The organism is Pelagibius sp., from assembly GCF_965227505.1.
Lineage (GTDB): Bacteria > Pseudomonadota > Alphaproteobacteria > Kiloniellales > Kiloniellaceae > Pelagibius.
The window spans coordinates 4,440,122-4,495,329 of the sequence record NZ_OZ245757.1 but is presented as its reverse complement, the minus strand read 5'-3'; the positions used below and the strand labels follow the sequence as shown (position 1 = coordinate 4,495,329).

General features: G+C 65.7%; 54 protein-coding genes and 1 riboswitch (2 of these 55 running past the window's edge). Of the genes, 29 read left to right on the top strand and 25 right to left on the bottom strand.

All coding sequences use genetic code 11. The features are described 5' to 3' along the window. Positions 1-613 carry the 3' portion of a TRAP transporter substrate-binding protein gene (locus ACO06P_RS21190; RefSeq protein WP_420347217.1) on the top strand. 488 nt of this gene lie to the left of the window's left edge, so the window shows 613 of its 1,101 coding nt (coding positions 489-1,101); its start codon lies beyond the left edge, outside the window; it ends in the stop codon at positions 611-613. Between the two features lie 18 nt (positions 614-631). Here ACO06P_RS21190 and putA read toward each other — a convergent pair whose 3' ends face one another. After that, positions 632-3,823, bottom strand: a complete 3,192-nt coding sequence (putA, locus tag ACO06P_RS21185) for a bifunctional proline dehydrogenase/L-glutamate gamma-semialdehyde dehydrogenase PutA (RefSeq protein WP_420347216.1) — start codon at positions 3,821-3,823, stop codon at positions 632-634. A gap of 116 nt (positions 3,824-3,939) precedes the next feature. After that, on the bottom strand, positions 3,940-4,920 hold the full coding sequence (locus tag ACO06P_RS21180; RefSeq protein WP_420347215.1) for a DUF3883 domain-containing protein: 981 nt from the start codon (positions 4,918-4,920) through the stop codon (positions 3,940-3,942). 321 nt (positions 4,921-5,241) lie between these two features. On the opposite strand from ACO06P_RS21180, the gene ACO06P_RS21175 reads away from it, so the two are divergent. Continuing rightward, positions 5,242-6,243, top strand: coding sequence for a hypothetical protein (locus ACO06P_RS21175; RefSeq protein ID WP_420347214.1), 1,002 nt, complete (start codon positions 5,242-5,244; stop codon positions 6,241-6,243). Between the two features lie 7 nt (positions 6,244-6,250). Further along, the gene (locus tag ACO06P_RS21170) at positions 6,251-6,880 is read left to right on the top strand and encodes a hypothetical protein (protein WP_420347213.1); all 630 of its coding nucleotides are present in this window, start codon (positions 6,251-6,253) and stop codon (positions 6,878-6,880) included. A 27-nt stretch (positions 6,881-6,907) separates the two neighbouring features. On the opposite strand, the gene ACO06P_RS21165 is transcribed toward ACO06P_RS21170, so the two are convergent. Continuing rightward, complete coding sequence (locus tag ACO06P_RS21165; RefSeq protein ID WP_421938150.1) at positions 6,908-7,102, bottom strand: helix-turn-helix domain-containing protein; 195 nt, start codon at positions 7,100-7,102, stop codon at positions 6,908-6,910. 290 nt (positions 7,103-7,392) lie between these two features. On the opposite strand from ACO06P_RS21165, the gene ACO06P_RS21160 reads away from it, so the two are divergent. Further along, complete coding sequence (locus ACO06P_RS21160) at positions 7,393-7,737, top strand: helix-turn-helix domain-containing protein (RefSeq protein ID WP_420347211.1); 345 nt, start codon at positions 7,393-7,395, stop codon at positions 7,735-7,737. Positions 7,738-8,266: 529 nt separating this feature from the next. On the opposite strand, the gene ACO06P_RS21155 is transcribed toward ACO06P_RS21160, so the two are convergent. Together ACO06P_RS21155 and ACO06P_RS21150 are read right to left on the bottom strand one after the other, a co-directional pair. Continuing rightward, positions 8,267-8,923, bottom strand: coding sequence for a peptidoglycan-binding protein (locus ACO06P_RS21155; RefSeq protein ID WP_420347210.1), 657 nt, complete (start codon positions 8,921-8,923; stop codon positions 8,267-8,269). 216 nt (positions 8,924-9,139) lie between these two features. Continuing rightward, positions 9,140-10,000, bottom strand: coding sequence for a DUF6675 family protein (locus ACO06P_RS21150; protein ID WP_420347209.1), 861 nt, complete (start codon positions 9,998-10,000; stop codon positions 9,140-9,142). Between the two features lie 290 nt (positions 10,001-10,290). Here ACO06P_RS21150 and ACO06P_RS21145 point away from each other — a divergent pair, with 290 nt between their 5' ends. Further along, on the top strand, positions 10,291-10,779 hold the full coding sequence (locus tag ACO06P_RS21145; RefSeq protein WP_420347208.1) for a PAS domain-containing protein: 489 nt from the start codon (positions 10,291-10,293) through the stop codon (positions 10,777-10,779). Between the two features lie 311 nt (positions 10,780-11,090). Here ACO06P_RS21145 and ACO06P_RS21140 read toward each other — a convergent pair whose 3' ends face one another. The 4 genes from ACO06P_RS21140 to ACO06P_RS21125 all read right to left on the bottom strand — a co-directional run bounded on the left by ACO06P_RS21140 (position 11,091) and on the right by ACO06P_RS21125 (position 17,781). Further along, the gene (locus ACO06P_RS21140) at positions 11,091-14,420 is read right to left on the bottom strand and encodes an error-prone DNA polymerase (protein WP_420347207.1); all 3,330 of its coding nucleotides are present in this window, start codon (positions 14,418-14,420) and stop codon (positions 11,091-11,093) included. Positions 14,421-14,629: 209 nt separating this feature from the next. Next, positions 14,630-15,001 (bottom strand): endonuclease domain-containing protein, encoded by a 372-nt coding sequence (locus ACO06P_RS21135; protein WP_420347206.1) that lies wholly within the window; start codon positions 14,999-15,001, stop codon positions 14,630-14,632. A gap of 286 nt (positions 15,002-15,287) precedes the next feature. Further along, on the bottom strand, positions 15,288-16,922 hold the full coding sequence (locus ACO06P_RS21130; RefSeq protein ID WP_421938149.1) for a Y-family DNA polymerase: 1,635 nt from the start codon (positions 16,920-16,922) through the stop codon (positions 15,288-15,290). Positions 16,923-16,959: 37 nt separating this feature from the next. Next, positions 16,960-17,781, bottom strand: coding sequence for an ImuA family protein (locus tag ACO06P_RS21125; protein ID WP_420347205.1), 822 nt, complete (start codon positions 17,779-17,781; stop codon positions 16,960-16,962). 383 nt (positions 17,782-18,164) lie between these two features. On the opposite strand from ACO06P_RS21125, the gene ACO06P_RS21120 reads away from it, so the two are divergent. From ACO06P_RS21120 to ACO06P_RS21100, 5 genes are all read left to right on the top strand, one after another. Beyond that, entirely contained in the window at positions 18,165-18,545 is a 381-nt protein-coding gene (locus ACO06P_RS21120) for a VOC family protein (RefSeq protein WP_420347204.1), read from the top strand. 58 nt (positions 18,546-18,603) lie between these two features. Continuing rightward, the gene (locus tag ACO06P_RS21115) at positions 18,604-19,020 is read left to right on the top strand and encodes a VOC family protein (RefSeq protein WP_420347203.1); all 417 of its coding nucleotides are present in this window, start codon (positions 18,604-18,606) and stop codon (positions 19,018-19,020) included. Positions 19,021-19,032: 12 nt separating this feature from the next. Beyond that, a complete protein-coding gene (locus ACO06P_RS21110) occupies positions 19,033-19,488 on the top strand; it encodes a GFA family protein (protein WP_420347202.1) in 456 nt (151 codons plus the stop codon). A gap of 191 nt (positions 19,489-19,679) precedes the next feature. Further along, complete coding sequence (locus tag ACO06P_RS21105) at positions 19,680-20,360, top strand: bleomycin resistance protein (protein WP_420347201.1); 681 nt, start codon at positions 19,680-19,682, stop codon at positions 20,358-20,360. A gap of 240 nt (positions 20,361-20,600) precedes the next feature. Then, entirely contained in the window at positions 20,601-23,087 is a 2,487-nt protein-coding gene (locus tag ACO06P_RS21100; RefSeq protein WP_420347200.1) for a hypothetical protein, read from the top strand. Positions 23,088-23,326: 239 nt separating this feature from the next. Here ACO06P_RS21100 and ACO06P_RS21095 read toward each other — a convergent pair whose 3' ends face one another. Then, positions 23,327-23,560, bottom strand: a complete 234-nt coding sequence (locus ACO06P_RS21095) for a helix-turn-helix domain-containing protein (protein ID WP_420347199.1) — start codon at positions 23,558-23,560, stop codon at positions 23,327-23,329. A 163-nt stretch (positions 23,561-23,723) separates the two neighbouring features. Between ACO06P_RS21095 and ACO06P_RS21090 the strand changes: the two genes are divergently transcribed. Continuing rightward, positions 23,724-24,086: a helix-turn-helix domain-containing protein gene (locus ACO06P_RS21090; protein ID WP_420347198.1), complete on the top strand. Its 363-nt coding sequence runs from the start codon at positions 23,724-23,726 to the stop codon at positions 24,084-24,086. A gap of 107 nt (positions 24,087-24,193) precedes the next feature. On the opposite strand, the gene ACO06P_RS21085 is transcribed toward ACO06P_RS21090, so the two are convergent. Further along, positions 24,194-24,628 carry a bacteriohemerythrin gene (locus tag ACO06P_RS21085; protein WP_420347197.1) on the bottom strand — a complete coding sequence of 145 codons (435 nt, stop codon included), beginning with the start codon at positions 24,626-24,628 and terminating at the stop codon, positions 24,194-24,196. Positions 24,629-24,984: 356 nt separating this feature from the next. After that, entirely contained in the window at positions 24,985-25,419 is a 435-nt protein-coding gene (locus tag ACO06P_RS21080; protein WP_420347196.1) for a DUF1801 domain-containing protein, read from the bottom strand. A 287-nt stretch (positions 25,420-25,706) separates the two neighbouring features. On the opposite strand from ACO06P_RS21080, the gene ACO06P_RS21075 reads away from it, so the two are divergent. Further along, on the top strand, positions 25,707-26,282 hold the full coding sequence (locus ACO06P_RS21075) for a hypothetical protein (protein ID WP_420347195.1): 576 nt from the start codon (positions 25,707-25,709) through the stop codon (positions 26,280-26,282). 10 nt (positions 26,283-26,292) lie between these two features. Here the strand turns inward: ACO06P_RS21075 and ACO06P_RS21070 are convergent, their stop codons facing one another. The 3 genes from ACO06P_RS21070 to ACO06P_RS21060 form a co-directional block, all read right to left on the bottom strand. Next, positions 26,293-26,778 carry a RidA family protein gene (locus ACO06P_RS21070; protein ID WP_420347194.1) on the bottom strand — a complete coding sequence of 162 codons (486 nt, stop codon included), beginning with the start codon at positions 26,776-26,778 and terminating at the stop codon, positions 26,293-26,295. A 256-nt stretch (positions 26,779-27,034) separates the two neighbouring features. Further along, positions 27,035-27,976 carry an RNA polymerase sigma factor SigJ gene (sigJ, locus tag ACO06P_RS21065; protein ID WP_420347193.1) on the bottom strand — a complete coding sequence of 314 codons (942 nt, stop codon included), beginning with the start codon at positions 27,974-27,976 and terminating at the stop codon, positions 27,035-27,037. A gap of 9 nt (positions 27,977-27,985) precedes the next feature. Then, on the bottom strand, positions 27,986-28,447 hold the full coding sequence (locus ACO06P_RS21060) for a carboxymuconolactone decarboxylase family protein (protein ID WP_420347192.1): 462 nt from the start codon (positions 28,445-28,447) through the stop codon (positions 27,986-27,988). Between the two features lie 202 nt (positions 28,448-28,649). On the opposite strand from ACO06P_RS21060, the gene ACO06P_RS21055 reads away from it, so the two are divergent. Further along, positions 28,650-29,213, top strand: a complete 564-nt coding sequence (locus tag ACO06P_RS21055; protein WP_420347191.1) for a hypothetical protein — start codon at positions 28,650-28,652, stop codon at positions 29,211-29,213. Positions 29,214-29,282: 69 nt separating this feature from the next. Here ACO06P_RS21055 and ACO06P_RS21050 read toward each other — a convergent pair whose 3' ends face one another. The 6 genes from ACO06P_RS21050 to ACO06P_RS21025 all read right to left on the bottom strand — a co-directional run bounded on the left by ACO06P_RS21050 (position 29,283) and on the right by ACO06P_RS21025 (position 33,998). Further along, on the bottom strand, positions 29,283-29,780 hold the full coding sequence (locus tag ACO06P_RS21050) for a GFA family protein (protein WP_420347190.1): 498 nt from the start codon (positions 29,778-29,780) through the stop codon (positions 29,283-29,285). 147 nt (positions 29,781-29,927) lie between these two features. Continuing rightward, entirely contained in the window at positions 29,928-30,983 is a 1,056-nt protein-coding gene (locus tag ACO06P_RS21045) for a TRAP transporter substrate-binding protein (protein ID WP_420347189.1), read from the bottom strand. 75 nt (positions 30,984-31,058) lie between these two features. Next, positions 31,059-32,384: a TRAP transporter large permease gene (locus tag ACO06P_RS21040; RefSeq protein ID WP_420347188.1), complete on the bottom strand. Its 1,326-nt coding sequence runs from the start codon at positions 32,382-32,384 to the stop codon at positions 31,059-31,061. Further along, on the bottom strand, positions 32,381-33,019 hold the full coding sequence (locus ACO06P_RS21035; RefSeq protein ID WP_420347187.1) for a TRAP transporter small permease subunit: 639 nt from the start codon (positions 33,017-33,019) through the stop codon (positions 32,381-32,383). The genes ACO06P_RS21040 and ACO06P_RS21035 overlap by 4 nt, the downstream gene beginning before the upstream one ends. Before the next feature lie 48 nt (positions 33,020-33,067). Then, the gene (locus ACO06P_RS21030; RefSeq protein WP_420347186.1) at positions 33,068-33,889 is read right to left on the bottom strand and encodes an N-formylglutamate amidohydrolase; all 822 of its coding nucleotides are present in this window, start codon (positions 33,887-33,889) and stop codon (positions 33,068-33,070) included. Then, entirely contained in the window at positions 33,861-33,998 is a 138-nt protein-coding gene (locus ACO06P_RS21025; RefSeq protein WP_420347185.1) for a hypothetical protein, read from the bottom strand. Before ACO06P_RS21025 ends, ACO06P_RS21030 begins: the two co-directional genes overlap by 29 nt. Before the next feature lie 106 nt (positions 33,999-34,104). On the opposite strand from ACO06P_RS21025, the gene ACO06P_RS21020 reads away from it, so the two are divergent. From ACO06P_RS21020 to gcvA, 7 genes are all read left to right on the top strand, one after another. After that, entirely contained in the window at positions 34,105-35,064 is a 960-nt protein-coding gene (locus ACO06P_RS21020; RefSeq protein WP_420347184.1) for a MurR/RpiR family transcriptional regulator, read from the top strand. Positions 35,065-35,635: 571 nt separating this feature from the next. Then, a complete protein-coding gene (locus ACO06P_RS21015; RefSeq protein WP_420347183.1) occupies positions 35,636-36,784 on the top strand; it encodes an efflux RND transporter periplasmic adaptor subunit in 1,149 nt (382 codons plus the stop codon). Positions 36,785-36,833: 49 nt separating this feature from the next. Beyond that, the gene (locus tag ACO06P_RS21010; RefSeq protein WP_420347182.1) at positions 36,834-40,028 is read left to right on the top strand and encodes an efflux RND transporter permease subunit; all 3,195 of its coding nucleotides are present in this window, start codon (positions 36,834-36,836) and stop codon (positions 40,026-40,028) included. Between the two features lie 108 nt (positions 40,029-40,136). Next, positions 40,137-40,685, top strand: a complete 549-nt coding sequence (locus ACO06P_RS21005; RefSeq protein WP_420347181.1) for an ATP-dependent zinc protease — start codon at positions 40,137-40,139, stop codon at positions 40,683-40,685. Between the two features lie 75 nt (positions 40,686-40,760). Continuing rightward, positions 40,761-41,666 (top strand): 30S ribosomal protein S6--L-glutamate ligase, encoded by a 906-nt coding sequence (gene rimK / locus ACO06P_RS21000; protein WP_420347180.1) that lies wholly within the window; start codon positions 40,761-40,763, stop codon positions 41,664-41,666. A 4-nt stretch (positions 41,667-41,670) separates the two neighbouring features. Then, positions 41,671-42,729 carry a succinylglutamate desuccinylase/aspartoacylase family protein gene (locus tag ACO06P_RS20995; RefSeq protein WP_420347179.1) on the top strand — a complete coding sequence of 353 codons (1,059 nt, stop codon included), beginning with the start codon at positions 41,671-41,673 and terminating at the stop codon, positions 42,727-42,729. Between the two features lie 68 nt (positions 42,730-42,797). Next, positions 42,798-43,715: a transcriptional regulator GcvA gene (gcvA, locus tag ACO06P_RS20990; protein ID WP_420347178.1), complete on the top strand. Its 918-nt coding sequence runs from the start codon at positions 42,798-42,800 to the stop codon at positions 43,713-43,715. Here gcvA and ACO06P_RS20985 read toward each other — a convergent pair. Then, positions 43,700-44,491, bottom strand: a complete 792-nt coding sequence (locus ACO06P_RS20985) for a crotonase/enoyl-CoA hydratase family protein (RefSeq protein WP_420347177.1) — start codon at positions 44,489-44,491, stop codon at positions 43,700-43,702. The genes gcvA and ACO06P_RS20985 overlap by 16 nt on opposite strands. Before the next feature lie 210 nt (positions 44,492-44,701). On the opposite strand from ACO06P_RS20985, the gene ACO06P_RS20980 reads away from it, so the two are divergent. From ACO06P_RS20980 to ACO06P_RS20960, 5 genes are all read left to right on the top strand, one after another. Then, positions 44,702-45,364, top strand: coding sequence for a Crp/Fnr family transcriptional regulator (locus ACO06P_RS20980; RefSeq protein ID WP_420347176.1), 663 nt, complete (start codon positions 44,702-44,704; stop codon positions 45,362-45,364). A 163-nt stretch (positions 45,365-45,527) separates the two neighbouring features. Continuing rightward, positions 45,528-45,728, top strand: a complete 201-nt coding sequence (locus ACO06P_RS20975) for a YgaP family membrane protein (RefSeq protein ID WP_420347175.1) — start codon at positions 45,528-45,530, stop codon at positions 45,726-45,728. A gap of 109 nt (positions 45,729-45,837) precedes the next feature. Then, entirely contained in the window at positions 45,838-46,698 is an 861-nt protein-coding gene (locus ACO06P_RS20970; protein WP_420347174.1) for an MBL fold metallo-hydrolase, read from the top strand. A gap of 48 nt (positions 46,699-46,746) precedes the next feature. After that, complete coding sequence (locus ACO06P_RS20965) at positions 46,747-48,429, top strand: TIGR01244 family sulfur transferase (protein WP_420347173.1); 1,683 nt, start codon at positions 46,747-46,749, stop codon at positions 48,427-48,429. Between the two features lie 37 nt (positions 48,430-48,466). After that, positions 48,467-50,227, top strand: coding sequence for a SulP family inorganic anion transporter (locus ACO06P_RS20960; protein ID WP_420347172.1), 1,761 nt, complete (start codon positions 48,467-48,469; stop codon positions 50,225-50,227). 24 nt (positions 50,228-50,251) lie between these two features. Here the strand turns inward: ACO06P_RS20960 and ACO06P_RS20955 are convergent, their stop codons facing one another. Further along, the gene (locus tag ACO06P_RS20955) at positions 50,252-50,728 is read right to left on the bottom strand and encodes a 6,7-dimethyl-8-ribityllumazine synthase (protein ID WP_420347171.1); all 477 of its coding nucleotides are present in this window, start codon (positions 50,726-50,728) and stop codon (positions 50,252-50,254) included. A gap of 99 nt (positions 50,729-50,827) precedes the next feature. Continuing rightward, a riboswitch (FMN riboswitch) is annotated at positions 50,828-51,016 on the bottom strand. A gap of 129 nt (positions 51,017-51,145) precedes the next feature. Between ACO06P_RS20955 and ACO06P_RS20950 the strand changes: the two genes are divergently transcribed. Both ACO06P_RS20950 and ACO06P_RS20945 read left to right on the top strand, forming a co-directional pair. Beyond that, positions 51,146-51,967: a phytanoyl-CoA dioxygenase family protein gene (locus ACO06P_RS20950; protein WP_420347170.1), complete on the top strand. Its 822-nt coding sequence runs from the start codon at positions 51,146-51,148 to the stop codon at positions 51,965-51,967. A 66-nt stretch (positions 51,968-52,033) separates the two neighbouring features. Further along, positions 52,034-52,477 (top strand): PaaI family thioesterase, encoded by a 444-nt coding sequence (locus ACO06P_RS20945; RefSeq protein WP_420347169.1) that lies wholly within the window; start codon positions 52,034-52,036, stop codon positions 52,475-52,477. Positions 52,478-52,507: 30 nt separating this feature from the next. On the opposite strand, the gene ACO06P_RS20940 is transcribed toward ACO06P_RS20945, so the two are convergent. Beyond that, positions 52,508-52,702, bottom strand: coding sequence for a hypothetical protein (locus ACO06P_RS20940; protein WP_420347168.1), 195 nt, complete (start codon positions 52,700-52,702; stop codon positions 52,508-52,510). Between the two features lie 152 nt (positions 52,703-52,854). On the opposite strand from ACO06P_RS20940, the gene ACO06P_RS20935 reads away from it, so the two are divergent. After that, positions 52,855-53,934: a patatin-like phospholipase family protein gene (locus ACO06P_RS20935; RefSeq protein WP_420347167.1), complete on the top strand. Its 1,080-nt coding sequence runs from the start codon at positions 52,855-52,857 to the stop codon at positions 53,932-53,934. A gap of 78 nt (positions 53,935-54,012) precedes the next feature. Then, entirely contained in the window at positions 54,013-54,483 is a 471-nt protein-coding gene (locus tag ACO06P_RS20930) for a hypothetical protein (protein WP_420347166.1), read from the top strand. 34 nt (positions 54,484-54,517) lie between these two features. Here the strand turns inward: ACO06P_RS20930 and ACO06P_RS20925 are convergent, their stop codons facing one another. Continuing rightward, positions 54,518-55,208, bottom strand: the end of a protein-coding gene (locus ACO06P_RS20925; protein ID WP_420347165.1) for an MFS transporter. Its footprint extends 872 nt past the window's final position; the window shows 691 of its 1,563 coding nt (coding positions 873-1,563); its start codon lies off the right edge, out of view — the gene reads right to left on this strand; it ends in the stop codon at positions 54,518-54,520.

Below are 55,208 nucleotides of genomic sequence, written 5' to 3'. Positions count from 1 at the left end.
CGAACCGATCGGCGGCCTGGACGACTTGCAGGGCCTGCGCTACCGCACCACCGGCATCACCGAGACGATCATGCAGCGCCTCGGCGCGGCCCCGGTGGTGCTGCCCGGTTCGGACATCGGCCCGGCGGTGGAGCGCGGCGAAATCGACGCGTTCGAACTGGTCGGGCCGGCGGTCGACAAGGCGTTCAACCTGCATCGCTTCCTGCCGGTTTACGTGTTCCCGTCCTTCCACCAGACCAGCGGCTCGATCGAACTGATCGTCAACAAGGCGCTCTGGGACGACCTGCCGCCTTCGCTGCAGCAGGTCGTCGCCGTTGCCGCCCAGGCGGAACAGGCGGCAAACCTCGCCGATGTCCATGCCAGCAACGCCCGCGCCCTGAGCGAACTGGTGGAGCAGGACGGCGTGACCCTGCAGACGCTGCCCGACGACGTGCTGACCGCCCTTGGCGAGATCACCGGCGCGGTCCTGCGCGAGACCCGCGAGGAAGCCGTGCCGGAACAGCGGCGCATCTTCGACCACTTCCTGGCCGCCCGGCGCAGCATCATGGCCTGGAGCGGCCTCACCGAAGCCCCCTTCATGGCGGCCCGGCAGCTGCCCTTCCGCTATGTCTGACGCGGTTCGCCGGCGGCCTTAGCGCGACAGCCCCTCCTGCAGGGACATGAGGGAGGCGTTGCCGCCGGCCGCCGTGGTGTCCACGGAAAGGGTCTTCTCGGTGGCGAAGCGGTGCAGGTAGCGCGGGCCGCCGGCCTTGGGGCCGGTGCCCGAGAGGCCCTGGCCGCCGAAGGGCTGCACGCCGACCACGGCGCCGATGATGTTGCGGTTCACGTAGGCGTTACCCACCGGCAGGCGCCGGGTGATCTGCTCCACCGTCGCGTCGATGCGGCTGTGCACGCCCAGGGTCAGGCCGTAGCCGGTCCCGGCGATGGCGTCGAGCACCCGGTCGAGGCGGTCGGCGCGGTAGCGCACGACGTGGAGGATGGGCCCGAAGACTTCCCGCTCCAGCACGGCGATGTCGTCGATCTCGTAGGCGGCGGGGGTTACGAAGCAGCCCTTCCCCGCTTCCGCCGGCATCGCGACCTCGTAAATCGTCCGGGCCTCCCTGGCCATGCGGGCCTTGTGGGCCTCCAGCACCGCCTTGGCCTCCTCGTCGATCACCGGGCCGACGTCGGTGGAGAGCAGGCCGGGGTCGCCCACCACCAGTTCCTCCATGGCGCCGGTCAGCATGGTCAGCATCCTGTCGGCCACGTCCTCCTGCAGGAAGAGGACGCGCAGGGCCGAGCAGCGCTGGCCCGCCGACTGGAAGGCCGAGGTCAGAACGTCCTCGGTCACCTGTTCCGGCAGGGCGGTGGAGTCCACCAGCATGGCGTTCTGCCCGCCGGTCTCGGCGATCAGCGGCACGATGGCCCCTTCGCGGGCCGCCAGCGCCTGGTTGATGATGCGCGCCGTCTCGGTGGAGCCGGTGAAGGCGACCCCGGCGATGCGCGGATCGCTCACCAGGGGGGCTGCCACCGTCGGGCCGTCGCCGGGCAGCAGGTGCAGCACGTCGCCGGGCACCCCGGCGCGGTGCAGGATGCGCACGGCTTCAGCCGCGACAAGGCCGGTCTGTTCCGCCGGCTTGGCGATCACCGCGTTGCCGGCGGCCAGCGCCGCCGAGACCTGGCCGGTGAAGATCGCCAGCGGGAAGTTCCAGGGGGAGATGCAGAGGAAGACGCCGCGCCCCTGCAGGGAGATCTCGTTGCGCTCCCCCGTCGGCCCGGGCAGCGCCAGGGGCCGGGAGAACTCCGCCGCGGCGCGGGCGCCGTAGTAGCGCAGGAAGTCGACAGCCTCGCGCACCTCCGCCACGCCGTCGGGCAGGGTCTTGCCCGCCTCGCGCCGGCAGAAGGCCATCAGCCGCGGCATCGCCGCTTCCATCATGTCGGCGGCCCGCGCCAGGCAGGCGGCGCGCTCCGCCGCCGGGGTGGCGTTCCAGGCAAAGGCGGCGCGCTGGGCGCGGGCGAGCGCCTGTTCGGCCTGCTCCGCCGTGGTCCAGGCGATCTCACCCACCGTCTCGCCGCGGTCCGCCGGGTTTGTAACGGGGCGGCGCTCCCCTGCCCTCTGCCCTGTCCTCTGCTCGACGCCGCCGACCAGCGGCCCGGCGCGCCACGATTCCTCCGCCGCGGTGTCCATGTCCCGCTGCAGGGCCGCCACGGCCAGGGGATCGTCGAGGTCGATGCCCGCCGCCGCCGCGCGTTCCTCCCCGAAGAGGTCGGCCGGCAGCGGAATGCTCGGGTGCGGAATCTGGGCGGCGGCGCGCAGCTTCGCCGCCGGGTCGGCGACGATGGCGTCCACCGGCAGCTTCTCGTCCTGGATGCGGTTGACGAAGGAGGAGTTGGCGCCGTTTTCCAGCAGCCGGCGCACGAGATAGGCCAGCAGGTCCTCGTGGCTGCCCACCGGCGCGTAGATGCGGCAGGGCCGGTTCAGCTTGTCAGGCCCGACCACCTGGTCGTAGAGCGCCTCGCCCATGCCGTGGAGGCGTTGGAACTCGTAGTCCTGCCTGTTGCCCGCCGCCTCCAGCACCCAGGCCAGGGAGTGGGCGTTGTGGGTGGCGAACTGCGGATAGAAGGCCTCCGGCTCCGCCAGCAGGCGCTTGGCGCAGGCGAGGTAGGAGAGATCGGTGGAGGCCTTGCGGGTGAAGACCGGATAGCCTTCGTGGCCCAGCTCCTGGGCGTGCTTCACCTCGCTGTCCCAGTAGGCGCCCTTGACCAGGCGCACCATGAGCCGCCGGTTGTGGCGCCGCGCCATGTCGGCCAGCCAGTCGAGCAGCGGCAGGCCGCGCTTCTGATAGGCCTGCACCGCCAGGCCGAAGCCGTCCCAGCCGGCGAGATCCGGATCGCCGGAGACCGCCTCGATGATGTCGAGGGAGAGGTCGAGGCGCTCCGACTCCTCCGCGTCCACCGTCAGGCCGACGTCGGCGGCCTTGGCGTCGAGGGCCAGCGCCTTCAGCTGCGGCACCAGTTCGCGCAGCGCCCGTTCGCGCTGGGCAAAGGCGTAGCGCGGATGCAGGGCGGAGAGCTTGATGGAGATGCCCGGCGCGTCGATGGGCCCTCTCCCCTCGGCGGCCTTGCCGATGGCGCCGATGGCCTCGGCATAGGCGCGGAAGTAGCGCCCGGCATCGGCCATGGTGTAGGCCGCCTCGCCGAGCATGTCGTAGGAGTAGCGGTAGCCCTTCTTCTCCTGGGCGCGGGCGCGCTCCAGCGCCTCTTCGATGCTGCGGCCCATGACGAACTGGCGCCCGAGGATGCGCATGGCCTGGGTGACGGCGCTGCGGATCACCGGCTCGCCGGACTTCTGCACCAGGCGGCGCAGGGTGCCGCCGAGGTCGCGGGCGTCGTGCTCGTCCAGCTTCACGACCCGGCCCGTCAGCATCAGCGCCCAGGTGGAGGCGTTGACGAAGAGGGATTCGCTCTGGCCCAGGTGGCCCTGCCAGTCGGCCTCGGCGATCTTGTCCTTGATCAGCTTGTCGACGGTGGCGGCATCCGGCACGCGCAGCAGCGCCTCGGCCAGGCACATGAGCACCACCCCCTCCTTGCTGGAGAGTTCGAACTCGTGGAGGAAGGCATCCAGCCCGCCCTGGCCGATCCGCGCCCCGCGCACCGCCGCCACCAGCCCCCGCGCCTGCTCGGCGATGCGGTCCTGCGCGTCGTGAGGCATGGCTGCGGCGTCCAGCAGCGCCTTCACCACGGCGGCCTCGTCGGTCCTCAGGTGTTCGCGGAGCCGCCGGCGCAGGGTCTCGGTTTGCGGGGCGGGATGACCGTTATCGACAACGACGGCAGGACGTTCCATGGCGCGGGCTTTCGGGCGTTTGTTGTTGGCCTTGGAGATGCCGGGAACTCAAGCCCGGCACTCGACTGTCCCGCCGTTTGGGTGCGGGGTCAAGGGAAGTGGGCACCAAGCACCTATCAGCGGGCGTTTGCCTTTGCAGGTCGGACCACCCTCCACCGAATAGGTGTCAACTCCAAAGCTCCTTTGTCGGCAAGTGCTGCTGGGTTGCGAACCTCTTCGATTTGTGGATTTGTACTCAAGCAGTCAGCCACAAGAAAAAGGCGATAGCGCTTTCCCAGCCTTTGGGCAGCGCCCCACTCGCCGCCGGTCAACTCAATGCTCGTGAACGCGGCTGCGTTGGTGCCTTTAACTTCGACCGCTATCGTTTGGCCATTGGCGTCGGTGTATTCGATATCCCAGCCAGGTGTCTCACCCTCATTCGCGACCCAACGGACCTCTGTAGCATTGAGATCCTCCATACGATCGGAGAGGTGACGGAACACAACCTCTTCCGCCCTGTCTCCAATGAGCTTCGCATTTCTGGAGTATCGTCTTGACGGTCCTCCAGAATTCGCCTTGGCATCCTTAGAACGTTTTTGGGGCAAAAGGAGTGATGGACGCACCACCTCTCTCGAAGTTCTTACATCACGAATGGGAGGCAAAATCGCTTTGGTCACACGCCTGGATTTGGCAAGCCTCGAAAGACCGGCCAAGCGGAGGATATGACGGTAGGCAGGTTCGGACAGTTCTCGAACTGCTACGCCCCAAAAGTTTCGCGGAATCCACTCGATGTGCTCACCACGGATTTTCGCAGGCACGGGAGTCCTGAACGGTACATAGTTCTCAATCTGACAAAACCACGCCCAGCTTCGCTTTGGTTCGCTCTCCGGAACTGAAGGGTCGCGCCAAACCTGACCGATCACTCCACAACCGAAATACTCCGGCGTACCACGTCGCCCATTCGCCCGCCGTGTACCTCGGTAGTAGACAAATGGCGTACCCCGCACCATGCGGTTCTTGTACTGGTTCGGAATGTGATACTGCTCGCCCGTGATGTCCTTCCAACGCTCATGCGCTTCGATTGCCGTGCGTTCGTTCTGTACAAGGACCAAAGGCATCTCAAGACCCCCTCAAATAGTCGCTCTCACGTAATAGCGGACAGAGCCTGTCTTTATGGTAGCCGCGTGATGATGTTGTGTGCCTTCATTCACTCGTAGCGCACAAAATCTTGAAACACCGGACCTCAAAAGTCAGAAGCGAAACTCGTCAGGTCAGGTGTTGGGCCACGGTAGCTGCGCCAACCTCCGAAGTGCCCCTATCCACTAGACCCACGGGCTCCAGTTGGAATCCATAGGATGAGATAGTCTTGCGCGCAGCACTGCTTTATCTATACTACCCTCAGTAGAATTCATGGCCAATCAGAATACTGAGTGAGCACAATGGCAGACCATCGCCTCTCATTTGCGAACTTCATCTGCAGGTTCGGTGAATCGGGAGAAATGCTGGATTACTTGGAAGAGATTGTTTTACCAGCGTTCACAGACGACACCATGGTGCGCACTTATGGTGAAACAACAGAATACTTTCTCTTGAACAGCAAATTGGAGATATTAGAGCAGAAAAAACAACTAGTCTTAGCGATTGCGGGGCAATTTGTTAAAGACACTTCACTTCGAAGAACTCAAATTTTTGAGGAAGGCAAAGGGCTGCGTCAAGACGAAGCAGAGATCCAATCGTCACCTTCCGCATTTTTTGTATTGATACTAAACAATCACAAACTTCTATACCTTCCAGAGACACCTCATGCACCCGACGTCAAAGCATTCTCCTCAACAATCGGAAGCTTTCTGCGAGCGAAGCATAAAAAGTACATAGATGAACTCTACCAGGCTGGAAAAGCGACTGCTGAAAAGATCTCCAAGAAGGCACTGCGAGAGGAGCACCCTAAACCATCTCTCGTCGTTGTACCCCTTGCGTCGCGATCAAGCATCGATGATTTTCTTCACCAATACAAAACGCTGAGGTTGGTTGAACTCACTCTGTTGCGGCCAAATCAAGAAATCCAGGGTGGAGAATGGTGGCAGCAACTGAGAGACAAGAACCACGCAATTGGAGCTGAGAAAACCAAGATTGTTCATCGCAACCCAAAGGGGCTGCAAGCTGATGAAGCCTCAAAAGAGATACACGACGCTGCGGCAGCGGGTAACCAAACAGTTAAGCTTGATGGCAAAGATCGTCAGGGAAACATTTTAAGGGGTAACAACGAGAGCTTCAGGTACTCGGTGCCAATCGAGACGCTTCCAGTTGATCGATCAAAGCGCATCAAACTGATCTACGAGAAATTCAAACGTCTCGTCCAAAGCAAAACGATCACCCTTGATGCTAGCTCCGCAAATGCTGACACAGTCCTTAGGCGGCTAAGGGATCTATTCGGAGACTGATGCAGTTTTGGACTGGAAATCTGATCTGTTTGATGAAAAGAGCCTTTGGGCCGTCTTTTGGCGGTCACCGGGGTTCAAAGATGCTCGATTCAACATGTGGGTCACTATCGTAGCATTTGCACTTCTAATTGGGTTCGTTTTCTGGGACAGAAGCCAAGATGGAACCTCTACAGCTTCATCATTCAATTACACAGATACGATCCGCTCATGGGCATCTCTGGGCTTCGGCTTTGCAGTAACAATTCTTGGATTCCTTCTAGCCGGGTTCACAATCTTTGCCACTATCACAAAGCCAGAACTGTTTGTCGCTCTTGCGAAGGAGACACACCCACGCTCTGGCCTATCGCTGTTGAAGTATGCTTTCTTCACTTTCCTAAACGTTTTCTCCCACTATCTATCGTTTCTGGCCCTCACTCTGGTGATTTTACTTCTCGGTGATAGGGGCGGACCGTTATCAGCAGTAGGCAACTGTTTGGCGAGTCAGTTCCCTGAAATCTTACATGCAATCAAACAAGGACTGTTTGTCCTTATTGGTGGCTGGTTCGCGGTATTGGTCCTTAAGCTCAAGTCAATCATCTGGAACATCTATCAAATAGTGCTTCTTAGCATCGCACATGCAGCAAAAGACGAGACCTGACAGCAAGACCTAGCACTAGTGTCCAGGCTACCCAATACGAACTCCTGGGCCGCCGCCGTTTTCGGGGATGAAGCGGATGCCGGCCGCCTCAAGCGTGGACTGGAGTTTCTTGAGGGTTGTCAGCCGGATGGCGAGGAGACCGTTGCCGGACTCAAGGCGCTTGATGGTGGGCACCGAAAGTCCGCTGCGCTCCGCCAATTCCCGTTGTGACCAAGCGAGCATGGCCCGCGCGCCACGAAGCTGTTGAGCCGTTGATAGCCCCATAGATAATAAAATGATCCCTTAGGGATTGATTCGAGACTATTAAGTCTATATAACTTTGATATCTTGATTCTACCTCCGGGCGCAATGGCCGCCGGAGACCCAGCGGCGCGAGGGGGTGTTGGCGCACCCGCCCCGCGCCTGACCGCAACCCGACTTTACTGGAGTCAGGTCATGGCTGTTTTCATCCCTATCACGGATTCGCCGCGCCTTCACGGCGGCGGCCCTGGCGCGAAGGCGTGGGGGGCGGCATGAGCGGGGCGCCGCCTGACATCGATCCGGGTTCGGGCGGAACCCCGGCGCCGATCCTCACCCCCGCGCAGTGCCGGGCGGCGCGCGCCCTGTTGTGGTGGAGCCAGGCGGAACTCGCCGCCCGCAGCGCGGTCAGCAGCGTCACCATCCGCAACTTCGAACGCGGCCGCAGCAGCCTGAGGGACGCCACCGCCCGGCTGCTGCGCCTGACCCTGGAGCGGGCGGGGGTCGCGCTGATTGACGCGGTGGGGGTTGATGGGGCGGGGATCGCCGAAAGACCGGAAGGTCGGGAGCCCAGCGGGCCCGGCGCGCGGCTGACCGGGGCCGAAACCTTCAGGACGTGAGGGGGGAACAGGGCCCCCTCACCCTCCCGCCCACTTTCTTTATCGGGGCGCGGGCCCCTCCCTCTCCCCACCGGGGCGAGGGAAACAATGAAGGGCGCCGAGCGACAGGGTCCCTCCACCGATGCTCCTGCTTGACCGGGGTCACCCCCACCCCATCCCTCCCCCATCAAAGGGGGAGGGGGAACAAGGGAGGGCTCGCCCCATGTCTTGTCCCTCTTCCCACCGTCTTGTCCCTCTCCCCACTTTTCGAACCCTCTCCCCCAATCTCTACTCAAGAAGCGGGAGAGGGTTGCGCAGGCTTGGCGAGCGCAGCGAGCTTAGCCGGAGCTGGGTGAGGGGGAACTGCGGTGGCGGCGAGCAGTGCTCTTCCTCGACCGGGGGTCACCCCCACAAGGCGTTCACCCCCACCCCATCCCTCCCCCATCAAGGGGGAGGGGGAACACAGGAGGCTTCGCCCCGCCGTCTTGTTCCTCTCCCCCTTCGAAACAAGAAGTTTGGGAGAGGGAACGACGGCGCGCGACGGTCCTGCTTACTGCAGCAGCTTCGCCACGGTGGCGGCGTCGGGCAGGCCGGTGACGGGGAGGGCCTCGCTTTGCTGGTAGGCCTCCAGCGCGCGGCGGGTGTTGCCGCCGTAGAGGCCGTCGACCACGCCGACCTGATAGCCGCGGTCCTTCAGCGCCTGCTGCACGCGGCGCACCTGCTCCTTGCTGACGGTCACCGCGTTGTCGCCGGCGGTGAGGTTCACCAGCTCCGGCTTCACCGTCTGGCGGCGGTCGTCCAGCAGGCGGGTCAGGCGGGAGGCCGCCGCCCAGAAGGGGCGCTGCGGCTCGGCCTCGCAGATCTGCGCCATCGCGTCGGCCAGCTGCTCGATGGGCGCGCCGGCGGAGATGTCGAAGGTCTCCGGCCGGAACTGGTTGTAGGCCGAGAGATAGCCGTTCAGCCAGCTGCGGTAGAAGAGATAGGTCTCGGTGTTGCCGGCCCTGTCTTCCAGGTAGGTCTGGCAGGTGAAGATGCCGAGCCCGCGCGAGGAGAACTCGCCGTTGCGGTCGGCCGCCTTGGCCGGACCCGCCCCGACAAGCGGGCCGCCTAAAAGCACGACCGCGGCAAGCAGGGCCGTCAGAACAAGACTCCCTAGAAGCGGCCCCAGAGCGGACACTCCGTCCCTGGGCATCCAGATCGCACGCATGGGCTCTCCCTCCTTCACTTTTCCATCCCTCGGCGCAATTCCTCGGCGCCATCCCCAGGCGCCATGCTTCCCGGCCCTGGCGGCCCGTGCCTTCCGGCGGCCCGCAGGACAGGCGCCATTAAAGCCCATCGGCGGGCGCGCCACCATTGCCCCTCACGGGGTATTCATTCGGTGTATGGGGGCCGGTGTATGGTTGGGGGCGGTGTTAGGGAGTGCTCAGGGGGCGAGCGGCGGGGCGTCGTCGCCGGGCCGGCCGAGCAGGAAGCGGTGGAAGGCGGCGGCCCGGTTCACCAGCGACTTTGGCCGGCCCGAGACCGAACCCTCGCGCACCGCCGCCAGGCTGTAGGCGCCCCAGAGGTCGCCGTCCAGGCGTTCCAGCACATGCAGGGAGACGAGGCCGCGGGGCTCGAAGACCGTCAGCAGGGTGAAGCGGATGGCCTCCAGGTTCACGATCTCCACCACCAGCCGGTCCGGCCCCGCCGCCAGCGCGCGCAGGCGGTAGAGGTTGGCGCCGCTGGAGCGGGTGTCGTTCTGGGCGAAGGTGAGCGCCCGGCCGGAGCGGACCTCCGCCGCCGTGAAGTCGGGCCTGGGCGTCTCTGCATGGGGTTGAGTGTCTTCCCGGCCCTGCCCTGCGGCCCCGTCCAGCGCCGTCGCCTCCTCCACCAGCACCCGCCAGTCCTGATCGGTCGTCGACCAGTAGAGCATCCCCACGGTCTCGGAGACCGCGCCGAAGCGTGCCGCGAGATCGTCGACGCTGCCGGCGTGACGGAAGCGGCCGGCCAGGGCCGCGACGGTGGTCAGCGGGCCGGTGAGATCGGCGCCGCAGAACCGCTCCCCGGGTTCGGTGTCCGGCAGGGTGACGTCCTGCCAGACCGCCACCGCCGGCGGCGCCCCGGCGGGCGCGTAGGCGGGAACGGGCGTCGTCCCCGCCGGGCAGGGCGCCCGGGGTGATGTTTGCGCCGCCGCAGACGCTACGCTGTTCTGGATCGGGTTGTGTTGCGCAGGCACCACAGCCGCCGCCGGAAACGGCAGGACGAGAAGGAGGATCAGCAGGTGGATCGCAGGGAGAACGCGCAAGCCCGTCGTTGTTTTGCAGAGTGGCATCGTCTTGCAGATTGGCATCGTCTTGCAAATTGGCGCCGCGGCGGCGCCGTCAAGGCCGTCCGCATGCGATGGTCTCCGGCCTTTGCCTCAAATCGATTGCACACCGGAGTAAGAGGGTCACGAACCCGTGATCCCGGACCACCTATCCACAGTCACATCGGCCGCCGGAATGCTACCCCAGGTCAGGGTTTTGCCTCTTTATCGCCCCAGAAGCGCCCAATGCCATAGGCATTGTTAAGCTAAGCAATGCTATGGCTTTCGGCATGACGGCAGCACCGCAGGACTTCAGTCTGCCGCCTGGCTGCGCCCCCAAAATCCGGGCGCTGCACGACTACTGGCGGTCCATCCACCCGGAGGCAGGGCTTCCCGGGCGCCAACACTTCGACCCCGTCGACGTGCCCGATCTGCTGCCCAACATCTGGATGGTGGACGTGACCCGCGAGCCCCTGCGCTTCCGCTTTCGCCTGGTGGGCACGGCGATCGTGAAGTTCACCGAGCGCGACGCCACCGGCCAGTGGCTGGATGCCGTCTATCCCGATTACTGGAACAGCGACGCCGCAGCCTATCACCGCGCCTGCGCGCTCGACGGCACCCCGGCCTACCGCAAGAGCCACGCCACCCCGCCGAGTGGAGGAAGCGAGGGCGATGTCGAGTCCCTCACCCTGCCGCTCGCCGGCAACGGCCGCGACGTCGACATCCTGCTGAACATGACCCTCTACCCGGAAGACCCGGTGATGGAGATGGAGCGCTAGGGATCGGGTGGACGGCGCTGAGAGCCGCTCCCCAAATGACAATCCCTCTCCCCTGGTTTCTGTTCCCTCTCCCCCGGTGGGAGAGGGTTGCGGAGCCTTAGCAAGGTCGAAGACCGTGCTTAGGCGAAGCTGGGTGAGGGGGAACCGCAGTGACGGCAACCGAACTCCCGGGGCCCGACAAATGCGAAGCAGCACCTCCGCCCCCTCACCCTCCCGCTTACGCGGGCCCCTCCCTCTCCCACCAGGGGAGAGGGATAAGAACGAGGGGATAGCGATTTGATCGCGCATCGCCGACTCCATGAGCCCTTCCCTCAATGAAAATCCCGGGACTTGGGCATGGGGTTCACGTTGCGCGGATGCCTTGCGGTCGATGTCTCGTAATTGGCCGGGCGGTGGTCGCGGGTCGGGCGCTTGACCTCGTCGGCGTGGGCGTGCGCGGGTTCCAGACCGTCGTCGGTCTTTGAACCCACGTCCGGCTTCAGCTCCAGCAGCCAGGGGGTAAGGTCGATGAGTTCCTCGGCGACCACGTGGATCACCAGGCCCTCGCGCTGCAGCCGGCCGCGCACGCCCAGCATGCCGGCCTTGAGGATGATGGAGCGGTGACGCTCGAAGACGTCGGGCCAGACGATGGCGTTGGCGGTGCCGGTCTCGTCCTCCAGGGTCGCGAAGATCACCCCCTTGGCGCTGCCCGGGCGCTGGCGCACCAGCACCAGCCCGGCGATCTTCACCTGCCTGTCGACCGGCAGCTCGGACAACTGCATCGTCTCCACCATGCCCTCGGCCGCCAGGCGCTCGCGCAGGAAGGCCAGGGGATGGGCCTTCAGGGAGAGGCGCAGGGCGCGGTAGTCGTCCACCACATGCTCGCTCAGCGCCATCTCCGGCAGGGTGACGGCGGGCTCCTGCCCAAGTTCCTCCGATGCATCTTTTTCTTCTTCTTGAAAAGCAAAGAGCGGCAACTGTTCGGCGCGCTTGCGCTCCCCCGGCAGGCGTTTCACCGCCCAGAGCGCCTCGCGCCGCGCCAGCCCCATGGAGCGGTAGGCGTCGGCGCGGGCCAGCGCCTCCAACGTGAGAGGCCTCAAGGCGGCACGGCGCCAGAGCGCCAGGGGCTCGGCGTAACCGGCCCCCCGGTTGTCCATGATCGCCTGCGCCTCCTCCTCCCCCAGGCCCTTCACCTGCCGCAGGCCCAGACGCAGGGCGAAGCCGTCTCCATCCGCGGCCGGCTCCAGGCTGCAGTCCCAGTCGCTGGCGTTCACATCCGGCGCGCGGATCTCCACCCCGTGCTCGCGGGCGTCGCGGACGATCTGCGCCGGGGCGTAAAAGCCCATGGGCTGGCTGTTCAGCAGTGCCGCGGCGAAGACCGCGGGATAGTAGTGCTTCATCCAGGCGGAGACGTAGACCAGCAGCGCGAAACTGGCGGCGTGGCTTTCGGGAAAGCCGTAGGTGCCGAAGCCTTCGATCTGCTTGAAGCAGCGCTCGGCGAAGGCCGGGTCGTAGCCGCGCGCCGCCATGCCGTCGATGAACTTGCGGCGGAAGGTGTGGATGGTGCCGACGCGCCGGAAGGTGGCCATGGCGCGGCGCAGGCGGTCGGCCTCGGCCGGCTCGAAACCGGCGGCGACGATGGCGATCTGCATGGCCTGCTCCTGGAACAGCGGCACGCCCATGGTCTTCTCCAGGACGCGGCGCAGCTCTTCGGAAGGATAGTCCACCGGCTCCAGACCCTGGCGGCGGCGCAGGTAGGGATGCACCATGTCGCCCTGGATCGGCCCGGGGCGCACGATCGCCACCTCGATCACCAGGTCGTAGAACTTGGCGGGCCTGAGGCGCGGCAGCATGGACATCTGGGCGCGGCTTTCCACCTGGAAGACGCCGATGGTGTCGGCGCGCGAGAGCATGCCGTAGACTTCCGGGTCCTCGGCGGGCACGGAGGCGAGGGTGAAGTCCGGCCCGTAGTGCTGTTTGATCATGGCGAAGCCCTTGCGCAGGCAGGTCAGCATGCCAAGCGCCAGGATGTCGACCTTGAGGATGCCGAGCACGTCGAGGTCGTCCTTGTCCCACTCGATCACCGTGCGGTCCTCCATGGCCGCGTTCTCGATGGGCACCACCTCCGAGAGGGGCGTCTGGGTCATGACGAAGCCGCCGACGTGCTGGGAGAGGTGGCGGGGAAAACCGATCAGCTCGTGCACCAGCGCCAGCGCCTGGCCGAGACGGCGGTCCGTGGGGTCGAGGCCCAGTTCGCGCACCGCCTTGTCCTCCACTCCCTCCTGGCTCCAGCCCCAGATGGCGCCGGCCAGGGCGGCGATGGTGTCGGCGGAAAGCCCCATCACCTTGCCCACCTCGCGCATCGCCCCGCGTGAGCGGTAGCAGATCACCGTGGCGGTCAGCGCCGTGCGCTCCCGCCCGTACTTCGCGTAGATGTACTGCATCACCTCTTCGCGGCGCTCGTGCTCGAAGTCGACGTCGATGTCAGGCGGCTCGCGGCGCTCGGCGGAAACGAAACGCTCGAACAGCAGGTCCATGCGCGCCGGGTCCACCTCGGTGATGCCCAGGCAGAAACAGACCGCGGAGTTGGCCGCCGAGCCGCGGCCCTGGCAGAGGATGTCCTGGGAGCGGGCGAAGCGCACCACGTCCTCCACGGTGAGGAAGTAGGGCGCGTAGTCAAGCTGGGCGATGAGGTTCAGTTCGTGGCGGACGGCCTTCTCGACCTCGGGCGGTATGCCTTCCGGATAACGCTCCTTGGGATAACGTCCTTGCGCGCCGATCCATGTCAGGTGTTCCAGTTCCTGCTGCGGCGTGCGGCCCTCGCGGGTCAGCTCCTCCGGGTAGTCGTGGCGCAGTTCGTCGAGGGAGAAGCGGCAGCGCCGGGCGATCGCCAGGGTGTTGGCCAGCGCTTCGGGTGTGTGGCGGAAGAGATGGGCCATCTCCGCAGGCGTCTTCAGATGGCGCTCGGCATTGGCCTGCAGGCGATACCCGGCCTCGTCGATGGTGCAGTGCTCGCGGATGCAGGTCACCACGTCGAGCAGGGGCTTGCGCTCGGGCGCGTGCAGGCAGACGTCGTTGCAGGCGGCCAGCGGCACGCCGGCCTCCCGCGCCAGCGCCGCCAAGGCCTGCAGCCGCCTCGCATCGCGGCCGCCGTAGAGGGCGCGGGCGCCCAGGAACACATCGCCCGGGAAGGTGTCGGCAAGGGCGCGCAGGCGCGCCGCGACGGCCTCCACTGCGCCGTCCTCGGGCGGCAACACGACGAAGACCTGGCCTGCGCCGTGAGCGATCATCTCTTCGAAGGAGAAACGGCAGCCACCCTTCTCGGCCCGCCGCTTGCCCAGGGTGAGCAGGCGGCAGAGCCGTCCGTAGGCGGCGCGGTCGCGCGGGAAGCAGAGTACGTCGGGCTCTTTCTCCGGCCCCTCTGCTTCCTCAGGGGCTTCCGGAATGAGCCGCGCGCCGACCAGAAGCGGAAGACCCACCTCCCGCGCCGCCGCATGGGCGCGCACCGCCCCGGCCAGGGAATTGCGGTCGGTGATCGCCAGCGCCGGCAGCCCCAGCGCCGCCGCCCCCAGCACCAGCTCCTCCGGATGGGAGCCGGAACGCAGGAAGGAATAGTTGCTGGTCACCTCCAGCGGGACGTAGAGCGGAGAAGGCTGGGTCATGGTCTCCGCGTCATCGTTTCCGGCTTTTACCCTCACACGGGGTCTCACCCCCACCCCATCCCTCCCCCATCAAGGGGGAGGGGGTTTTGGAGCAGGCTCATCCTTCCTTCCTCTCTGTAAAAAGACGAGCGGCTGAGGCAGTCTTTGTGTTCCCCCTCCCCCCTTGTGGGGGAGGGTTGGGGTGGGGGGTCTGGCGCCACAGCGCAAGATCAGCCATGAGGGCTCCCCCGCTCCCGCCGCGCCGCATCCCTGTCAGAACCGGCCGCATCTCGAATGGCCTCCAGCACAGCTTCCAGATTCTCCCCGATCTCGCTGTTCCAGAAGCGCAGGACGCGAAAGCCGCGCGCCTCAAGCCACTGCATGCGTACCGTATCCTCCTGCTGGCGACCGGCGTGCTGGCCGCCGTCGAGCTCGATCACCAGGCGGGCGTCGTAACAGGCGAAGTCGACGATGAAGCGCCCGAGCGGAACCTGGCGGCGGAAGCGCAGACCGTCGATCTGGCGCCGCCGCAGCGCCGCCCAGAGCGTCCGTTCCGCATCGGTCATCTGTCTTCGCAGAGCGCGCGCGTTCTTCGAGGCCATCGATCAAGCTCTTCCTGAAAGAACGAGGGTCACCCCCTCCCCATCCCTCCCCCATCAAGGGGGAGGGGGTTTCTGTGCAGGCTCACTCTTTCTTCTTCTCTCCAAGGAGACGAACGGGCCAAAGCAGGCCCGACAATTTCCCCTCTCCGAAAGCAATCGCCCTCCTCCCCTACAACGGTCCCCCTCCCCCCTTGTGGGGGAGGGATGGGGTGGGGGGCTGCCGCCACCGCCCGATGTATGGTCTTCATGACTCTTCTCTGCTCCTGCTCTCCAAACTCCACCGCCCTCACCCGAACAATCCGTGCAGGAACCAGTCGCCGGCGCTGCGGTAGAGCCAGTAGCGGCGGCCGTCGCGGTCCTCGACGCGGAAGTAGTCGCGCGGCGGCTCGTCGCCCAGCTTGGGATCGATCTGCCACCACTCGCCCAGCAGGCGCTCCGGCCCCTCGGCGCGCACCACCTCGTGCAGCACGCGGCGCCAGCGGAACTGGGCCGGCGGATGGTCGGGCAGCAGGGCGACCACCTGCACCGGCTCCGGGCGCGGCAGCAGGCGCAGGGGGCGCAGCGCCGCCTTGGGAGTCCTGGTCCAGCCTTCATCGTCTTGCGGGGCTGTCTTTTCCGGACCCCTCTTCTCTGAGACCGTCTCCTCGACGGCGGCGAGGGCGAAGGCGCGTTCCGGCAGGTGGCTTTCGCGGGGCTGCGGTCGGCGCACGGCGGCGAGGCCGAGGCGGCTGCCGAGGCGGTCGACGAGGTCGGGCAGGTCTTCAGCACCGTCGGGCGCGCCGTCGGGTGCAGCGGCGGGGGCACTCCCGGAGGGCACAGGCGGCGGCGCAGCGGGCGCCTCTGTTTTTGAAGACCCGGCTTTTGCAGACTCCTTCGGCGCGCCCGCTTCCCTCTGCGGTTCCGTTCGAGGGGCCCCCGCTTGAGGCGCGACCGGCAGGCTCATCTGGCGCGCGCCCAGGGGGTCGCTGCGGCCGGCGGCCAGGGTCATCACCTCAATGCCGAAGCCGGGGTCGATTTCGGCCAGGCGCTCGGTGAAGAGGCGGCGCAGGTGTCTGGCCTCGCGGCTCGCCCGGCTGGTGCCGAGGGAGAGGCTCTGCAGGCTGCCGTCGCAGCGGTAGGCGGTGAGGTCGAGGCGCCGCGCCCCGCGCCCAGCCAGCGCCAGCTCGCGGCAGAGCCGCGGCAGCAGCGCATCGAGGCTGCGGGCGATGTCTTCGGCATCGCTGATGGGCTCGGCGAAGATCTGGCGCACCAGATGGGCCGGCGGCGGCCGGCGCGGCGACAGCGCCTCGGCCTCCTGCCCCAGGGCCTGGGCGAGGCGGCGCGCCGCCAGCGGCCCGAAGCGCGGCGTCATGACGGCCGATGTCAGGGGATAGAGATCCTCGATGCGCCGCAGGCCCAGGCGGTCCATCACCTCGACGACGGAGTCCGGCAGGCGCAGGGCCCCCGGCGGCAGGGCGGCGATGGCGGCGCGCTGGCTGCCCGGCATGACGACAACGCAGGGGTGCGCGGGGGAAGCGGCGAAGCGCGCCATGGCCCAGGCGGCGCCGATGGTGTCGGCCATGGCCACGCGGGCCGCATAGCCGAAGGCGGCGAGCCGCGCCTGCAGGTCCTCCAGCAGGGTCGCCTCGCCGCCGAAGAGGTGGCAGCAGCCGGAAACGTCGAGCAGGATGCCGGCGCCGCCGCCGGGCCCGCGCCCCTCCCCCTCCGCGGTGGAGCAGGGCGCGGTCCAGGGGCTGTAGCGGCCGCACCAGGCGGCGAGGCGCGCGATGGCGCGGGCGTCGGCCTCGGGCTCGTGGGGTGCGGTGACGAGACCGGGCAGCAGGGCGCGGGCCTCGGCCAGGGGCAGGCCGGGGGTAAGGCCGCCGGCCTGCGCCGCCGCGTTCACCGCCGCGAGGCCGAGTTGTCCGCGCTCCGCCGTCACCAGCGCCAGCGGGCGCTGATCTTCACCGGAGGACTCGTCAGCCGGCCTGCCGGAAGGCGAGAAGCCCGGCTGTCCGAGACTCGGCCTTTCGAGGCTCGCGCCCCACTGCCGGCTGAGTCTTTGCCGGCGGGCCCTTTGCCAGCGGTCGGTCGCAAAGCGCGGGAGCCAGAGAGAAACCACACGCCGCATCGTTCCACTCCACCTGCCATGATCCCGGCGCCGCGCCGCGGCAGCGCAGGAGGTCCAGCCGCCAGCGCGGGCGGCCAATGAATGCCGTATCTGTCTCGTCGTGCGACTGTGCCGCCGTCACGCGCCAGCGGCTGAGGGCGGCGCTGGCCTCGCGCCCGCGCCGGCGCGGCCGGAAGCGGCGGTGCAGGGCGAAGGCGGTGACGCCGCCCGCCCCATTCTTCAAAGACTCTTCGGCGGCCAGTTGCAGGCGCCGCCCGGCGAGGCGGTCGAGGCCCTCGACCTCCCCCACCACGGCGGCGAGGCGGCGGCAGCGCAGCCCCTCCTCCATCGCCCAGAAGAGGTCGGCCTCGTTGCGGGCGCGCACCAGCACCAGGCGGCCGGGGTCGAGCCCGCGGGCGGCCAGCGCCGGCGGATAGAGATCGCCCCAGCGCGAGACCCAGAGGATGTCCCCGGCGCCGGGGAAGCGGGCCTGGTGGCGCGCCAGCAGGGCGAGGCAGAATCCCAGCGTCACCCCGTCGTCCCACTCGGCGCGCTCGCCCTCGATCTCGTGCAGCGCCCCCAGCGGCAGCCCGCCGCCGGGCAAGGCGTCGTCCAGGGCGGCAAGGCCGAGGGGCAGCACCGGCCGCGCCCGGCCCGAAACACCGCCCGGCCCCTCTTCGATCTGCCGCACCCGCGCCCGCAGCGCCGTAAGCCCGGCCCGCGCGCCGGCCGCCGAACCATGCCGGAGCCCCGGAGTCGCTGGTGTCCCGGAGAGCCCGGAAGCCCCCGAGAGTCCAGAAACCCCGGAGCGCCCCGGAAACCGGGAGACCCCGAGCGGTTCCGGCGCCCCAGCCTCCCGGCCTTTTGCGCGCAGAGCAGGTGCCATATCCGGCCCCTCAACCTAGAGATTACGGTGGTATTTGTTCTTGTTTTGTTCTACATCGCCCTAGGCAGAGAGTCAAGGTTGGGGGGCGGAAGCGGCCGGATTGAGTGGGCATCTGTCCCGATGGCGGCCTTGCGCCTCGTACCCCCAGGCGTTTTGCCGAAATGCAGCCGCTCGGGTATAACCCGGGGATGAATATCTACGGCTTCGACCACATCGTGCTTTGCGTGCGCAGCGTGGAGGCGACGCTTGAATTCTATCAGCGTGTCCTGGGTCTGGAGGCGCGCGAGGAACGGGCCGGCAAGTGGTCGCTTCATTTCGGATCGAACAAGATCAGCGTCCAGGATGCGGACAGCCTGCCCCAACTCGCCGAGAGGACGGTGCCGGGCAGCGGCAATTTCTGCGTCCTGACCGAGATGCCGATGGAAGAGGTGATCGCCCGGCTTCGCACGCATGACGTGGAGATCGTCGAGGGGCCCGCGGAGAAAGCCGGCGCGGTCGGGAAGCTGATGTCGGTCTATTTCCGCGATCCCGACGCCAACCTCGTCGAAGTCAGCAACAGGATTTCCTGACGCCCGACCCGGCGCACTTCGAGCCTTCGGGGGGCACGTTGCAGACAGGAGCGGCTGCATGCTGAGCTACATCAGGGTTGGTGCCAACGATACCGCGCTCTCGGGGCGTTTCTACACGGCCATCCTGACCCCGCTGGGCTACAGGAAAGAGGAAGTGCCGGAAGGTATTGAATTCACCTTTCCGGACCGGCCCGGCCGGTCCCCCGGCCCCGCCGCGGTATACGTGGCGAAGCCATACGACGGGAAGGAGGCGACCGTCGGCAACGGCTCCATGACGGCCTTCCAAGCCGAGACGCACGAGATGGTCCGCACCCTTCACGCCGCTGGTCTTCAGGCGGGCGGCTCCGACGAGGGCGCTCCCGGCTTCCGGGCCCAATACGGCGATCGCTTCTATGTCGGATATCTCCGCGACCCCCTGGGCAACAAGATCGCGATCTTCTCTGTGAACCCGGCGGAGGGCGTTCGGGGCCGCTGACTATGGGACGGCATGGATATGACACGACGGAAAGCGACATGCAGATGCGGGCAACTCACTGCGGTCTGTGAAGGCGAACCGGTCCGTGTGTCCGTCTGCCACTGTCTCGAATGCCAGAAGCGCAGCGGCAGTGCTTTTGCCGCGCAAGCCCGTTGGCCGGATGAAAAGGTGACGATTTCCGGCGAATCGGTCGTTTGGGAACGCGTTGCCGACAGCGGTCACCGCGCGACATACAGATTCTGCCCCGTTTGCGGATCGACACTGGCCTATGTCATCGAGGGATGGCCGGGTGTAACCGCCATTCCCGTCGGCGCTTTCGCCGATCCGGATTTCCCCAGGCCCAACTTTTCCGTCTACGAGCACAGGAAACACTGCTGGACAGAGGTCCTCGGAGAGGACGTCGCCCACTCATCCGACCCCGGTATCGCGCCGACACAAGGCGGGCAGCCGGGGGCAGCGCAGGACTAGCGCGGATCTGCTCCAGCGCCGCGGCGGCGTTCGATTGAACAGCGGCGTCCCGGCACCCCCAATCCTTGACGCCCCCCCAATCCTTGACGCCCCGGTCCCTTGACGCCCCCGGTTCCTTGACGCCGGGTTTGAACCTCCCTAGCCTCTGACCCGTTGCTGTAGGGCGCATCGGCCTGCGGGCCGGAGGGGCATTGCCCGCCTACGCCGGAGTCCCATCAAGAAACGCGCCCATGCCGAACATCGAAAACCTCAGAAAGCAGGCCAAGCTGTACCTGCGGTGGCACCGTGAAGGGTACGTCCCTGTCGCGGCGCAGATCAGCCGCTTCCTGGCCCGGTACCGGGGCCTGTCCGACAGGGAGGTGCTGTGCGCCGCTTTCAGGCTCAGCGACGCGCAGGAGCTTGTCGCCAGAAAGCACGGTTTCGAGACCTGGCCGGCGCTCATGAAAGGCATCGCAACAATGACGGCATCCGCAGCCTCCCCTGCCCGCAGGCCGACGATCCTGGCGGCCGAACCGCAGCTCTTCGTCTCCGACATGGAGCGTGCCTGCCGGTTCTATGGCGAAAAGCTCGGGTTCAGGACCGGGGTCTCCTACGGCGACCCGCCGTTCTACGCCCAGGTCCATCGCGATGGAGCACGCCTGAACCTGCGGAAGGTCGGCGGGCCGGTGTTCGACAGCGGGTTCCGGACCCGGGAGCGCGACGCCCTTTCCGCGACGCTGACGCTCGACGATGCCAAGCCGCTCTTCCTGGAGTTCCGGGAAGCAGAGGTCCCCTTTCACCAGACCCTGAAAACCGAGCCATGGGGCGCCCGCACCTTCATCGTGCAGGACCCGGACGGCAACCTGATCTGCTTCGCGGGCGGTGCGGGCTAGTCCGCCTTGCGCCGGGTTCCGGTGATGGTTCCCCGGCCCTTTGCGCACAGAGCAGGTGCCATATCGGCCCCTCGATCTAGGCAGAGAGTCGAGGTTGGGGAGATCAGCTATCCATCAACAGTGGTGATCTTTAACCAACGATAAAACACGCCACATCTATTGGGCACTTCTACTAAAGGTATCACTAACACTCAAAAAGCGATAAACCTTCATAGTTCACAACAAAGCCATATGCCCTAAATGAACGAAGTCTCAGCATCAATAAAACTGCGCCCGACCCGCATTGGATTCCTTGTACGGCCGACGGACACAGCATCGATCCGCAAGATCATGCAAGCCTGCACTTGCCTCTGGGGAGGAGTATTCAATCCGATCATCCCTGTGTTCCGGATCTCACCAGAGGAGTGGAGACCAGAACACCCCTATGAGCAAATGTCAGGTCTCGCCATTACCAAGGGCTACATCAGTTTCTACGAACCGGACGTCTATGTGGAATCTGAGCAGGGGCTTCTGGAGAGAGCGGGACTTAGCGCAATCCGCACCAAACACACAGTAACTGAGAACGTGGTATCTCTAAAAGCATTCCTACAGCCAGACAAAGATCGCAAATGGTCCGAGCCACAATACGGACTCGGAATCACTGATGTCTTCCGACACATTTATCAATCTGAGCGAAAATTCAAGCTCAGAGACGAAAAACCCTCCATCCAAGTAAAGACTGATCCAAGCAACTGCCTTGTCGAAGCAGTCTTCGGAGCATACCCAAAGCAGTCAAGCACGGGCTACATCGCGAAAGGATACAAGGATGTATTCGCCCCCAGAGAGATGAAGCCTGATCCGAAAAGCTGGCTTGAAGTGTTCAAACGAAACGCCTTAACGCCTCTGGGGCTAACTCAGTACAAACTGGAGCGGACACGGTATTGGTATCATGACCCTGTGGTTTTTATCTTCGACCCACAAAAGCCAACAGATCTAATCGACTGCTGGAACCTTCGTTTGGAACCAAATCCAATACTACCAGTACCGATCGAATGGTTCGACAGCCTAGCCGGCGACATAAGGTCATTTCTAGAAGCCGAGCACCGACCAATAAAGGGAAAGCCGTCTGATGCTATGCACCACGCTACGGTCGAATTTGCTCGTACAATTGACGATCAGAGAAGAAAACAAATCACGGATCATCTCTCAAGGGGTCTTCAGAAAGGCGCTCTAGTTGTCAAAGACTGGAGAACACCAATCTGGAAACAGCATACAAATGACATGGTGCATCAAGATAGACGAATGGAAGTCATTGCCGGTGAGCAGCAAAACCGCCTCACGATCAACGAAGGGAACGAACTAACCATCAGCTTTCAAGCTCTATCTCCAGAGTTCGCATCACGTTTCTCGCATTCCAAAGCTCGTTGGATGAACGTAGTAAACGTAGACAGATTTGGATTGCGAGACTTCGCGAGCGTTTTGCCTTTCAACCTGTTCGACAGGAAATGGCCTCGGTTAAGCTGGGGTCTAAATCAAGTAACAGTTGGCAGCGAAGGCTGGGTGTTCGCGCAGGACCACAAGAACTGGAACCAAACGGTCACTCTGCTCACAAAGGAAGACGCAATCATCGGATCGCTAGCGAAGCTTGAAATCGACGCCAAGCTGTCTGATCCAGGTCATGTTGCACGACAAATGATTGAGCACCTAGGAGGATTAAGGGGGGTGCAACTCCTTGCTGACCAGGACACTCTGATCCTGCTCAACAAGATGGCCGGCGGAGTGCGTAGAAAGAGCAATAAAGTTGACGAGGTCGAAGAGACGTTCGAACTCCGTAGCGCACCGGTTAAGACGTGGGAAGACCTCATATCAAAACGTAATAGTAACCAAAAACGCTTGCCTATCGATTTGAACGAATTCACAAAGAGAAACGTTATCCGTTTGGGCCTAGAGACAACTTGCCCACAATGCCTAGCAAAAAACTGGCACAGTCTCACTGCGGTCGACTACAGCATAACCTGCGATAGATGCTTGAACGAGTATGAGTTCCCTCAAACTGGGCCTCACCAGAAAGTCCGTAACTGGTCTTATAGAGTCTTAGGCCCCTTCTCAGTTCCAGATTTCGGTCGCGGTGCCTACAGCGCACTCCTGACGCTCAAGTTCCTCAAGGAGTTTGCTGGCTCACATAGCGAAATGACATTCTCAACCGCCATGAACCTCGTGATTGGTGACGCCAGTGTGGAATCCGATTTTATTGCGCTATGGAGAGACGAAAAAATAGATTGGGGAGTCCCACCACAACTAGTGTTTGGAGAAGCAAAGTCCGTTGGCCAGGGTGACCTCATAAAGCCTGACGATATAGAGAAACTGCGGGCGATTGGAGAGAGAGTTCCAAATGCGGTTTTGGTGGTATCGGTTCTGCGCGATCAATTCAATGCGTCGGAAAAAAGAATCCTAACGAAGTTTGCAAAGTGGTGCCGCAGATCTAACGGCGAAGGGCAACCAACAAATCATCTCGTCTTGCTAACCAGTCTTGAGCTACACATGGACTTCAGCCTTAAACGCACTTGGACTGAACTGGGAGAGCCATATTCGAACTTCGCCGATTACCACCAAACCAAAAACCTTCATCGTCTAGCGGAGTCAACCCAGCAGATATACTTGGACCTACCATCGTACTACGATTGGCGAGCAGCAATTTGGAAAAAGCGGAATGCTGCCAAAAAGAAAGCTGCTAAAAAGAACAGTTAGCGTGCAGAAGAAGCTACGGCATCCTCTTCACTGATCATACAGCGCACAAAGCGCGTTGCTGACGCTGTCTTTTGTCACTCTTCCATCTTTCCTATCCGCTCAGATACTCGCGCCGGCAGTTTACGCTTTCGATGATGTACCTGACGAATCAGCGCTCGAAGTCTTAAACAGTCTTAGCTGTGTGGCAGTATTATTTCATGTCGGTGGCATTTCATTGCTGGCGATGGGACCTCCTACGTCTACTTCCGCAATCTGACACCAACGCCTTTGGTCTTCGTTTCGGGGAGGAATTCGATGCCGGCGGCTTCGAGGGCTTCGCGGATGGTGGCGCGGTTGCTCGGGTGGGGAAGTCGGACACCACCTTCGAAACGGGCGATGGTATCTGATGCGATGCCAACGGCCTCGGCGAGGTCCGCTTGTGTCCAGTCTAGAAGGGCGCGGGCGGCGCGGCACTGCTCAGGGGTGAGACTCATCGCACTCTCTATTCACAAACCAATTGACGGGCCAATGCTGGCCTGATACCAATTTCAAGGTGTCGAAAAATTCGACACTTTGAAATTCACGCTAGCGGCGCGAGAAGGTGTTTGCACCACCGACTCGCGCCTGACCATACCCCGACTTCCAAGGAGTCAGGCCATGGCTGCTTCGGCTTGTAACACAGATTCTCTTCCCTCCGGAAACGCGGCGCAACACGAACTGACCGGCGTGCAGTGCCGGGCGGCGCGGGCGCTGCTGCTGTGGAGCCAGGAGGACCTTGCCCGCCGCGCGCGGGTCAGCGCCGTCACCATCCGCACCTTCGAGCGCGGCCAGGGCAGCATCCGCCCCGCCACCGCGCGCCTGCTGCGCCTCGTCTTCGAGACGGCGGGGGTGGAGATGGTCGGCGGCGGCGATGGGGCGGGCGGCGATGGGGAGCGCGGCGATGGGAAGAACGGGGGCGGTTCCGGCGAGGGAGCGGGTAAGGGCCCCGGTGTGCGGCTCGCCCGTCCGGTTCCGAGATAGGCTGGGTCGGGGGTCACCCCCACCCCATCCCTCCCCCATCGAAGGGGAGGGGGAAAAAGATAGGGGAGCGGGAACGGAGGGGGTCGTCCCCTCGCCCAGCGCCCGGATCACCCGACGCCGCGTCCCTCCAGATAGCCGCCCAGGTGCTTGTCGCTTTCGATGATGTGGCTGATCAGCCAGCGCTTGAGGAACGCGGTGATTTCCGGGCCGATGTCGGTGCCGGCCAGGTGGTCGCTGCGGAACTGGCGGATCTCGTCCAGGAGGGCTTCGTGGACGCGGGCGTGGTGGCCGGCCTCAGGGTAGTGCTCGCGCGCCATGATCTCCTCCTCGCTGCGGAAGTGGGCCTCGGTGCGCGCGATCAGTTCGTCCAGCTTCAGGGTGACGGCGCCGTGGTCGGCGGGCCCGGCCACCGCGGCGGTGAGCGCGTTCAGCAGGTCGATGAGGGCGCGGTGGTCGCCGTCGATCGCCGTCACCCCGACACTGAGGTTCGGGCTCCAGTGGATGACGGAAGTATCGGTCGTGTCGGGGTCGGTCGGGGACATGATACTGCCCTCCCTTGCGCGCTATGGAGACGGCGGAAAGGATCAGTCTAGCGCCGGGGAGGCCGGGGGGATTTGATCCGGGTCAAGAGGGCGTGGGGTGGCGGGCGGCAGCGGTGTTCCCCCCTCACCCAGTTATCCCCCTCACCCAGCTCCGGCTAGGCTCACCATTCGGTTCGCCAAGCCTGCGCAACCCTCTCCCACGGAGGGGAGAGGGATAACACGTTGGGGAGAGGGAACAAAAAGCAGGGGCGAGGCATCTGTTGTTCCCCCTCCCCCTCGATGGGGGAGGGATGGGGTGGGGGTGAGAACCCGGTGAGGGGGACCCGTGCGCCGGCACACTCAAATCCGCTACCGCTTCACGCGCGCTTCTTCAAGTGATAGGTGAGCGCGCTGCGGATCAGCAGCGTCAGTTCTTCCCGCGGCAGGGCGGCGCCTTCGTCGAAGCGGACGGCGCGGTTGCCCTCGTAGGCGAAGGCGTCGGGAAAGAGGCTGCGGAAGTCCGAAACGATCGTGGTCTGGCAGTGGGCGTAGAGGGCGAAGCCGCCGTCCTTCGGCAGGCCCAGGCGCAGCGTCGAGCCGGCCTTGGTCTCCGGCGTCAGGTAGGCGGGCTGGCCCCACTTCAGGGTCTCTTCCAGCGCGCCGACGCCGGGGGTCGCCGCGGCCGTCTCGAAGATCAGCGCGCGCAGCGCCAGCAGGCCCCGGCGCGCCGGCTGCGGGAAGGCGGCGAAGGCGGCCTCCACGTTACGGTCTTTGAATGGCGGCTTGCCTGTGATCGTCTTTGCGGCGGGCATGGCTTCCTATCGATGGGCCCGGAGCGACCCTCCCGTGCGGCCCTCCTATTGTGCAAGGGCAGCTTACCCCCCAGGGCACCTTACTCCCAGGCCAGCTTACCCAAAGACCGCCGCGCCCGAAACCGCGGCTCCTTGGGGGTAGGACGCAACACGGCCCCTCGCCCGGCGGCGCGCGATGGTGTAAACACCTCCCACGTTTTGGCCCAGGGGTGGGACCAGCGATGACGGGGGCCGGATGACGGGGAACCGGCAGCGGTGCCCCGGATCTTGTCAGGAGTTCCCTCCCCATGCCCAGCCTGAGAGACCTTGCCTTCCTGGGGTGCCGCCTGCTGGCGCTCCTCGCCCTGTTCCGCATCCTCGACACCTTCGACATCTCGATCTCCGAGGTTCTGCGCCTGCGCGCCGACCCGCTTGCGGCGCAGTACCTGGGGCCCGGCTACCTGCTCTGGCCGATCGCGGTGGCTGCAGCCAACATCGCCGTCTTCCTGTTCCTCTGGTACGGGGCGGCGTCGCTCTCGGGCCGCATGGTGGGCGGGCGCCTGACCGCCACGCCCCAGGGAGAGAGCGAACACCCGGTCTGGTCGCGCGGCGGCCTGCTGGCGCTGGCGGTCACGCTGGTCGGCCTGGTGCTGCTGGCGCGCGCGCTGCCGGACGCGGTGATGCTGGTCTATGCCGCCCTCTTCCAGGGCTTCACCGATGTGCGCGGGTTCCTGGGGCTGGCCACCAGCCTGGGCATCGGCGCGCTCTGCCTGCTGGCCAGCGGCCGCGTCATCGCCCTGCTCGACCGCTACCGGATCGACGGGACCGCCAAGGCCAGCACGACGAACGCCGGGACGACGACGAGCAGCGGCGACGACGGATGACAGCATCCCGCTAATCGAGAACCGCGACCGCGTCGACCTCGAAGAGCATGCCGTCGAGGGCGAGGCGCGGCACCGGCACCAGGGTCTGGGCGGGAAGCTGGCGCCCGAAGGTCTGCTTCACGTGATAGGTCATCACGGCGAGCAGGCCGGGGGCGTAGTCCACCACGTAGGTGGTGATCTTGGTGACCTGATCCGGCTGCGCGCCGACGGCTTCCAGCGCGCGCCGCAGGTTGGCGTAGGCCTGGGCCACCTGGGCGGCGAAGTCGGGCGGCAGCGCGCCGGCGGCGTCCTCCCCGCCCTGGCCGGCGATGAAGGCCAGGCGCGAACCGCCGGCGGCCACCACCGCATGGCTGAAGCCGTTGGGCGCCGGGTCGAAGAGGCCCTTGGGATTGACGACCGTCAGCGCGACGCCTCCGGACGTTTTTGCTGTGGCAGGTTTCGCCGCGTCGGGTTTTTCGGCGTCGGCGGGAACCGGGTTTGACGTGAGCACGGTCATGGCTGCAAGAACTCCTGCAAGGAGGTGGGGGGCAAAGAGGTGGCGGCTGCGAAGAAGACGCGGAGGGAAGTGCGGCATCAGGCTTGACCCTTTCTGTGTGCGTGTCGGCGGCGCACCCTTCGAGACGCTTGCTGCGCAAGCTCCTCAGGGTGAGGCAGTCTCTTTGGAGGCGATCTCGGCCCTCATCCTGAGGAGGCCCGCAGGGCCGTCTCGAAGGATGCGTTCAGGGGACCGGCCCTCCTGGACCGTCACGGTCCTACTGAATCGTCACCGGGCGCAGGGCGGCGAGCTTCTCCGGGTTGCGCAGGACAAAGATGCCGGTCGCCCGCCCCTCGGGGTCGTAGGCGAAGGTCACCGCGGCGACGGTGCGGCCGTCCTGTTCCATCAGGAAGGCGCGGGTGCCGTTGAGGATCACCGGGCGCCAGTCCTGGCCGGCCCAGAGGCGCGGCAGCGCCCTGCCGACGAAGTGCATCACCGCGTCGCGGCCCTGCAGCACCCGGCCCAGCGCCGGGACCTTGCCGCCGCCGTCGGCGGAAAGGCGGATGTCGTCGGCCAAGAGGGCGGCCAGCGGTCCCGTCGCCCCCTCCTCCACCGCCGCGCGGAAGGCGGCGAGCAGGCGGTCCTGCCGCTCCGCCGGGGTACGGTGGCGCACCTGCGCCTGCTCGACATGGTCCTTTGCGCGGGACACCAGCTTGCGGCAGGCGGCCTCCTTCAGGTCCAGGGCGGCGGCGATCTCGCCGTAAGGCCGGTCGAAAACCTCGCGCAACAGGAAGGCCGCCCGCTCCTTGGGCGTCAGGCGCTCCAGCATCAGGAGGAAGGCGGTGGTGAGGGAGGCGGCGAGTTCCGGCCCCTCCCCGACGTCACCCTCCCCAATTGCACTTTCTGGCGGCAGCGCCGTCTGCACCGGCTCCGGCAGCCAGGCGCCGACGTAGCTGACCCGGGTCCGCTGCGCGGCGCGCAGCAGATCCAGACAGCGCCGGGTGCAGACCGTCGTCAGCCAGGCGGCCGGCGTGTCGATGTCCGCCCGCTCCGCGTCAGCCCACTTCACAAAGGTGTCCTGCACCGCGTCCTCGGCATCGGCCAGCGACCCCAGGATACGGTAGGCGAGCCCCAGCAGGCGCGGGCGCGCCTCCTCGAAGACAGCCGCCGCCGCGGGCTCTATGGAGAGGTCCTTGGTCATCGCGTCACTGTGCATCATGAAGCCGCCTTAATGCCGGGAAATGTTGATGCGGTTCCACAGGTTGATCATGGCGACGGCGGCGGTCAGCACGCCGATCTCCGGATCGGTGAAGACCTTGCGCAGGCGCGCGCGCAGGGGTGCCAGGTCGGCCTTGGGATCGAGGTCGGTCAGCGCTTCGGTCCAGGCGAAGGCCGCCTTCTCGCGTTCGCTGAAGTCGTCCACCTGGTCCCAGACGACCACACGGTCCAGCCGCTCGCCGGTCTCGCCGTCCTGGCGGGCCTCGCGGGTGTGCATCTCCACGCAGAAGCCGCAGCGGTTGATCTGCGAGGCGCGGAGCTGCACGAGGTGATGCAGGCTGCGCTCCAGCCCCGTCCCGGCGATGACCGTGTTCAGCCCGACCATGGCCTTGAGGATTTCGGGGACATCCTTCTGGTAGTCGAGGGGGGTTTCGCTTTCAGGCGTATCGTTCGGGTGGCGGCTGCCGTCCATTGCTGCGTCCTTTCATTCGGGGGTGCGTTCGTCTGACACCCTCTTGACGAACGGCGGCGGCGGTTTGTGACACGGCAGCGGCCACTTTCTTCGCATCCTGCCCGTTGCCCCAACGAAAGGCATAGGCCCTTAATCCTCATTGCACGCAGGCTCCGCCGCCCCCATCCTGTTCCCCTGAACAGCAAGGAATGGAGGAAAGGCCATGATACGGCGCAGGCTCCTTTTCGGCGTTCTGTCTCTCGGCGTTCTCGGCTTGACGGCCTTGCCGGTCAGCGGCCCCACGCAGGCGGTGTCGCAAAAGCCGCCCGAGGAAAGCGGCCCGCCGGCGCATCTGCAGACCGGCAGCGACATCTACATGGAAGACGCCTTCAAGGCGTTCGACGCGCATCTGGCGGCCTGCAGCGCCAGTTCGGGCTACGATCCGGACAAGGCCGCGGATCTGGGCACCTACGACGTCGCGCCCGGGGAAGACGCCTGGGCCACCTGCGCCTACGAGGGCGTCGACAAGATCCTGATTCCCGATACCCGCGCGCCGGAGCTCTACCGCGCCCTTGTCGAGCGCCACAAGGACCTGACGGCGCAGCTTCGCCAGCAGAAGGTCACCCGTGCCGAGCGCCGCGCGCTGATCGAGACCATGGTCCTGAGGATCCAGTTTCAGGAAGCCCGCGTGCTGAGCGACACCGAGTTGGAGGCCCTGCGCCAGACCGAAACCAAGGAAGACGACTGGCTGCGCCGCCAGGTCGACAGCCTGCGCGGCTTCAAGTAGCCGCAGGACCAGAGGCGACCCTCTCCTGCCCTCCGCCGAAGAGAAGGAAAGGCAACCGCGGCGAAAGGGTCAGGAGGCCTGGGCCTTCTCCTTCGCCGCCCTGGCGCGGGCGAGGCTTTCCGCCGGCCAGACTTCCCTGCGGCTGTAGTACTCCGGAAAAGCCGGCACGCCTTCAGGCAGAATCACCCAGGGCTGCTTTGAGGCAGTAAAGACGTGGATCTCCGGCGGCAGGCGGTCGGGATCGTCCAGGGTGCCGACGCGCAGGAACTTGAGTACATCGCCGGCCCCGGCATAGTGGCTCCAGAGCGCGACCCTGCAGTCAGGGCAACGGACGATCCGCTGGCCCTTGCCGCTCTCCGAGGGCGTTAGGACCGTCTCCGGTGCGCCTTTGAGAACCGCCACGCTGTCGGACTCGATCATCGCATTGATGACGAAGGCCGAGCCGGTCTCGCGCTGGCACCAGCGGCAGTGACAACAGTGCACCACGATCGGCCTGTCGGTCATGCGGTAGCGCACCGCGCCGCAGGCACAGCCGCCTTCCAAAGCAAAGTCTTCCGCTGCGGTCATGTCCGAACTCCCTTTGCAAGGATACGGCGACAAGCAAGATGGCACCGGTTGCCCCGGACGTCACCCATCAGGCAGCACCGGCGGCCGATGGTCCTCCTCAGCCTCCCTCTCCCCCGAGGGGAGAGGGAGGGTTGCAGGGGATTCGGATCAGGCGCTGCGGTACGGCGGTCCGGCCTTGCGCATCAGCGCGTTGTAGTCGCGCAGGATCTGCACCACGCGGGCGTTGCGCTCGCTTTCCGCCGCGACCTCGTCCCAGAACTCGACGGCGGCGTCCTCCACCGTCTTCCACTCCTCGTCGGGAATGGAGGTCAGCTTCATCTTGTCGCCCTGCACGCGCAGCTTGGCTTCGCCGCCCCAGTACCAGTGCTGGCGGTAGTAGTGCGAGGAGTCCATGCAGAGCCGGAAGAGCTCCTGCAGGTGGGCGGGCAGTTCGTTCCAGCGCTCCTCGTTGGCGAAGTAGGAGCCGCACCAGGCGCCGGAGATGTTGTTGGTGAGGAAGTAGTTGGTCACATCGGCCCAGCCCACCGTGTAGTCCTCGGTGATGCCCGACCAGGCGATGCCGTCCAACTCGCCGGTCTGCACGGCGACCTCGATATCCTCCCAGGGCAGAGTCACCGGCACCACGCCGAAGCGCGCGAGGAAACGCCCGGCTGTGGGGAAGGTGAAGACCCGCTTGCCCCTCAGGTCGTCCAGACTGCTGATCGGATCGACGGTGGCGAAGTGGCAGGGGTCCCAGGCGCCGGCCGAGAGCCACTTGACGTTCTCCACCTCGCCGTAGGCCTCCTCCCAGATTTCCCGCAGGCCCCACTCGTTGAACAGCACGGGGACATCCAGGGAGTAGCGCGTGGCGAAGGGGAAGTAGCCGCCGAAGACCGAGATGTCGACCGGCGCGGCAATGGAGTCGTCGTCGCTCTGCACCGCGTCGACGGTGCCGCGCTGCATGGCGCGGAACAGCTCGCCGGTCGGCACAAGCTGGTCGGAGAAGTAGAGCTCGATCTCCATCTCGCCGTTGGCGACCTTGTTGAAGGCGTCGATGGAGGGCTTGATCACGTGTTCGGCCAGGGCCGGCCCGGCATAGGTCTGCAGGCGCCAGGTGATCTTGCTCTGCGCCTTGACGTAGGGCGCGGAGAGCGTGGTCGCGCCCACCGCCGCCGTCGTGGCCACGCCCGCGTTCTTGAGGAACTCACGTCTGTTCTTTTTCATCGCAACGCACTCCCTTGTTCTTCGGTTCGGATTGGTTGTTACGGGTTTGCTCTTCAATGACCGCGATGCGGGCCTTCACCCCCTCAGCCTGTAGAGTTCCGGCAGCCACAGCGCGATCTGCGGGAAGGCCATGACGATGATCAGTCCGAGGATCATCACCGCAACGAAGGGGATGATGGAGCGGTAGATATCCATCAGCGAGACTTCCGGCGGCGCCATGGCGCGCATCAGGAAGAGGTTGTAGCCGAAGGGCGGCGTCATATAGGCGATCTGGCAGGTGATGGTGTAGAGCACGCCGTACCAGATGAGATCGAAGCCCAGTGCGCCGACCAGCGGCACATAAAGCGGCGCGACGATCACCAGCATCGCCGTGTCGTCGAGGAAGGTGCCCATGAGCAGATAGGAGATCTGCATCATGATGAGGATCTCCCAGGGGCTGAGGCCGAGGCGGTCGAGGAAGAACCCTTCGATCGCCTTGACCGCGCCCAGCCCGTCGAAGACCGCGCCGAAGCAGAGCGCAGCGAGGATGATCCACATGAACATGCAGGAGATGGCGAGCGTCTTGCGCAGCGTCTCCGCCATCACGCGGCGGTTCAGGCGGCGCTTGAAGAGCGCCGCCAGGGTCGCCGCCAGCGCGCCGACGGCCGAGCTTTCCGTCAGGTTGGTGACGCCCATCAGGAACAGGCCGGTCATGGAAAAGAAGATGAACAGCGGCAGCAGGCCGGCACGCAGCAGGGCGAGCTTCTCGCGCCAGGGCACCGCGCGCTCGTCCTCCGAAAGGGCCGGCCCCAGATGCGGCTGCAGCCGGCAGCGGACGACGATGTAAAGAATGAACAGTCCGGCCATCATGAGGCCGGGCAGGACGCCGGCCAGCCAGAGCTGGCCCACCGGCTGGCGCGCAATCATGCCGTAGAGCACCAGGACGACGCTGGGGGGCACCAATATGCCAAGGGAGGAGCCGGCCTGGATGACCCCGGTCACCATGATCTTGTCGTAACCGCGGCGCAGCAGTTCCGGCAGGGCGATGCTGGCCCCGATGGCCATGCCGGCGACGCTGAGGCCGTTCATCGCCGAGATCGCCACCATCAGGCCGATGGTGCCGATGGCAAGCCCGCCGTTCAGCGGCCCGAACCAGACATGGAACATCTTGTAGAGATCGTTGGCGATGCCCGATTCCGACAGCATGTAGCCCATGTAGATGAACAGGGGCAGGGTCAGCAGCGGATACCACTTCATCAGCTTCATGGCGGCGGAGAACGCGATCTCCGACCCTCCGTCCCCCCAGAGCAGCAGCGCCGCAATGGTTGCGACGAAGCCGATCGCGGCGAAGACGCGCTGGCCGGTCAGCAGCATCAGCATCATCGAGGAGAACATAAGGACGGCGATGACTTCGTAGCTCATGCGCGGGCTTCCCCGCTCCGCTCCGCGGCTTGTTCCCCCTGCCCCTCAGTTGCGCCGCCGCCCGTTTCACCGGGCGTTCCAACGGGCGTTCCACCGGGCGTTCCACCGGGCCGGCCGCCGGGCGGGGCCGTCAGGTCTTCGCCGCGCAGCTTTGCGATGTCCTTGATCAGCGTCGAAACGGCCTGCAGCAGCATGAGGAAGATCCCGAGGCTCATCACCAGCTTGATCGGCGCCATGTAGGGCCGCCAGGCCGAGTAGCTGCGCTCCCCGTATTCCAGGGCATAGCTGGTGCTGGAATAGGCTCCGTAAAGCAGCAGCACGAGATAGAAGATCAGAAAAACGATCGTGAAGGCATCGACCCAGGTCTTGGTGCGGTCAGACCACGAGCCGTAGAGCAGGTCCATGCGTACATGCGCGCCCAGTTGCATCGAATAACCGCCGCCGAGCAGGAAATAGGCGACCATCAGGAACTGCGCCATCTCCAGCGTCCAGAGCGAGGGCAGGAAGAAGGTCTTGGAGACGGAGGACCAGAGCAGAACCCCCATCATCGCGAAGATCAGCAGCATCACGGCGCGGCCGATCCAGAGATTCACGCCGTCCACCACCCGGACATAGGTCTTCAGGGCCTTAGGCATGGTCCGCCCCGCCCTCCAAGCCTCCGGTCCGCGGCGCAGGAAGCAGTCTCATCGGCCCACGCTCCGGCGACCTGTGCCATGGTTCACCGTCGACAAAGCCTGCATAAGGCACTCAGCCAGCCATGCGGCCATTGCAGCCTGCGCGTCGCTGTCGGCGATCAGGTCGCTGCGCACCTCGATCATCACGTTCAGCAGCGACAGCGGAAGGGCATGCTCGACAAGGGTGTGGGTCACCTCGTCTGCTGGGCCATAGGGCTCGTTCAGGCGGGCATCGAACTGCCCGCTGTCCCGGGCTCTGCGCAGCACGGCCTCCGCCAACCGGCTGTCGGTATCGCAGACCACCCCGATGTCGACGCTGCGTTTGACGCCACGGTAGACCGGCGTGAAGGAATGCACGGTGACCAGAACCGGCGGCCTGCCCTCCGCGCACCTGCTGCGCAGGTGATCGGCAACCGCCGTGCGAAACGGCATATAGATCCGGTCTACGCGCTCCTGGCGCTGCGCTGCTGTCAGTTCGCTGTTGCCGGGGATCGGATAGATCTCGCTGACTTCGGGAATTGCGGCGGCAGATTCCGGCGGGCGATTGCAGTCGTAAACCAGGCGGGAGACGCGCTGCGCGATCATCGGCGCGTCCAAGGCCAGGGCCAGCGCCTCGGCGACGCCGCGTGCACCGGAATCCCAGGCGATGTGGGTCTGCAGCAACGAGGCACTGAGACCAAGGTTGCCGAGCGTCAGCGGCACATGGTTTGCCGCGTGCTCGCAAACGACCAGAAAATCGCCATGGCCGCCAACGTTGACCTGCTCGACAACATCGAGATCGCCGAGGAGCCCAAGCGAACCGTCATCCGTCGCTTGCAGCTTCGCCGCCAAGAATGCCCCCTGTAATTCTTTCTTGCGGTACTTCTTTCTTATGGCGCCATCCTTTCAGACCGGTTTTTCCTGTCAAGCGAGATTCTGAAAAATTCTCTTCATCAAGCATTTTTCTGGCGTATCCTCTTCAGTCACACCGATGGACGCGCAATGCGCCCTGTAACAAGAAGCATCAACAAGAAGCATCTGCCAACAAGACGCATTTACAGGGACGGATGACCAAAACCGGAAAGGGCAGAAGCCGCAGGACGGCACCCGGCAAGCGGGCGGCACCCCGGGGGCGCAACGGCAAGCCGCGCGAGGGGCAACGCCAGCATCTGACGGTCGCCGAGCGCATTCGCGGGCGCTTTGAAACACTCACGCGCGCGGAACGGCAGCTGGCCAACACAATGCTGGCAAACTACCCGGTTTCGGGTCTCGGCAGCATCACCGCGGTTTCGGAAGCCGCCGGCGTCTCGACGCCGACCGTCGCCCGGATGGCAAAAAAACTCGGCTTCGCGGGGTTTCCCGAACTGCAGTCCGCCCTCCGCGCGGAAGTCGAAGCGACGATATCGAACCCCATCGCCAAGCACGACCGCTGGGCCGAGAGCGCTCCGGACACCCATATCCTGAACCGCTTCGCCGATGTGGTGCTCGAAAACCTCCGCCAGACCCTGAAACAGCTGAACCCGGAGGAGTTCAGCCGCGTTGCCGACCTGCTCGCGGATCGCGAGCGCGCCGTTCATGTGGTTGGCGGGCGCCTCACACGATCCCTCGCGGACTACTTCTTCACCCACATGCAGGTGATCCGCGCCGGCATGACCTTGATCGCCTCAAATGCAAACGCCTGGCCGCACTACGTGCTGAACATGAAGGCCGGGGACATCCTGGTCGCTTTCGATATCCGCCGTTACGAGCACGACATTCTGCGGCTGGTGGAAATGGCGCGGGCGCGCGGCGTGATCGTGATCCTTTTCACCGACCAATGGGGCTCGCCGGCCGCCAAGGAAGCCAGCCACAGCTTTCATTCGCGGATCGAGGCGCCCTCGGCCTGGGACTCGTCGGTGGTCACGCTTTTTGTCGTGGAGGCCCTGATCGCGGCGGTGCAGAACGAGACCTGGGCGGAAACCAAGGGACGCATGAAGGCGCTGGAAGACCTCTTCGACCAGACAAAGCTGTTTCGCAAGTTCGTCTGACAGGGTGATCGCGCAGGGGAAACCGCTCAGGGGAAACCCCGGCCGTCCGTGCCGCATCCTTCGCCGGCAACGCCATTCGCAAACAAACGGTTTTCCGCCATCCCGCGCAGAGCCGGACAGGGCGGTGGCCCGCACAACCCTGTTGCGGCCCTGCGGCGATTCTGCAAGACGCCGACGCAGGAATGAACCGCTGTCGGTCTTGGCGTCCAGAGCCTTGGGTTCGGGGCCTTGGGTTCGGGGCTTGAAGCCCAAGGAAAGTCGTCTCAGGATGCGGCCTGGACCGCACTAAACTCAATGATCACTTGGCTTTGGCCCGGTCCCGCAAGGCAGCGGGGCGACGACCCCGGGGGTTTCCGGGTCTCTTCGCGGAGGGTTCGTCGATCCGCCTAGAGGGCCTTCGCAGGCTTGTAACTTGCCAGAGCGGTCATATTTGGGAACCATTGGGACAATGTGGGAAATGCTGCTTTTGCGGAATCCCGCACCTGGGGTTTATGGAATCCTGCAATCCGGGTTCCATGGGGTCCTGCCGACTGGGACTTGCACTTTTCTGCCAAACACAAACCGGGCCATCATGATGCTGCGCGTTCTTACTCCCGTTGCCATTGCTCTTGTCCTGGCAGCTTGCGACGATGCGGACCAGGCAGCGGAAGCGCGCGCCGTGCCGCCGCCCCCGCCGTCGGTGACCATCGCCAAACCGGTGGTCAAGCAGATCGTCGAGGACGATGAGTTCGTTGGACGCTTCGAGGCCGTCGACGAGGTCCAGGTCAGCGCCCGGGTCGGCGGCTATCTGGACCAGATACACTTCGAAGACGGTTCGATCGTCGAAGAGGGCCAGTTGCTCTTTACGATCGATCAGCGCCCCTTCCGCGCCATCCTCGGGCAAGCCGAGGCGGCCCTCCAGATCGCACAGTCGCGCTATGAGTTCGCCCAGAAGGAACTCGCCCGCGCCGAGGAACTGGTGCAGCGCGGCAACATCTCCCGCAGCGTCGTCGACGAGCGGCGTCAGGAATTCATCTCTTCCCAGGCGGAGGTGGGAGGGGCGCGCGCGGCCGTCCAAGCCGCGGCCCTGGACCTCGAGTTCACCGAGATCCGCGCGCCCTTCGGCGGGCGGATCGGGCGCCACCTCCTCTCTATCGGCAATCTGGTGGAGGCAAACGAGACCGTCCTGACGAGTATCGTCTCGCTCGACCCGATCTACTTCTACTTCGATATCAACGAGCGCTATTACCTGGCTTACGCGCGGGACGCCCGCGCGCGTGGGCAGGCGCTGCAGGAAGGCGGCAGCGGCCTGCCGGTGAGGGTTCGCCTGGGCGACAGTGTGGAGGATCCGCGCGAGGGGAATCTCGATTTCTCCGAGAACCGCCTGGATGAGGATTCGGGCACCATGCGCGTGCGCGCGGTGTTCCAGAACGGGGATCTGGTTCTTCAGCCGGGCCTCTTCGGCCGGGTGAATGTGCCGGGGTCGCTGCCCTACCTCGGCATTCTGATCCCGGACGAAGCGATCACCGCCGACCAGAACAAGCGCATCGTCTACCTGGTAGACGAGGAGGGCGTCGTCTCGACCAGGGAAGTCCGTCCCGGCCCCAGGATCGACGGCTACCGTGTGATCCGAGAGGGCCTGACCGGCGATGAGCAGGTCGTGGTCGATGGGCTGATGCGGGTGCGCCCGGGCATCACGGTGGCGCCGGAAGTCATTCAGTTGGCCGAAGAAGCCCAATAGAAGCCCAGTAGGTGCTCGCCGACCAGTCAACCCGAAGCAGGACGCGGCCATGAACTTTGCGCATTTCTTCGTCGACCGGCCGATCTTCGCTTCCGTGCTTTCCATCATCCTCGTCATCCTGGGGCTGGTGGCCTACACCCAGCTCCCGGTTTCCCAGTATCCGGAGATCGCACCGCCCTCCATCGTCGTGCGCGCCAGCTATCCCGGCGCGGACGCCGCCACCGTGGCCGCGACGGTGGCGACCCCCTTGGAGCAGGAAATCAACGGTGTGGAAGGCATGCTCTACATGTCTTCCTACTCCACCTCGGACGGCAGCATGTCGCTGACCGTGACCTTCCAGCTGGGCACCAACCTCGACGACGCGCAGGTGCTCGTCCAGAACCGGGTCTCCATCGCCGAGCCACGCCTGCCCGAGGAGGTGCGCCGCCTGGGCGTCACCACGGCCAAGAGCTCGCCCGACCTGATGATGGTCGTGCACATGCTCTCGCCGGACGAAACCTACGATCAGCTCTACGTCTCCAACTACGCCCGCGCAAGGGTACGCGACATTCTCGTGCGGCTCGACGGCGTCGGCGAACTGACCATCTTCGGCGAACGCCAGTTCGCCACCCGCGTCTGGATCGATCCGGAGAAGCTCTCCGCCTATGGCCTCACCCCCGGCGATGTCGTCGATGCCCTGCGCGAGCAGAACGTCCAGGTCTCCGGCGGCGCACTCGGCGCGCCACCCAATACCGCCAACAACGCCTTTCAATACACGGTCACCACCCAGGGCCGCTTCGACGACCCCAGGCAGTTCGGCAGGGTCATCGTCCGGGCCACCGAGGACGGGCGTATCGTGCGGGTGCAGGATGTGGCTCGCGTCGAACTCGGCGCGCAGGATTACGTTACGAACTCCTATCTCAACAACAAACCCGCCGTCGCGCTGGGAATCTTCCAGAGACCGGGGAGCAATGCCCTTGCGACCTCCGAAGAAATCATCGAGGTCATGGCGGAGTTGAAGAAGGACTTCCCGGCCGGCCTGGACTATCAGGTCGTCTACAATCCCACGGAGTTCATATCGGCCTCCATCGACGCGGTCTATCAAACGATCTTCGAGGCGGTGGTTCTGGTCGTCGTGGTGATCATCGTCTTCCTGCAGTCTTGGCGCACGGCGATCATCCCCATCCTGGCGATTCCGGTTTCGCTCATCGGCACCTTTGCGGTGATGCTGGCGCTCGGCTACTCGATTAATATGCTGACGCTCTTCGGTCTCGTGCTCGCCATCGGCATCGTGGTCGACGACGCCATCGTCGTGGTCGAGAACGTGGAGCGCAACATCGCGAACGGGATGGCCCCGCGCGACGCGGCCCACCGCACCATGGACGAGGTCGCCGGTGCGCTCATCGCCACCTCCCTGGTGCTGATCGCGGTTTTCGTGCCGACGGCCTTCGTGCCCGGCGTTTCCGGTCAGTTCTACCAGCAGTTCGCCGTGACCATCGCCGTCTCGACAGCGATCTCCTCGATCAACTCTCTGACCCTCTCGCCGGCCATGGCGGCAATCCTGCTGCAGCCGCATGACAAGCCGAGGGGCAAGAATCCGCTGGCACGGGCCGGCGGCTGGATGGCCGACCGCTTCAACCAGGGCTTCGACAAGCTCGCTCTGGGGTATGCCTGGCTGGTCCGCATCCTGGTTTCGCGAAGCGCCATGCTGGGACTGGTGATGGTGGTCTTCGGCGGCCTCATCTACGGCGCCTACTACATGCTGACCACGGTGCCGCGCGGCTTCATTCCGACTCTTGACCAGGGCTATGCCATCGTCGTGGTGCAGCTTCCCGACGGCGCCTCCCTGGACCGCACGGACGCCGTGATCCGCAAGGCCTCCGAGATCGTCAACGAGACGCCCGGGGTCACCGATGCGGTCGCCTTTGCCGGCTTCTCCGGGGCCACCTTCACCAACGCGACCAATCAGGGCGTCATCTTCGCCCGCTTCGACGACTTCGCGCCGCGTATCGCCGCGGGTCTTTCGGCCGACGTCATCATCGGCGATCTCTTCGGGCGCATGCAGGCGCTGCGGGAGGCCTTTATCATCGCCATTCCGCCGCCGCCGGTGCGCGGCGTCGGCAACGCCGGCGGCTTCAAGATGCAGCTTCAGGAGAAGGAAGGCTCGGACATCCGGCGCGTCCTGGCCGCTGCCTTCCAGATGATGGGCGAAGCGCAGCAGACCCCCGGCGTCGCCGGTGTCTTCACGACCTTCTCCGCCTCCAGCCCGCAGATCTTCCTGGAGATCGACCGCGTGCGGGCGCAGATGCTGAACGTCCCTATCTCCAACATCTTCGAGGCGCTGTCGGTCAATCTCGGCTCGACCTATGTCAATGATTTCAATGCCTTCGGCCGGCTCTACCAGGTGCGCGTGCAGGCCGACCAGCAGTTCCGCCTGGCGCCGGAAGACATCCTCGGACTGAAGGTGCGCTCGGCGACCAACGCCCTGGTGCCGCTGGGCTCCCTGGTGACCGTCCAGGACCGTTCCGGCCCGGACCTGGTCCAGCGCTACAACATGCTGGTCTCGGTGCCGCTGCAGGGCAACGCCGCGCCGGGGGTTTCGACCGGCGACAGCCTCGACATCATGGAGGCGATGGCCGCCAACACCCTGCCGCGGGGTCTCACCTTCGAATGGACCGAACTGGCCCTGCAGGAAAAGCTCGCCGGTGACGCAGCGATCTATATCTTCGCCCTCGCCGTGATCTTCGCCTTCCTCGTGCTGGCGGCGCAGTACGAAAGCTGGGTGCTGCCCAAGGCGATCATTCTGATCGTGCCGACCAGCATCCTGGCGGCCCTCCTGGGGGTCAGCCTGCGGGGCATGGACAACAACATCCTGACCCAGGTCGGCCTGATCGTGCTGGTCGGCCTGGCGGCGAAGAACGCCATCCTGATCGTCGAGTTCGCCAAGCAGCTCGAGGAAGAAGGCAAGGGTCTGATCGCCGCCACCGTGGAGGCGGCGCGCCTGCGCCTGCGCCCGATCCTGATGACGGCCTTCGCCTTCATTCTCGGCGTGGTTCCCCTGGTGATCGCCCAGGGGCCCGGCGCCGAGATGCGCCAGGCCATGGGCACGGCAGTCTTCTCCGGCATGCTGGGGGTGACCTTCTTCGGCCTGCTCCTGACGCCGGTCTTCTACGTCGTGCTGCGGCGCATCTTCCGCAAAAGCGGCCCGGCCAGTGGCCAGGTGAAGCCGGACGCCCAGGTGAGGCAGGGCGCCCCTGCGGAGTAGACCTGCCGGAGACCTCCGGCCCCTCGGCCGGGGGACGCCTGCGGATAGTTGCTTGATCCCACCCGTAAGGTCCGTCAGCATCGACGGAGAAATTCACTGGGGGGATCAGTGGCAAAGAAGCCCAAAACGGCCCGCATAAAGTCCGGGGCGAAGTCCGCTGCGAAGAAGCCGAAGCGCCGGGGAATCAAGGCTGAAGTCACCAGCCTGAGCGAGAAGCAGGCCCTGATCGGCTGGCGCGAGTGGCTGTCGCTCCCGGCGCTTGGGATCGAGCGCATCAAGGCAAAGACCGACACCGGCGCGCGCACCTCGGCCCTGCACGCCATGAACATCGCCCCTTTCGACAGCGGCGGCGCGCTCTGGGTCGCCTTCGAGGTCGCCCCCCACAGCGGCGGCGCCCGTGACCGCGCCCGGGTGCAATGCCGCGCCCCGGTGCGCGATCATCGCCCGGTGAAAAGCTCCAGCGGCCACGCCCAGGACCGTTATGTCATCGTCACGCCGGTGGTGCTGGGCGAGAAGCACTTCGAGATTGAACTGACCCTCACCAACCGGGCCGAAATGGGGTTCGAGATGCTGTTCGGAAGAACCGCCTTGCGCGCCGGGCGCTTTCTGGTACATCCCTCGCGCTCGTTCCTCTTGAGCCCAAGACAGGGCCGCTAGCGTGGAGAGAACGGCCCCCCTTTACCCAGCCCCCACCCCCCTAGGCCCGCCAAGGCCGAAGCCAGGACGCTCGCGATGAAGATTCTCATGCTGGCCCGCAATCCGAACCTCTATTCCCACCGGCGGCTTGTGGCGGCTGCCGAGGCCAGAGGGCACGAACTCGACATCGCCAACACCCTGCGCTGCTACATGAACATCACCTCGCACCGTCCGATGGTGATCTACAACGGCGAAAAGCTGGCCGGCTATGACGCGGTCATCCCGCGCATCGGCGCCTCGATCACCTATTACGGTCTCGCCGTGCTCCGGCAGTTCGAGATGATGGGGGTCTTTCCCCTGAACGAGTCGGTGGCCATCGGCCGCTCGCGCGACAAGCTGCGCTCCATGCAGCTTCTGGCCCGCGACGGCATCGGCCTGCCGGTCACCGCCTTCGCCCACGACCCCAAGGTCACGGAGGAGGTGATCAAGATCGCCGGCGGCGCGCCGGTGGTGATCAAGCTTCTCGAGGGCACCCAGGGCATCGGCGTCGTCCTGGCGGATACCAAGAACTCCGCCAAGTCGGTGGTCGAGGCCTTCCGTGGCGCCAACGTGAACATCCTGGTGCAGGAGTTCATCAAGGAAGCCGGCGGCACCGATATCCGGGCCTTCGTGGTTGGCGGCAAGGTGGTCGCCGCCATGCAGCGCAAGGGCGCCGCCGACGACTTCCGCTCCAACCTGCACCGCGGCGGCGAGGCGACGCGCATCAAGATCACCGCCGAGGAACGCTCCACGGCCGTGCGCGCCGCCAAGGCCATGGGCCTCAACGTCTGCGGCGTCGACATGCTGCGCTCCAACCACGGCGCGGTGGTGATGGAGGTGAACTCCTCGCCCGGGCTGGAGGGCGTCGAAAAGGCCACCGGGGTCGACGTGGCCGACCTGATGGTCCAGTTCCTGGAAAAGAATGCCCGCCCCGGCAAGACCAAGACCAGGGGTCGAGGCTAGTTCCATGACCCCCAAAACCACGGCCCGGCGGCAGCCCTTCAAGATCGGAGGGGTTGCGGTGGCCCCCGGCGGGCGGCAGACCATCGGCCTGCCCCTTTCGGTTTTGTCCAACCATACGCCCATGGCGCTGCCGGTCCACGTGGTCCATGGCGCGCGCCCGGGCCCGACCCTCTTTGTCTCCGCTGCCATTCACGGCGACGAGATCATCGGCGTGGAGATCATCCGTCGGCTCCTGGCCCTGCCGGTCCTGGCCAAGCTGAGGGGCACACTCCTGGCAGTCCCCATCGTCAATGCCTTTGGGTTCCTCAGTCACTCGCGCTACCTGCCGGACCGCCGCGACCTCAACCGCTCCTTCCCCGGCTCGGCCAGGGGCTCGCTCGCCGGGCAGTTGGCCGATCTCTTCCTGACCGAGATCGTCGCCCCGGCGGATCTGGGCATCGATATCCACTCTGCAACCATCCACCGCGTGAACCTGCCGCAGATCCGCATATCGCCCCAGCAGAAGACCATGGAGGAACTGGCCACGGTCTTCGGCCCGCCGGTGGTGCTGGAGGCACCGCTGCGCGACGGCTCCCTGCGCCAGGCCGCGGCGGAGGTGGGCACCGACGTCATGCTGTTCGAGGCCGGCGAGGGCCTGCGCTTCGACGAGTTCGCCATCCGCGTCGGCGTGACCGGTATCCTGCGGGTGATGAAACACCTTTCGATGGTGCCAGCACGCAGCGTGCGCGACGCAAAGGTGGCGCCCATGATATCGGAATCGAGCTATTGGCTGCGCGCGCCGGAGGGCGGGGTTCTGCGCAGCTTCAAGACCATCGGCGACAGCGTCGCCGAGGGGGATCTGATCGGCATCATCTCCGATCCCTTCGGCGAGATGGAAACCGAACTGCGGGCCCGCGACGCGGGCCTGTTGATCGGACGGACCAACCTGCCGGTGGTCAACCGCGGCGACGGGCTGGCCCACATCGCCCGCCACCGCCGCGCCCGCAGCGTCGAGGCCGCCGTGGGACGCATCGAGGCGGAACTGCAGGAAGATCCGCTGTTCGACGAAGACGAGATCATCTGAGGGCCGGCGGCAAGGGGGGCCTGCGCCTTGCCCCCCGACTGCCTGCCGCGCCACGATAGAGGGCGGACATGCCTTATCGATTGCCACCCCTGAAAAGCCTGCGCCTCTTCGAGGCTGCCGCCCGGCACCTGAGCTTCAAGCAGGCGGCCGAGGAACTGGCGATCACGCCCAGCGCCGTCAGCCACGGCATCAGGGTTCTGGAGGACTGGCTGGGCGCGCCCCTCTTCGATCGCACGCAGCGGACGCTGGTCCTGACGGATGCGGGTAAAGCCTATCTGCCCGAGGTGCAGGGCGCGCTCGACCGGCTTGCCGCCGCGAGCGATGCCGTACAGAAGCGTGGCGGTGGCGGTGCGCTCTCCATCAGTGTCGCGCCCACCTTCGGCGCCCGCTGGCTTGCACATCATCTGCCGGACTTCCAGGCCCGCCATCCCGGAATTGCCGTCACCCTGGACAGCACCCAGCGCCAGATCGCCTTTCCCCGCGACGGCATAGACCTGGCGATCCGCATGGGGTTCGGCGACTGGCCGGAGCTCGACGTGACCTGCCTGGCGGTGGAGGAACTGGTTCCCGTCTGCGCGCCCGCTCTCGCCCCGGCCATCCGCACAGCCGACGATCTCAGAGACCAGACCTTGTTGCAGGTCAGCAGCGTCGCAGAGGACTGGACGGCCTGGGCCGCGCTCGCCGGGGTCGGGGAGGACGCGTTTGACCTGGAAACGGGGCCCCGCTTCGACAACATCGGCATGGCCCTGGATGCGGCGGCGGAAGGCATGGGTCTGGCCATCGGCCGCCGCCCGCTGATCGACCCGGACCTCGCGGCCGGACGCCTGGTTGCCGTCCTGGGTCCGCCGCACCCGGCACGCACGGGTTACTGGCTGCTGGCCGCACCCGGCGCGATGGCGCGGCCGGAACTCAGCATCTTCCGCGACTGGCTTCGCAAAACGCTCGACGCGCAGCCCGGCGCCGCGGCGACTCAGGAACCGGTATAGACGGCCGGGCGCCGCTCGATCCAGGCGGTCAACCCCTCGGGAAGATCATGGCTGGGCAGCAGCCGGGCGAACTGCTCGCTCTCCGCCAGAAGGCCTTCGGCAATGCCCATGTTGAGACCGCGGGTGACCGCCGTAATGATGCTGGCGGTGGCCAGCGGCGAATAGACCAGGATGCGCCCGGCCAGCGCCTGCGCCGCCGGCAGGACCTCCGCGGCCGGAACGACTGCATTGACCAGGCCCATTTCCAGGGCGCGTTCAGCCGAGAAGCTTTCGCCCGTCAGCAGCAGTTCCAGGGCGCGTTTGCGCCCGGCCAGACGCGGCAGGCGCTGCGTGCCACCGAAGGTGGGCGGCATGCCCAGCCTGATCTCGGGCTTGGCAAAGCGCGCGGTCTCGCTGGCGACGGCCAGATGCACGGCCTCGGTGATTTCGCAGCCGCCGCCGTAGGCCAGTCCGTTCACCGCGGCGATCACGGGCTTGGTGTAAGCCTCCAGACGCGCCGTCAGGGTCTGACCGCGGCGCACGAAGTCCCGCAGCGCAGCCGCGCCATCCCGCTGTACGGTTTCGGAGAACTCGTGAATGTCCGCACCGGCGGAAAAGGCGCGGTCGCCGGCGCCGGTCAGAACGATCGCCCCGACCGCAGCGTCGGTTTCCAGCCGGTCAAGCCACTGAAGCATCGCATCCGCCATGGCGTAGCTGATGGCGTTGAGCTTTTTCGGACGGTTCAAATGGAGGGTCGCTACGCCATCGGCAATCTCGCAAAGGACGGGTTCGGACATCGCTGGGCTCCTTCGTTCCGTGACGCGCCAATCTGGGCCAGAACGGCTGATATCCGCAAACGAGTAAGACACACCTGCGGATGAAGGAAATTCACGATCCGCCCGCGCCCTTGCCGACGGTGCCGCCGGACGCGGCACCATTGGACGCTGACCGTGACTGCGGGTATGGTCGCGGCACAACAGAGAACAAGCCCAGGAACGACTCCCACGATGCCAGGCGACTGGATCCAGCAGTTTCCGGACTTGGCGACGCTGCCGCCTGACGAACAGCAGATGCTGGCCAAGAGCGCACAGGCGGTCAGCCTGCCGCCGCAGACGACGATTTTCGCCCCCGGCCAGCCGGCGCAGAGCTTCATGCTGCTCCTGGAGGGGACCGTGCGGGTGCAGCAGGTCTCCGCCGGCGGGCGAGAGATCGTGCTTTACCGCATCGGCGGTGGCGAAAGCTGCATTATGACAACGGCCTGTCTGCTGTCGCAGGACACCTATAATGCCGAAGGTATCACCGAGACAGCGGTCGAGGCCGTTGCCCTGCCGCGTTCGGCCTTCGACGACATGATGGCGCGCTCGGCGCAGTTCCGCCGCTTCGTGTTTTCCGACTATTCCAGTCGAATCACAGACCTGCTGCAGGTCGTCGAAGAAGTCGCCTTCGAGCGGATCGACAAGCGCCTGGCGCAGAAGCTGCTGGAAAGGGCGGACAGCGACGGTTCCCTCGCGGCAACCCATCAGGACCTGGCGGTGGAACTCGGCACTGCCCGCGAGGTGGTCAGCCGCCACCTGAAGGAGTTCCAGCGCCGCGGTTGGCTGACGCTGACCCGCGGCCAGATCGGTCTCAGCGATCCTCCGGCCCTGGCTCGGCTGGCCGAGGCGGAGTAGCCGCGACGCCGCCGGCCTGTTCCGATGGTTGATCTGGCACAATGCCCCCGGCCCGCCCCGCATGGCCATATGCTCTGCGTGACTAAATCACAGACGCCGCGGATTTAGCGCCCTAGCTTCCTGTGCTGACGCCATCTGGCCCCTCGCACAAAGGAGCGAAGCAGTGACCCGCAACGTTGGAACTCTCGACCGCATTTTGCGCGCCGGCATCGGCATTGTCCTGCTGGCGCTGGTCTTCATCGGCCCGCAGACACTCTGGGGCCTCGTCGGCCTGGTGCCGCTCGCCACGGCCTTCGTCGGTTTTTGCCCGGCCTACCGTCTGCTCGGCCTCTGCACGCTGGCAGGAAACCGGCGCAAGGCCTGAGCTCCGGAGGCCTGAGGTCAGGGCCCGGCCGGCCAAAAACCCCGACCGCCAAAAACACCGGCCGCCAAAAACACCGGCCCGCAAAAGAACAACAGACTGAGGAAATGCCATGCACCCGGAAGTGAGAACCTTCTTCGATGAAGCCACCTTCACCGCAACCCACGTAGTCTGGGACCCGGAAACCAAGGCGGCGGCCATCATCGATTCGGTGAAGGACTACGACCCCAAGTCGGGCCGTACAGCGACCGCCTGCGCCGACGAGGTGATCGATTTCGTGAAACAGCAGGGACTGACCGTCGACTGGATTCTGGAAACCCACGTCCATGCCGACCACCTGACCGCGGCGCCCTACCTGAAGGAAAAGCTGGGTGGCAAGGTCGCCATCGGCGCGCGCATCGACCAGGTCCAGCAGGTCTTCAAGAAGCTGTTCAACACGGAAGAAGGTTTCTCCGCCGACGGCCGCCAGTTCGATCGCCTGCTGGAGGACGGCGACAGCCTCTCCATCGGAAACCTGCGGGTGAGCGTCATCCACACGCCCGGCCACACGCCCGCCTGCGTGACCTATGTGATCGGCGATGCCGCCTTTGTCGGCGACACGCTTTTCATGCCCGATTTCGGCACCGCGCGCTGTGATTTTCCCGGCGGTGACGCAAGGACGCTTTTCCGCTCGATCCGCAAGATCCTCGACCTGCCGGCAGAAACGCGCCTTTTCATGTGCCACGACTACGCGCCCAACGGCCGCGGCTACCGCTGGGAGACCACCGTGGGCGCGGAGCGGGCCGAGAACATCCATGTCCGCGACGGCATCTCCGAGGACGCCTTCGTTGAGATGCGCAGCGCCCGCGACAAGCAACTCGACATGCCGGTGCTGATCCTGCCGTCGGTGCAGGTGAACATGCGCGCCGGCGACATGCCGCCGGCCGAGGACAACGGCCTGCGCTACCTGAAAATCCCCGTCGACGCGCTGTGAGCTCCGCCAACGGCCACGCAAAAGAAGGCCGGGCAGAAAGGGAATCCCATGGAACTGAAAACAATCGACAAAAGCTTTGCCGTTGCGCCGCAGATCGAAGCCGCTGACGTCGCCGAGATCGCCAGGGCGGGCTACAAGACCATCATCTGCAACCGGCCGGACGGCGAAGGCAACGATCAGCCGCTGTTCCACGAGATCGAAGAGGCGGCACGGGCCCAGGGGCTCGAAGCGCATTACCTGCCGGTCGAGAGCGGCAAGGTCAGCGATGCGGATGCCGAAGCCTTCGGCGAAAGGCTGGAAGCCGTGCCCAAGCCGGTCTTCGCCTACTGCCGCAGCGGCACCCGTTCGGTCACGCTGTGGTCGCTGAGCCGCGCCGGGAAGATGCCGCTGGCCGACATCCTGGCCGCGGCCAAGGACGCCGGCTATGACATGGCCGGCGTCGTCCGCCGCATCGCCAATGCCGGCAAGACACCGCAGGAGGTCATCGACGGGACGTTCGAAATCGTGGTGGTCGGCGCCGGCTCGGCCGGCATCGCCGTGGCGTCCTCCCTCCTCGCCCGCGCGCCGGACCTCAGCATTGCCGTCATCGACCCCGCCGATATCCACTACTACCAGCCGGGCTGGACCCTGGTCGGCGGCGGCGTCTTCGAGGCGGACGAGACCGTACGCACGCTCTCCTCGGTGCTGCCGAAGAACGTGCACTGGATCAAGGCCGCGGTGGCCGCTTTCGAGCCGGAGCGCAACGTGGTGCTGCTGGAAGGCTGCCGCGCCATCGAGTACGGCCGGCTGATCGTCTGCCCGGGCCTGAAGCTCGACTGGCACAAGGTGGAGGGACTGGTCGACACCCTGGGCCAGAACGGCGTGACCTCCAACTACCGCTTCGATCTGGCGCCCTATACCTGGGAGCTGGTGCGCAACCTGAAAGCAGGCACTGCGCTCTTCACCCAACCGCCCATGCCGATCAAATGCGCCGGTGCGCCGCAGAAGGCGATGTACCTCTCCGCCGATCACTGGCTGCGCAGCGGCGTGCTCGACCACATCGACATCGCCTTCTACAACGCCGGCCCGGTGCTCTTCGGGGTCAAGGACTACGTGCCGGCCCTGATGGACTACGTCGAGAAGTATCGCGCGGAACTGAACTTCACCCACAACCTGGTCGCCGTCGACGGCCCCGCCAGGCAGGCCTGGTTCGACGCCACGGACGGCGACGGCAAGGTCACCCGCGTCGAGCGCCGCTTCGACATGATGCACGTCTGCCCGCCGCAGTGCGCGCCGGACTTCATCCGCGTCAGCCCCCTGGCCGACCAGGCCGGCTGGGTCGATGTCGACCAGAACACTCTGCGCCACAAGCAGTTCGACAACATCTGGAGCCTGGGCGACGCAATGAACGCGCCCAACGCAAAGACCGCCGCCGCGGCCCGCAAGCAGGCCCCGGTGGTGGCGCAGAATGTGCTCTCGGACATGGGGCGCAAGGTTTCGGTCGGCCACTATGACGGCTACGGCTCCTGCCCGCTGACGGTGGAACGCGGCAAGATCGTGTTGGCGGAGTTCGGTTACGGCGGCAAGCTGCTGCCCAGCTTCCCCGGCTGGCTGATCGACGGCAAGCGGCCGAGCCGCCTGGCGTGGCTGCTGAAGGAGAAGATCCTGCCGCCGATCTACTGGCAGGCCATGCTGAAAGGCAAGGAGTGGCTGGCAAAGCCGGAGGCCGCCAAGCCGGAGGTGGTGAACTGAGGCCAGTGGTTTTGGGCCGGCAGCGCGAGGCCGCGAAATGATCGGGCGACTGCTGCCGGGCCTCGCCTGGGTCCGGCGCTATGACCGCACGGCTTTGCAGGGCGATGCCCTGGCCGCGGTTATCGTCACCATCATGCTGATCCCCCAGAGCATGGCCTATGCGCTGCTGGCCGGGCTGCCGCCGGAGGTGGGGCTCTACGCCAGCATGGCGCCGCTGCTGGCCTACGCCCTCTTCGGCAGTTCCTCGACCCTGGCGGTGGGCCCGGTCGCCGTGGTCTCCCTGATGACGGCGGCTGCAGTGGGCGACCTGGCGGCTGTCGGCACGCCGGAGTACCGCGGCGCGGCCCTCGCGCTTGCCCTCATCTCCGGGCTGTTCCTGGTGATCCTCGGCGTCGCGCGCCTGGGCTTCCTCGCCAGCCTGCTCAGCCACCCCGTGATCTCCGGCTTCATCACCGCCTCCGGCCTGCTGATCGCCGCCAGCCAGCTGAAGCATATCCTGGGCATCGAGGCCGGCGGTCATACGCTGCTTGAACTGCTGCAGTCCCTCGGCGCGCAGATCGATGCCGTAAACGGCCCGACGCTCGCCATCGGCGCCGGGGCGACGTTGTTCCTGTTCTGGGTGCGCGGCTCGCTGAAACCCCTGTTGGTACGGGCCGGGCTGGGGCCCAGGCTGGCGGACAGCCTGGCCAAGGCCGGCCCCGTGGCTGCGGTCATCGTCACCATCCTCCTGGTCGACCAGCTGGCACTGCAGGCCCACGGCGTCGCGGTCGTGGGCGCCATTCCCCAGGGCCTGCCGCCGCTCGCGCTGCCGCCCCTGGACCCGGAGCTCTGGCGGCAACTGCTGCCGGCGGCGGTTTTGATCTCCGTTGTCGGCTTTGTCGAGTCGGTCTCGGTCGCCCAGACTCTGGCCGCCAAGCGGCGCGAGCGCATTCAGCCCAACAACGAGTTGCTGGGCCTCGGCGCCGCCAACATCGCCGCCGGCGTGACCGGCGGCTATCCGGTGACCGGCGGCTTCGCCCGCTCCGTCGTCAACTTCGATGCCGGCGCACGGACGCCGCTGGCCGGCGTCATGACGGCGGCGGGCATCGGCCTCACCGCCCTGCTGCTGACACCCCTGTTTCATCAACTGCCCAAGGCGACGCTGGCGGCGACCATCGTCGTGGCGGTCCTGTCGCTGGTCGACCTGGGCGCGCTGAAGCGCACCTGGGTTTATTCCAAGGCCGACTTCGCCGCCATGGCCGCGACCATCGCCGTGGTTCTGGGCGCTGGGGTCGAGGCCGGCATCGTCACCGGCGTAGCGCTCTCACTCGTGCTCTTCCTGGTGCGCGCCAGCCGCCCCCACATGGCCGTGGTGGGCCAGGTGCCGGGCACCCATCACTTCCGCAACGTGAAGCGCCACGCGGTGGTGACCAGCCCGCAGATCCTCAGCCTGCGGGTTGACGAGAGCCTTTACTTCGCCAACGCCCGCTGGCTGGAGGACCGGCTCTACGACATGGCCGTCGCCGACCCGGCCCTGCGCCACGTGGTGCTGAGCTGCGCCGCCGTCAACGACATCGACGCCAGCGCCCTGGAAAGCCTGGAGATGCTGAACGAGCGGCTGGAGGCGGCCGGCGTGCGCTTCCACCTCTCAGAGGTGAAGGGGCCGGTGATGGATCGCCTGAAACGCTCCGACTTCCTGGCGAAACTCACCGGCCAGGTCTTTCTCAGCCACTATGACGCGCTCGCCGCCCTCGACCCGGAAACCACGCAGAAGGCTTCCGCGGGCAGCCGGCCGGAACGCTCCGCAGCGACACTATGAGAGCCGCCCTGACGGTATCCGTCGTCAGGCGGCCTGCTTCACAGCCTCGCGCACCTGCAGCAGCGTGACGCAGGCTTCGGCCGCTTCGCGCCCCTTGACGCGGAAGTGCTCGAGGAAGAAGCGCCGGTGCTCCTCGCTCTCATGGAAGTTGTGCGGCGTCAGCACCGTAGAGAACACCGGCAGATCGGTGTCCATCTGCACCCGCATCAGCGCCGAGACGACGGTCTCCGCCACGAACTCGTGGCGGTAGATGCCGCCGTTGACGACGAAGGCGGAGCCGACGATCGCCTTGAAGCGGCCGGTCTTGGCGAGATCGCGCGCCAGCAGCGGGATCTCGAAGGCGCCCGGCACCTCGTAGGCCTCGACGGCAAGACGGCCGTCCGACAGCTTGGTCAGCGCCTCCTCGAAGGAGGTGTGGCACTGATCGACAATGTCCGCATGCCAGCGCGCTTTCACAAAGGCGACGCGGCCTTCCGGCTGGCTGGGGGAGCTCTGATTCATGGTTTTCTCCTCAAGACGACGTCAGAAACCAGAACCAGGGCGACAGGAGTACACGCGGCTCTTCCGGACTGCTGAACGCAGGCCACCGCGAACCGCTTCTTCCATTCTCTTTCATCCGGACTGTCACCGTCGGCTTCGGAGTTGCACCGAATCTGCTGACCCCCTGGCAGACGCCTTCCCCGTGGGATGATTTGCCAAGGGCGCTCGCGGGCTGCGGGCTCGAAGGGCTTGCACCGCCCTGGAGCCCTCACCGCCGGTGGGGACTTCCACCCCGCCCTGAGAACGCGCCCCGCCGGAGGCGGGGCAACCCATCCTTAGCGCAGCCGGCTGCCTCTGTCGATGGGCTGCTTGATGCACGGCAAGGTATAGCCTCGATGCCCGCTCCCGCCCTATCATGGGCCGCGGAGGAACTGAGAGATGGAACAGGCTGACCAACAAGCCGTCATCGACGAACTCATCGACGGCAAGGGCTATGTGGTCCTGCCGCAGGTCTTCACTGCGGCGGAAATCGCCGAGGCGCGCGCCCTGATCATGCGGTACTCCGACAGCGATGCGCCCAAGGCGACCCACTTCCAGGGCGCCAATCCCGACAGGCTGCACCTGCAGCGCCGGGTCTGGAACCTTCTGAACAAGGGCGAGATCTTCGTCGCCATGGTGCAACACGAGCCCGTCGTCTCCATCATGCGGCGCTTCCTCGGCTCCGAGTTCATTCTCGGCTCCATCGCCGCCAACCGGCTGCTGCCGGGCGGTCCCGGCCAGGAGCTGCACATCGACTATCCCTACTGGGACATGTACAAGCCGGAGAGCTTTCCCGCCCGAATCAATCCCAGCTTTCCGTTGAACGCCCAGGCGACCATCCTGCTCGACGACTTCACGGCGGAGAACGGGGCCACCGCCATCGTGCCCGGCAGCCAGAAGCTCGGCCGCTATCCGAGCGAGGCGGACAGGGCCGCGGCGAAGCTCGACCGCATGACCGGCAAGGCCGGGGATGTCGCGATCTTTTTCGGCCTCGCCTGGCACGGCGCCATGCCGAACGGGAGCGACGGCGACCGCAGCGCCATCCTGATCCAATACCTGCCGAAGTTCGTTAAGCCGATGGAAGATCAGGTTCGCGGCCTCGATCCGCAGGTCCTGGACCGCGCCTCCCCGCTGCTGCGCCAACTGATCGGGCTCGACTATCCCTATCCGCAGCTGCTGGACGAGGCCGAGGCCGGCAACGCCGAAGGCCGGGTCGCCTGAGGGGGCCATTGCCTCGAGGGTGGTGGCGCCCTGGACAGGGCGGCTGCGCCGGGGCAGTCTGCGGCCATGCCGGATTCGCCATCGAAACCTCACGCTCAGGAAACCGACGGCCTGGACCCGCTGCGCCTGCGCGGCGGTTTTGCCGATCTGGTCGGCTATGAACTGGCGGCCTGGGAACCGGACCTGGCCAGCATCGCACTGACCGTCGACACCCGGCACCTGAACCGCAGCGGCGTGATGCACGGCGGCGTGCTGACGACGCTGATCGATACCGCCTGCGGCTACTGCGGCTGCTACAGCGCACCCGGCGAACCGGGCCGGCGCGCGCTCACGCTCTCCCTCACCAGCAGCTTCATCGGCGCCGCCCAGGCGGGCCAGCGGCTCACCGCGACGGCACGGCGCAGCGGCGGCGGTAAGAGCATCTTCTTCGCCGAGTGTCAGGTGGTGGACGAGGCCGGCCGCGTGGTCGGCAGCGGCCAGGGCAGCTTCAAGTACATCACCAAGCGCTGAAGACAGGCTCCGGCACGGCCCGCCCGGGCTTCAGGCGAGCCAGGCCATGAGGGCAACGACAGCCAGAAAGAGCCCGAACGCCAGGAAGCGGCCGCGCAGCTGTTCGTCGCTTTCCTTGATCATCATGCGCTGCCCTTCGGTGAAGGTGCCGGCCTTCTGCCGCAGGCGCAGCCAATGGCGCGCCAGCCAATGCTCGGTCCAGTAGTCGATACCGCCGCCGGCCATTGATGCTCCTCCGTCAGGCAGTCTGTCCCAAGGCAGACTTTCCTCCCACACTCTGGCCCCCCCATACTCTGGCCCTTGCGATGCTGCGCCGCAACCGTAAGCTGGCAGCACCCCGCGTGGCGGGCCCAGCGGCAAACGGGAGATCGGATGAGATGGCGAAGTCCGGAGCCAAGACCGGCGGCCTGGCGGGCGATTGCGCGGACCCCTGGCCGCAGGGTCGCGGCGTCAAGCGGATCAACCTGGCCCTCCAGGGCGGCGGCGCCCATGGCGCCCTCACCTGGGGTGTCCTCGACCGCCTGCTGGAAGACGACGGGATCGCCATCGAGGGCGTCACCGGCGCCAGCGCCGGGGCGGTGAACGGCGCCGTGATGGCTTACGGCCTCTCGGTCGGCGGACGCGAGGGCGCGCGCGAACTGCTGCGCGCCGTCTGGCGGCGCGTCTCGGAGATCGCCGCCCTGACGATGATGCAGCCGAGCCCGCTGGACCGCATGACCGGCCTCGGCGGCATGGACTATGCCCCGGGCTATTGGATGCTGGACACGCTCTCGCGGGTGTTCTCGCCCTATCAGTTCAATTTCTTCGATATCAATCCGCTGCGCGACACCATTCACGAACACATCGACTTCGAGAAGCTGCGCCACTGCAAGACGGTGAAGCTCTACGTCTCCGCGACCAACGTGCGCCGCGGCCGCATCAAGATCTTCGAACTGGAAGAGATGAGCCTGGATGCGGTGATGGCCTCCGCCTGCCTGCCCTATCTGCATAAAGCCGTGGAGATCGATGGTGAGGCCTATTGGGACGGCGGCTTCATGGGCAATCCGGCGATCTTCCCGCTGATCTACGGGGCCGAGACCCGCGACGTTCTGCTGGTCCAGATCAATCCGATCAACATCGAGAAGACTCCGACCTCGGCCCAGGAGATCATCGACCGCCTGAACACCATCACCTTCAACGCCGGCCTGATGCGCGAGATGCGCGCCATCAGCTTCGTCACCAAGCTTATCGACAAGGGCTTCGACGACGGCGGGCGGCTGAAGCGCCTGAACATGCACGTCGTGGATGCCGAGGACGTCATGCAGAACCTGGGCTTTTCCTCCAAGCTGAATGCCGATTGGGATTTTCTCTGCCACCTGCACGACGTCGGCTACGCGCGCACCGATGCCTGGCTGGCCGCCCACCGCCAGGATCTCGGCAAGCGCTCCACCGCCGACATCGACGCGATGTATCTGTAAAGCGGCTCCGGCCTCCATGCCAAAAGCCATTCGGCCCGATTGCCATGCCGCTAACGTCTCGCGGATAGAGGTACTCTCATGAAGATAAGCGGAACGGAACTCTATCGCCCCCGTGCGGTATCGGACCTGGGTCTTTGGGAAATCGCGCCCTTGACACTGAAGATCTACGGCATTGTGGCTGACGGGCAGGAGATCACGGAGGCCCTGATCCGCGACGCCCGTTCATTCGTAGGCCTGGAAGTTCCGCCGCTCGTGGCGGCCGAGGGCGAAGACAACGGGCTGGGCTTTGTGATCATCCATCCGGGTGATCTTGGCGTATCAATCCTGGCCCACTGGTGGATTCAAGGATCGGTGCTGTGCCAACACATCCACCGCACGCTTTGGGGCGCAGACAGGCCGATGGACACCGCCGTCAGACCCGTCATCGCTTGCGTGTGGGAACTCGGCCTGATCAACGCTGAACAGGAGGCCTGGCGCGAAACGATGATGACGTCGGCGCCCGATCCCGCAGCCTATCTGAAGGCCCGGCCCGCTATGACCGCCATTTAGCAGGCGCCCGGGGCGAACGAGCGAAGCGTCTGCTTCAAGCCCCTTGCGGCTGGGCCTGGGGCGAGCGGGGCATCAGGAAGAATCCGCAGAGCGCGCTGAGCAGCGCCAGAGAGGCGCCGATAAAGGCAACCGCGCGGAAGGCATCGACCATCGCCTGGCGATAGGCATCTTCCAACACGACGGCATTGGCCGCGGAAAGCTGCGTCACCGCGGCGTCACTGCCGTACCCCACAGCGGCGCGCGCGGCGGGCTCGACACCGGCGGCCAGGGCCGCGAAGCTCTGATCGAAGACCAGCGCGGCAAAGGCGCCCAGCCCGGCGACCGCGAGAAGCCCCGACAAGCGGGAAACCGCATTGTTGACGCCGGACGCGAGACCCGACTGGCCGGCGGGCACCGCGTTCATCACCACCGTCGAAAGCGGCGCGACGGTAACCGCCATGCCCAGGCCCAGCACCAGCATGGCCGGCACGACGGCCGACCAGAAGGAGGCGCCCGGCGCCGCCGGGATGAACAGCAGAAAACCGGCCGCCGCGATCATCGGACCCAGGGTCAGCGGCAGCCGCGCTCCGAAACGGTCCAGCAGGCCTCCGGCCCAGCGCGACAGAAAGGCCATCACCAGGGTGAAGGGCAGAAAGGCCGCGCCGGCCAGCATCGCCGTATGGCCATGGGCCTCGATCATGGTGATGGGCAGGAAGAACAGCACCCCGGAAAGGGCGAGATAGAGG

Excerpts from the sequence above, each read along its gene's own strand:
- putA (WP_420347216.1), bottom strand. The coding sequence starts at position 3,823 with ATGGAACGTCCTGCCGTCGTTGTCGATAACGGTCATCCCGCCCCGCAA.
- ACO06P_RS21180 (WP_420347215.1), bottom strand. The coding sequence starts at position 4,920 with ATGCCTTTGGTCCTTGTACAGAACGAACGCACGGCAATCGAAGCGCAT.
- ACO06P_RS21175 (WP_420347214.1), top strand. The coding sequence starts at position 5,242 with ATGGCAGACCATCGCCTCTCATTTGCGAACTTCATCTGCAGGTTCGGT.
- ACO06P_RS21165 (WP_421938150.1), bottom strand. The coding sequence starts at position 7,102 with ATGCTCGCTTGGTCACAACGGGAATTGGCGGAGCGCAGCGGACTTTCG.
- ACO06P_RS21160 (WP_420347211.1), top strand. The coding sequence starts at position 7,393 with ATGAGCGGGGCGCCGCCTGACATCGATCCGGGTTCGGGCGGAACCCCG.
- ACO06P_RS21155 (WP_420347210.1), bottom strand. The coding sequence starts at position 8,923 with ATGCGTGCGATCTGGATGCCCAGGGACGGAGTGTCCGCTCTGGGGCCG.
- ACO06P_RS21145 (WP_420347208.1), top strand. The coding sequence starts at position 10,291 with ATGACGGCAGCACCGCAGGACTTCAGTCTGCCGCCTGGCTGCGCCCCC.
- ACO06P_RS21140 (WP_420347207.1), bottom strand. The coding sequence starts at position 14,420 with ATGACCCAGCCTTCTCCGCTCTACGTCCCGCTGGAGGTGACCAGCAAC.
- ACO06P_RS21135 (WP_420347206.1), bottom strand. The coding sequence starts at position 15,001 with ATGGCCTCGAAGAACGCGCGCGCTCTGCGAAGACAGATGACCGATGCG.
- ACO06P_RS21120 (WP_420347204.1), top strand. The coding sequence starts at position 18,165 with ATGAATATCTACGGCTTCGACCACATCGTGCTTTGCGTGCGCAGCGTG.
- ACO06P_RS21115 (WP_420347203.1), top strand. The coding sequence starts at position 18,604 with ATGCTGAGCTACATCAGGGTTGGTGCCAACGATACCGCGCTCTCGGGG.
- ACO06P_RS21110 (WP_420347202.1), top strand. The coding sequence starts at position 19,033 with ATGGATATGACACGACGGAAAGCGACATGCAGATGCGGGCAACTCACT.
- ACO06P_RS21100 (WP_420347200.1), top strand. The coding sequence starts at position 20,601 with ATGAACGAAGTCTCAGCATCAATAAAACTGCGCCCGACCCGCATTGGA.
- ACO06P_RS21095 (WP_420347199.1), bottom strand. The coding sequence starts at position 23,560 with ATGAGTCTCACCCCTGAGCAGTGCCGCGCCGCCCGCGCCCTTCTAGAC.
- ACO06P_RS21090 (WP_420347198.1), top strand. The coding sequence starts at position 23,724 with ATGGCTGCTTCGGCTTGTAACACAGATTCTCTTCCCTCCGGAAACGCG.
- ACO06P_RS21085 (WP_420347197.1), bottom strand. The coding sequence starts at position 24,628 with ATGTCCCCGACCGACCCCGACACGACCGATACTTCCGTCATCCACTGG.
- ACO06P_RS21080 (WP_420347196.1), bottom strand. The coding sequence starts at position 25,419 with ATGCCCGCCGCAAAGACGATCACAGGCAAGCCGCCATTCAAAGACCGT.
- ACO06P_RS21075 (WP_420347195.1), top strand. The coding sequence starts at position 25,707 with ATGCCCAGCCTGAGAGACCTTGCCTTCCTGGGGTGCCGCCTGCTGGCG.
- ACO06P_RS21070 (WP_420347194.1), bottom strand. The coding sequence starts at position 26,778 with ATGACCGTGCTCACGTCAAACCCGGTTCCCGCCGACGCCGAAAAACCC.
- sigJ (WP_420347193.1), bottom strand. The coding sequence starts at position 27,976 with ATGATGCACAGTGACGCGATGACCAAGGACCTCTCCATAGAGCCCGCG.
- ACO06P_RS21060 (WP_420347192.1), bottom strand. The coding sequence starts at position 28,447 with ATGGACGGCAGCCGCCACCCGAACGATACGCCTGAAAGCGAAACCCCC.
- ACO06P_RS21055 (WP_420347191.1), top strand. The coding sequence starts at position 28,650 with ATGATACGGCGCAGGCTCCTTTTCGGCGTTCTGTCTCTCGGCGTTCTC.
- ACO06P_RS21050 (WP_420347190.1), bottom strand. The coding sequence starts at position 29,780 with ATGACCGCAGCGGAAGACTTTGCTTTGGAAGGCGGCTGTGCCTGCGGC.
- ACO06P_RS21045 (WP_420347189.1), bottom strand. The coding sequence starts at position 30,983 with ATGAAAAAGAACAGACGTGAGTTCCTCAAGAACGCGGGCGTGGCCACG.
- ACO06P_RS21040 (WP_420347188.1), bottom strand. The coding sequence starts at position 32,384 with ATGAGCTACGAAGTCATCGCCGTCCTTATGTTCTCCTCGATGATGCTG.
- ACO06P_RS21035 (WP_420347187.1), bottom strand. The coding sequence starts at position 33,019 with ATGCCTAAGGCCCTGAAGACCTATGTCCGGGTGGTGGACGGCGTGAAT.
- ACO06P_RS21025 (WP_420347185.1), bottom strand. The coding sequence starts at position 33,998 with ATGCTTGATGAAGAGAATTTTTCAGAATCTCGCTTGACAGGAAAAACC.
- ACO06P_RS21020 (WP_420347184.1), top strand. The coding sequence starts at position 34,105 with ATGACCAAAACCGGAAAGGGCAGAAGCCGCAGGACGGCACCCGGCAAG.
- ACO06P_RS21015 (WP_420347183.1), top strand. The coding sequence starts at position 35,636 with ATGATGCTGCGCGTTCTTACTCCCGTTGCCATTGCTCTTGTCCTGGCA.
- ACO06P_RS21010 (WP_420347182.1), top strand. The coding sequence starts at position 36,834 with ATGAACTTTGCGCATTTCTTCGTCGACCGGCCGATCTTCGCTTCCGTG.
- rimK (WP_420347180.1), top strand. The coding sequence starts at position 40,761 with ATGAAGATTCTCATGCTGGCCCGCAATCCGAACCTCTATTCCCACCGG.
- ACO06P_RS20995 (WP_420347179.1), top strand. The coding sequence starts at position 41,671 with ATGACCCCCAAAACCACGGCCCGGCGGCAGCCCTTCAAGATCGGAGGG.
- gcvA (WP_420347178.1), top strand. The coding sequence starts at position 42,798 with ATGCCTTATCGATTGCCACCCCTGAAAAGCCTGCGCCTCTTCGAGGCT.
- ACO06P_RS20985 (WP_420347177.1), bottom strand. The coding sequence starts at position 44,491 with ATGTCCGAACCCGTCCTTTGCGAGATTGCCGATGGCGTAGCGACCCTC.
- ACO06P_RS20980 (WP_420347176.1), top strand. The coding sequence starts at position 44,702 with ATGCCAGGCGACTGGATCCAGCAGTTTCCGGACTTGGCGACGCTGCCG.
- ACO06P_RS20970 (WP_420347174.1), top strand. The coding sequence starts at position 45,838 with ATGCACCCGGAAGTGAGAACCTTCTTCGATGAAGCCACCTTCACCGCA.
- ACO06P_RS20965 (WP_420347173.1), top strand. The coding sequence starts at position 46,747 with ATGGAACTGAAAACAATCGACAAAAGCTTTGCCGTTGCGCCGCAGATC.
- ACO06P_RS20960 (WP_420347172.1), top strand. The coding sequence starts at position 48,467 with ATGATCGGGCGACTGCTGCCGGGCCTCGCCTGGGTCCGGCGCTATGAC.
- ACO06P_RS20955 (WP_420347171.1), bottom strand. The coding sequence starts at position 50,728 with ATGAATCAGAGCTCCCCCAGCCAGCCGGAAGGCCGCGTCGCCTTTGTG.
- ACO06P_RS20950 (WP_420347170.1), top strand. The coding sequence starts at position 51,146 with ATGGAACAGGCTGACCAACAAGCCGTCATCGACGAACTCATCGACGGC.
- ACO06P_RS20945 (WP_420347169.1), top strand. The coding sequence starts at position 52,034 with ATGCCGGATTCGCCATCGAAACCTCACGCTCAGGAAACCGACGGCCTG.
- ACO06P_RS20940 (WP_420347168.1), bottom strand. The coding sequence starts at position 52,702 with ATGGCCGGCGGCGGTATCGACTACTGGACCGAGCATTGGCTGGCGCGC.
- ACO06P_RS20935 (WP_420347167.1), top strand. The coding sequence starts at position 52,855 with ATGGCGAAGTCCGGAGCCAAGACCGGCGGCCTGGCGGGCGATTGCGCG.
- ACO06P_RS20930 (WP_420347166.1), top strand. The coding sequence starts at position 54,013 with ATGAAGATAAGCGGAACGGAACTCTATCGCCCCCGTGCGGTATCGGAC.